The following is a 55,189-nucleotide window of genomic DNA, read 5'->3' on the forward strand; positions in this document are numbered from 1 at the left end:
CGACGGCGTGATCTACCTCGACGGCAATTCGCTGGGACCGTTGCCCAAGGCCGCCCCCGACCGCGTGCACGAGATGATGACCGCCGAATGGGGAGAGATGCTGATCACCGCGTGGAACCGCGCGGGCTGGATGGCCGCCCCCGCGCGCATCGGCGACCGGATCGCCCGCCTGATCGGCGCCGCGCCGTGCACGGTGGTGATGGGCGACACGTTGTCGGTCAAGGTCTACCAGGCGCTCGCCGCTGCCCTGGAAATGCAACCCGACCGCCGGGTCATCCTGTCGGACACCGGCAACTTTCCCTCGGATCTCTACGTCGCCGAGGGGCTGATCGAGGCGCTCGGCCGCGGGCACCGCCTGAAACGGGTCGCCCCCGAGGAGGTGGCCGACCACATCGACGACACCGTCGCCGCAACGCTTCTGACCGAAGTGGATTACCGCACCGGGCGGCGGCACGACATGGCCGCCCTGACGCGCCGGGCGCACGAGGCCGGCGCGCTTGCGATCTGGGATCTCGCCCATTCCGCCGGCGCCTTGCCCGTCGACCTCGCCGGCACCGACGCCGATTTCGCCGTCGGCTGCACCTACAAGTTTCTCAATTCCGGGCCCGGCGGACCGGCCTTCATCTATATCCGGCCCGATCTGGCCGACCGCGCCCGCCCGGCGCTGGCCGGCTGGCTGGGGCACGAGGCGCCGTTCGCCTTCGATCCCGATTATCGCCCCGGCGCGGGCATCGCCCGGATGCGCGTGGGAACGCCACCGATCCTCCAACTCGCGGCGCTGGATGCGGCACTCGACATCTGGGAGGGCGTGGACATGGGCGACCTGCGGCGGCGCTCGATCGCCCTGGCCGAGCTGTTCCGGGACGAGGTCGCGCGCAGCTGCCCCGGGCTCGAGCTGGCGTCGCCTGCTGACCCGGCCGCACGCGGCAGCCAGATCTCGTTTCGCCACCCCGAGGGGTATGCGGTGATGCAGGCGCTGATCGCCCGCGGCGTGATCGGCGACTTCCGTGCGCCGGACATCCTGCGCTTCGGACTGACCCCGCTTTACACCAGCGAGGACGACATCCGGGCGGCGGTGGCGACGCTGGCCCGGATCCTCGACGAGCGGCTCTGGGACGACGCCGCCTACCGCGTGCGCAACGCCGTCACCTGATGCTTATGCCGGAAGCCACGTCGCGTAGTCGCTGACGAGCAGGCGGCTCGGCGCGACGTCCTCGTCGACGGCGGGGAAGCGGCCGATTTCGTCGCGGAACACGTTGTCGGTCACGTCGTCATTGACGGTCGAAACCTCGCCCACCAGCACGTCGCCGCCCTCGCCCCAGAAGGCGTGCCAGTCGCCCGGCATCAGCGTGACGCTTTCGCCGGGGGCCAGACGCAGCACCTCACCCGGGCCGATCTCGCGCGGGATGCCGTCACACCGGACCTGCACGCCGCGATCCTCGGCGAAACCGCCCTTGGAATCCGAGCCGAAAAGTTCGAGGGCGAGCGTTCCGCCACCGCGGTTGATGATGTCCTCGGCCTTCATGACGTGGGTGTGCATCGGGCTCAGCTGATCCTCGCGCGTAATCAGCAGCTTCTCGGCATAGCACATGCCCCGGCCGCGCTGGAGGTCCGCCAGGGCTCCGTTCCGCAGGGTGAAGAGCACGAGGCCCGTCTCGTCGAACGTCCCGAGACCGTAGTCGGTGACGTCCCATCCCATGCCGGAGTCGATGATCCGGCGGGCGCGTTCGCCCTGCGCGACGAAATCGTCGGGGGACCAGTTCGCGAAGGGCGGCAGCACGAAGCCGTGCCGCGCGATCATCTCGGCGGCGTCTGCGATGAGGTCGTTGATGGTCGATCTTTGCACCTAGGCGTCTCCTCCGGCGAATTGACGGCTCGATCTCTGCACGCCCTCGGCCCATCCGGCAAGCAGCTGATCAAGTCCCTGCCCCGCATGGGGCCGCTCGGAAATCACCTCGGGCACCGAAAGGTTCCCGTGCTCGGGCACCGGCGATGACCAGGCCACGTCGAGGCCGTGCAGCGCGGCCGCCGCGACCGGCAGTTGGCCGATGGCCTCGGCGACCTTCCCCAGCAGGCGACCGACCTCGCGCTCGTCGGGCGGGACTGCCTGTCCGACCGCGAGCACGAAGAACGGCACACTGCCCCATCGGCCCAGAGCGGAGGAGAGGTCGCGCCTGCGCAACAAGTCCGGCACAACGACGATGATCGCGGCGCGGATGCCCTCGGGGCCAAGAAGATGCAGGGCAGTCACGGGCAGCCGGGCCACCGGACAGAACCGGGCCGTCAGCAGCGAGAAAGCATAGGAAGCGATCCGGGTCGTCAGCGACCCAGGAGAACCATCGATGAGGAGGTAGCGCATGACAAGTCTTCGGCGGCAGCGTTGCCGGGTGAAATCGGAGACGGCTTATCTGCCTCTCGACGCATCACTGCAAGCGCTAACTTTCCCCGCCTGCCCAAAAATTACGCGCTTTGAAGAACCCGCCGTCTCTTCCCACTGGCCCAGTCGGACACGGCCGCGCCGAAGGCCTCGAAAAGCGGTCGCGAGACGGGATCCTCGGACGCCCGCCACTCCGGATGCCACTGAACCGCAAGCGCGAATCCGGGCGCCCCGTCGACATACAGTGCCTCGGGCGTGCCGTCCGAGGCATGCCCGTCGATCACCACGCGCGGTCCGGCGGACTTGATTCCCTGGCCGTGCAGCGTGTTGGTCATCACCTCGGTGGCGCCCATCAGGCGGTGAAACGGCCCGTTGGGCGTGAACGTCACCTGGTGGCGCAGCTCGAACTTCTCTTCCAGCGTGCCCTCGGGCGGCATGCGATGGTTCATGCGGCCCGGCAGGTCCCGAATCTCGGGATAGAGTGTGCCGTTCATCGCCACGTTGACCTCCTGGAAGCCGCGACAGATGCCCAGAACAGGCTGTCCCCGGTCGATGCAGGCGCGGATCAGCGGCAGGGCGATGCGATCGCGGGAGCGGTCGAAGGCGCCGTGCGCCTCGGTCGCGACTTCGCCGTACTCCTCGGGATGCACGTTCGGCCGGCCGCCCGTGAACAGGAAGCCGTCGCAGCACTCCATCAGGTCCTCGACCGAGAGCACTTCGGGATCGCACGGAACGACGAGCGGCACCGCGTCGGACACCTTCGAGATCGCCTCGGAGTTCATCGCGCCACCACCGTGGACGCGGTATTCCCCGTTGATCAGATGCTCGTTTCCGATGATGCCGACGACCGGTCGCGCCATGCCAGTTCCCTGCTGCCGTTGTATGAAACGTTAATATAAGGGCATCACGGGGCGGCCAACAACCGCCGCACCGCACACATCCTGTGCGACGGGCGATTGCGCGAAAATACGGCGCCCTGCCGGATTCGTCAGCGCGGGCGCGAGGTCGGCCTCCGGTTCCGGCGGCACCGGTCGGAACAATAGCGCACCTCGTCCCAGACTTGCGCCCACTTGCGTCGCCAGGCGAAGGGGCGGCCGCAGACGGCACAGACCTTGGTGGGCAGGTCTCCCTTGCGACGCGGTGCCACGGGGCAGCCCCCGGCGTTACTCGCCCGCTTCGCTGGTGACGGGGGCGGACGCGTCGACGTTCTCTCCGGTGTCCTCGTTGCCACCGATCCCGCGGATCGTCACCCAGCCGATCAGAAGCACCAGCAAAACGAGCGCCAAGAGCACCGAGGCGCCCATCCCCAGAAGCGGGGTCTTGTGCTTCTTTTCCTGCTCTTCAAGGTTGGTCTTGGGGGCGGACATGGGATACCTCCTAACGGCTGACAGGTCTGCCGCTTGCTGAGCGGCGTTACCCGTCTAACGTAAGAAGGACCGCTGAGGTTCAATTCCGGAGCAGGAGACGAGAATGAAGGACGCCGCGCCCCGTGCCGTGCTGTTGAGCGACTACGCACCCTACCCGTTCGAGATCGACGAGGTGCGCCTGACCTTCCGGCTCGACCCGCACGCCACACGGGTCCTGGCGCGGATCGCGTTCCGTCCCAACCCCGCCGCCGAGCCGTCGCGGACCATGCGGCTGGACGGGGAGGCGCTCAAGCTGCTGTCGGCCCTCATCGACGGCGAAGAGGTCGAGCCGCGGCTGGACGACACCGGGCTGACGGTCGACGTCCCCGATGGCGCATTCGTCTGGGAGGCCGAGGTCGAAATCTCGCCGGCGGACAACACCGCCCTCGAAGGGCTCTACATGTCGAACGGCATGTACTGCACCCAGTGCGAGGCCGAGGGCTTTCGCAAGATCACCTACTATCCCAACCGCCCCGACGTGATGGCGCCGTTCCATGTCCGCATAGACGGCGAGGCGCCGGTCCTTCTGTCGAACGGCAACCCGGTGCATTTCGGTGAGGCCTTCGCCGAATGGCACGATCCCTGGCCGAAACCGGCATACCTGTTCGCGCTGGTCGCCGGCGATCTCGTGGCGCATCCGGACACGTTCACCACCAAGAGCGGCCTGCCCGTCGCGCTGAACATCTACGTCCGGCCCGGCGACGAGGGAAAGGCCGACTACGCGATGGACGCGCTGAAACGCTCGATGCGCTGGGACGAAGAGACCTACGGCCGCGAATACGACCTCGACGTGTTCAACATCGTTGCCGTCGACGACTTCAACATGGGCGCGATGGAGAACAAGGGGCTGAACATCTTCAACTCGAAGTATGTCCTCGCCTCGCCCGAGACGGCCACCGACCGCGACTACGAGCTGATCGAGGGCATCATTGCCCACGAGTATTTCCACAACTGGACCGGCAACCGCATCACCTGCCGCGACTGGTTCCAGCTGTGCCTGAAGGAAGGTCTGACCGTGTTCCGCGACCGCGAGTTCACCGGCGACCAGCGCAGCCACGCGGTGAAGCGCATCGACGACGTCGTCATGCTGCGCGCCCGCCAGTTCCGCGAGGACAACGGGCCGCTGTCGCACCCCGTCCGGCCGTCCTCCTATATCGAGATCAACAACTTCTACACCGCGACCGTCTACGAGAAGGGCGCCGAAGTGATCGGCATGCTCAAGCGGCTGGTGGGCGACGAGGCCTATCACCGGGCGCTCGATCTCTATTTCGAGCGGCATGACGGGCAAGCCTGCACCGTCGAGGACTGGCTGGCGGTGTTCCAGGATGCCACCGGGCGCGACCTGCACGCCTTTTCGCACTGGTACACGCAATCCGGCACACCGCGCCTTCGCGTGCTGGAAGAGTTCGAGGACGGCACCTACACCCTGCACTTCCAGCAGGAGACGCCCCCGACGCCGGGGCAGGACGAAAAGGGCCCGCAGGTGCTACCCATCGCCGTGGGCCTGCTGTCGCCCGAGGGCGACGAGATCGTCCCCACCACCCTGCTCGAGATGACAGAGTCCGAGCAGAGCTTCACGTTCGAGGGCCTGAGCGAGAAGCCCGTGCCCTCGCTCCTGCGCGGGTTCTCGGCGCCGGTGATCCTCGACCGCGCGACCTCGACCGAGGAACGCGCCTTCCTGCTGGCGAACGATACCGACCCCTTCACCAAGTGGGAGGCGGGGCGCGCGCTGGCCCGCGACGTACTGATCCGCATGGTCACCGACGATGCGCAGCCGGGACCCGCCTATCTCGACGCGCTGGAACGGGTGGCGCGGGACGACACGCTCGACCCGGCCTTCCGCTCGCTGGCGCTGGCGCTGCCGTCGGACGACGACATGGCGCAGGCGCTGGCCGACGGCGGAGTCACGCCCGACCCGCTGCGGATCAACGCCGCCAACCGCGCGCTGAACCAGAAGATCGCAGAGCATCTTTCGGACGTGCTGCCGCAGATCTACGAGGCGATGGAGGTCGTCGGCCCCTACACTCCCGATCCCAAGGCGGCGGGCCGCCGGTCGCTGCGGCAGACGGCGCTTGCGCTGATGTCGCGGACAGATGGCGGCAAGCGGGCCGCGCGCCAGTTCGAGACCGCCGACAACATGACCGAGCAGATGGGCGCCATCACCTGCCTGGTACGGATCGGCGAAGGCGCCGATCAGCTCGACGCCTTCTTCCGCCAGTGGGACCACGACCGCCTCGTGCTGGACAAGTGGTTCGCGCTGCAGGCGGGCCTCGCCAAGCCGGGCGACACCGCCGACACTATGCGGCGCCTGACCGAGCATCCGAACTTCGACTGGAAGAATCCCAACCGCTTCCGCTCGGTGATAGGCGGGATCGCGGGCAACCATGCCGGCTTTCACGAGCCGTCGGGCGCGGTCTACGAGCAGGTGATCGACTGGCTGGTCCGGCTGGACCCGCTGAACCCGCAGACGACCGCGCGGATGACCACGATGTTCGAGACCTGGCACCGCTACGACACCGACCGGCAGGAGATGATCCGCGCCGCGCTCGGTCGCCTGCGCGCGACCGAAGGGCTGTCCCGCGACACGGGCGAGATGGTCGCGCGCATCCTCGGGGACTGACCCTTCACGCTGTCGTGTGAGCCACGGAACCTGACCGCCTCCTGTCCGTTTCAGCGCCAAGCAGACAGACAGGAGGCAATTATGCCGAGCATCACCGACGCGAAGGTCCTGATCCTCGCGACCAACGGTTTCGAGCAATCCGAGTTGACCGTGCCGCGCGACAAGCTGCGCGAGGCCGGCGCGACCGTCCATGTTGCCAGTCTCGACGGCAAGGACATCACCGGTTGGGACAAGACCGACTGGGGCGATACCGTCCCCGCCGATCTGGGTCTCGGCGACACGAGCGTGCGCGACTACGACGCGCTTGTCCTGCCGGGCGGCCAGATCAATCCCGACATCCTGCGCACCGAGCCCGAGGCGGTCATGCGCGTTCGCGAATTTGTCGAAGCGGGCATACCCACCGCTGCGATCTGCCACGCCCCTTGGCTTCTGGTCGAGGCCGACCTGCTGCGCGGCAAGCGGGCGACGAGCTATCCGTCGATCCGCACCGACCTGCGCAACGCGGGCGCGGACGTCGTGGATGAAGAGGTCGTCACCGACGGCGTCATCACCACGAGCCGCAATCCGGGCGACCTGGAGGCGTTCGTGAAGCGCATCATCGAGCAGATCGAGGGCCGCCACGACCAGTCGGTCGCGGCCTGACACGTGCAAGTCCCCGCCGCTGAACGGAAACACGGGTGGCGGGGACCGGTCCGGCGACCTATACTATACTCTCAGAGGGGTATTTTGCCGCCGGGCCGGATTGTCTAGTCATGGCCCTGTCAACTTGAAGTGTTGTGTGGGGCCATGAGAGAGCGACTCGATCCGCTGATATCCGAACGCGCACCCTGGCTGTTCGCCAACAGGCCGGGAACGCGTCTTGTTCATCGCGCGCTCACGAAAATGCTGAGCTATGACAAGACCGTGCGGCTGGCCGAACATTTCGAGCACGCCGACTCGCCGTCGATCATGAACCAGATGGGCGACTACCTTGCGCAGGACGTCGAGGCGACGGGCCTCGACAACATCCCGCGCCAGGGGCCCGCACTGATCGTGGCCAACCATCCCACCGGCATCGCCGACGGAATCATCCTGCACCACCTGATCGCGCCGCTCCGGCCCGACCTGTTCTTCTACGCCAATTCCGACATCCTGCGCGTCCTGCCGCAGATGTCGTCGATGATCTGCCCGGTGGAGTGGCGACAGGACAAGCGCAGCCGCGGCAAGACGCGCGAGACGATGAACTACACGAGAGAGGCGATCGACGACGGCCGCGTCGGCGTGATCTTCCCCGCCGGCCGTCTTGCCAAGCGGCGCGGGCTGCGCCTCTATGAACGGCAATGGATGACTTCGGCCGCCATGATCGCGCGGAAGTTCGATCTGCCGGTGATTCCGGTGAACGTTCGAGCGCGCAATTCGGCGATCTTCTACATCTTCGACAAGATTCACCCGACCCTGCGCGACATCACCCTGTTCCACGAGACGCTGAACAAGTTCCGGCAACCGTATCGCGTCACCGTGGGCGAGCCGATTTCGCCGGCGGCGCTTCCGGCGACGTCGGAGGATGGGATCGAGTTGTTGCGCAAGGCGACCCTGGCGCTCGGCGGCCGCTACGCGCCGACGGTTTCTCTGGTGGACAATACCGGCCTGCCCTCGCTGTCGCGGCGCCGGACGCAGATCCCGAACTAGCCGTCGGACGGGCCCGGCTCAGGGACCGATCAGGAAATCGACCGAGGACGTCGCCGCGCGGGTCACCTCGACCGGCGTCACGCGGTCTGGCCGCGCTTCGGGGCGCAGGTCCGGCAGGACGGGACCGGCGACCAGCGTTTCCGGCACCGGCTTGCGCGTCGGCCGCGGGCTGGCGAACATCTGGCAATAGTCCTGCCGCCGCAGCCAGGACGCCATCTCGGCACGCTTGGTGCCCGAGCGCATCGGGCCCCAATCCGCCGACACGCCGCTCCATTTCGGGCTGCGGGCGTGGATCACGCCGTCGCGCTTGACCGTGCGGGCCATGATCCGGACCGCGCAGGACAAGTTCGCCGCGCCGTCCGTCAAAGCCTGCCCACTGCGCGCGCGGCAGCCATAGCCACGTGCCGTCGCCGGCAGGATTTGCAGAAGGCCGTACCACTGACCGCCGCCGCCCACCGCGCCGGGGCGCCAAGTGCTTTCGTGCTTGGCCAGCGCCGAGAGGAACCCGACCCAGAACGACCGGCGCGCGCCCGTGGGCGCGTCGGCGTAACCGGGGCACCAGGTCTCGATGTCACCGGGCACCATGCTGACCAGCGGCTCGCCGGGGCCGCGGAGCGCGTCGAGCACTGCGCGCGACCACGCGTCGCCCTCGGAACGGAAATCCCAGCGCGCGGTCGGGATCACCTCCACCCATTCGGGCCGCGCCCTTGGCATCGGGCTGACCGCTGGGGCCTCGACGGCGTCGGCCGCCTCGGGGCTCGCCAGCGACGCGGTCGGGACCGCGAGGCCCATGGCCACGGTTGCCGCCAGAACGCAGCGGCGCGACACGGCGGCGAACAGGCCCGAACGGGTCATGCGCTCAGCCCTCTGTCTGGCAATAGGGCTGCTGGACGACCCAGGCGCGCATCTCGTCCCGCTTGGAGGACGAATGGAACGGCCCCCAGTCGAGCATCCCGCGCGCGACGGTGCCGCGGGACATCACCTGGTGGGTGGCGATGCGGATGGCGCAGCTAAGGTTGGCAACGCCGTCCTTCAGCGCCTCGCCGCTCTTGGCCCGGCAGTCATAGCCACGTGCCGTGTTCGGGTCGATCTGCACGAGGCCGAACCACTGCCCGCCCCCGCCGACGGCATCGGGCCGCCAGGTGCTTTCGTGCTTGGCAAGCGCCGAGAGGAGCCCGACCCAGAACGCCGACCGCTCTTCCGGCGTGCCCTCGGCATAGCCGGGGCACCAATCGTCGATGTCAGACGGCGTGAAATCGCGCAGGCCAGCCCCTTGCGAGGCCATCGCGGACATCGAGGCCTCGGTCCAGAGCGTCGCCTCGGGACGGTGATCCCACCGGGTCACGGGCAGCTGCGGCTCGGGCGTGGCGGTTTCGGCTTTCTGGAGAGAGCAGGCAGAGGCGAGAAGACAGACGGCGAGCAGTGCAATGCGACGCATCCGACTGGGCTCCAACTTGTTTCGGACTGGCGCGGTAGGTGCCCCGACTCGCCACCTTCGATCAACCCCACCCCCGAAAAGCGGCAGCGATCCGCCGATGGACGCACAGAGACCCGCCGACTGTCCGATATCGGTGCGGATGCGACCGATCTGCCCTCGCCCGCTTGCCGCCGCCGCAGGGCTGGCCTAGAACCGCCCGCGAAACGCAGCCCGGAGGCTCTCGCCCATGCTCGATCTCACCTACGAGGCGCCGACACCCAAGGTCATCCAGGGCGCCAAACACGACTGGGAACTGGTCATCGGCCTGGAGGTACACGCCCAGGTCGCCTCGAAGGCCAAGCTATTCTCGGGCGCCTCGACGCAGTTCGGCGCCGAGCCGAACTCGAACGTCGCCTTCGTCGACGCCGGGATGCCGGGTATGCTGCCGGTCATCAACGAGGGCTGCGTCGCACTGGCGGTCAAGACCGGGCTCGGGCTGAAAGCGCAGATCAACCTCGTCTCGGCCTTCGACCGCAAGAACTACTTCTACCCCGACCTGCCCCAGGGCTATCAGATCAGCCAACTCTACCACCCGCTCGTCGGCGAGGGCGAGGTGCTGGTCGACATGGGGCCGGGCGTGGCCCGCAAGGTCCGGATCGAGCGCATCCACATGGAACAGGACGCGGGCAAGTCGATCCACGACATGGACCCGCACATGTCCTTCGTCGATCTCAATCGCACCGGCGTCGCGCTGATGGAGATCGTCAGCCGCCCCGACATCCGCGGCCCCGAAGAGGCCGCCGCCTATGTCGGCAAGCTGCGCCAGATCCTGCGGTATCTCGGCACCTGCAACGGCGACATGCAGAACGGTAATCTGCGCGCCGACGTGAACGTCTCGGTCTGCCGTCCGGGCGACTACGAGAAGTTCATCGAAACCGGCGACCCGAGCGTGCTCGGCACCCGGTGCGAGATCAAGAACATGAACTCGATGCGGTTCATCCAGGCGGCGATCGACCACGAGGCGCGCCGCCAGATCGCCATCATCGAGGACGGCGGCAGCGTCGTGCAGGAGACCCGGCTCTACGACCCCGACAAGGGTGAGACCCGCTCGATGCGCAACAAGGAAGAGGCGCACGATTACCGCTACTTCCCCGATCCCGACCTGCTGCCGCTCGAGATCGAGCAGGCCTGGGTCGACGAGATCGCCGGCTCGCTCCCCGAGCTGCCCGACGAGAAGCGCGCGCGGTTCGTGACCGAATACGGCATGACCGAATACGACGCGAACGTGCTGACCGCCGAGGTCGAGAACGCCGCCTTCTTCGAAGAGGTCGCCGCGGGCCGCGACGGCAAGACCGCCGCGAACTGGGTCATCAACGAGCTGTTCGGGCGGCTGAAGAAGGACGACCTGGCGATCTCGGAAAGCCCTGTCTCCGCCGCGCAGCTCGGCGCGATCCTGGACCTGCTGGCCAAGGACGAGATCAGCGGCAAGATCGCCAAGGACCTGTTCGAGATCGTCTGGACCGAAGGCGGCGATCCCGCGCAGATCGTCGAGGACCGCGGCATGAAGCAGGTCACGGACACCGGCGCCATCGAGGCCGCGGTCGACGACATCATCGCCGCCAACCCCGCCCAGGTCGAAAAGGCGCAGGGCAACCCCAAGCTCGCCGGCTGGTTCGTCGGCCAAGTGATGAAGGCCACCGGCGGCAAGGCCAATCCCAAGGCGGTCAACCAGATCGTGACGGACAAGCTGGGCCTCTGATCCCCCGCGGGAAGCGCGCCCGAAAGTTGGCGGCGCTTCCCGGCACACGCCTGAGACGGCGTCTCCTCGCTTCGGACCTTCGCCCATTCCGGCCGATCAAGACCGTTCGCTGGCGGTCCGAACCCGGCCCGACCCTTGCCAAGCCCTGTCCGCCCGGCCCACAGCGCCTATCTGCTGGCGCATGCAGCGTTTCGCCCAGCTTTTCACCCGGCTCGACCAGACGACCAAGACCAACGCCAAGGTCGAGGCGCTTGCCGCGTATTTCACCGACGCGCCCGAAAGCGACCGGTTGTGGACCATCGCCCTTTTGTCGGGCCGCCGCCCGAAGCGGAGCGTCAATGCCACCCACCTGCGCGAATGGGCGTCCGAACATGCCAGCCTGCCGCTGTGGCTGTTCGAGGAATCCTATCCCATCGTAGGCGATCTGGCCGAGACGATCGCGCTGATCCTGCCGGACCCGACGGGCCGGTCCGATCGGACGCTGACCGACTGGATCACCGAGGTGAAATACCTGGGCAAGCTGGACGAGGCCGAGCGCAAGGCCCGCATCCTCGCCGCCTGGGACGGGCTGGAGGCCGCCGAGCGCTTCGTGTTCAACAAGCTTCTGACCGGTGGCTTCCGCATGGGCGTCAGCCAGAAGCTGATGACCCGCGCCCTGTCGCGCGCCACCGGCATCGACGAGCCGGACCTGGCGCACCGGCTGATGGGCGACTGGTCGCCCGAGACGACGAGCTTCCGCAGCCTGATCCTAGAATACGATCCGACGGCGGACCTGTCCAAGCCGTATCCCTTCTACCTCGCCTACCAGCTGGACGACCCGCCCGACACGCTGGGCCCGCCCGAGGACTGGGCGGCCGAGTGGAAATGGGACGGCATCCGCGGCCAGCTGATCCTGCGCGGCAGCGCGCATTTCCTCTGGTCGCGGGGCGAGGAGCTGATGACCGACCGCTTCCCGGAATTCGCCGTCCTGCCCGACTTCCTGCCGGACGGCACCGTGATCGACGGCGAAGTGCTGGCGTGGGAGGGTACGCGCCCGATGCCCTTTGCGGCGCTCCAGAAGCGTATCGGCCGCAAGACCGTGCCGAAGAAGCTGCTGACCGAGGCGCCGACGATCCTGCGCGCCTACGATCTGCTGGAACACCACGGAGAGGACATCCGCGCCCTGCCTTTCGTCGAACGGCGCAAGCGGCTCGAAGCCGTGCTTGCCGACGCGCCTGCCGACGCGCCGATCCTGCCGTCGCCGCTGGTCCAATTCGGCGACTGGGCCGCCCTCGCCGCCGAGCGCGAGACCTCGCGCGACTTCTACGCCGAGGGCCTGATGCTCAAGCGCTGGGACAGCCCCTATCGCGACGGCCGCAAGAAAGGCGATTGGTGGAAATGGAAGGTCGATCCACTGACCATCGACGCGGTGATGATCTATGCCCAGCAGGGGCACGGGCGCCGCGCGAACCTGTTCACCGACTTCACCTTCGCGGTCTGGTCGGGAAACGATCTGATCCCGTTCACCAAGGCCTATAGCGGCCTGACCGACAAGGAATTCCGCCAGATCACGGCCTGGGTCCGGAAGAACACGCTGGAACGCTACGGGCCGGTACGCGCTGTTAAGGCGGAGCACGTGTTCGAGATCGCCTTCGAGGGGATACAGGAAAGCCCGCGCCACAAGTCCGGCGTGGCCCTGCGCTTTCCCAGGATGTCACGCTGGCGCCACGACAAGCCGGTTGCGGAGGCGAACACGCTCGTTGACTTGAAGGAGATGCTGGCCGCCTATGGATAACGACGACGACCTGCCCGACGCCCGCCCCTCGGAAACCTACGACACGCTGGCGAACCTGCCCGAGGGTCTGTCGCCCGCCGACCGGCCCAAGGTGCCGACGACGCTGCCGCCGCCAGGCGCCTGTGACTCCCATGTGCACGTTCTGGGCGGCGCCGCGGATTTCGCGCTGAGCGAGAACCGGCCCGAGAATCCGGCGGGCGGACGCAGCTGGAAGGACTGGCTGCAGATGCTCGACATGCACCTCTCGACGCTCGAACTGGAGCGGGTGGTGGTCGTCCAGTCGATGCTGCACGGCACCGACAACGCGATCACGCTCGAGACTTTGCGCCATCTCGGCAGCCGCGCCCGCGGTGTGGCGATGATCTCGGAGGATGCCGACGACACGCTGCTGACGCGGCTGGCCGATGCCGGCATCAAGGCGGCGCGGATGAACCTCGTCCACGGTGGCGCGATCAACTGGAACGGCGCCAAGACGCTGGCGCCCCGGCTTGCGGCCCACGGGATGCACCTGCAGGTGCTGATCGAGGCCGACCACCACATGGAACAAATCGCCGAGGACATCCGCACCCTGCCCGTGCCGATCGTGTTCGACCATATCGGCTGGCCCGACGTGGCGTCGGGGCCCCGGCAGGCGCCGGTCGAGACGCTGCGCCGGCTGCTTGGTGAGGGTCGCGCCTATGCCAAGATCTCCGGCGTCTACCGCTTCTGCGACGCCCCCTGGGACGACGCGGACGAGATCGTCGCCTCGCTCGTTGCCGCCAACCCCGAGCGGTGCCTCTGGGGCTCGGACTGGCCGCATATCCTGCTGGACGGGGCCGAGATGCCCGATGCCGGCCTGCTGGTCGATGCGTTCCACCGCGCTGTGACGGACGCCGAGTCGCGCCAGAAGGTCTGGGTCGACACGCCCGCCGCGCTCTACGGCTTTTGATCCGCGCCTTGCGGAGCGTACCGCCGACACCCTATCTCTGAGCCGGAGAACAAAGAAAGGACCACGATGACGCTCGACCTGCCCCGCCCCGTCTTCGACGCCTCCGCCCCGGGCGGTAAGGATCTGGGACAGCTGCCGGAATGGGACCTCACCGATCTCTACGCAGCGCCGGATGCGCCCGAGCTGAAGCGCGACATGGACTGGCTCGAGTCCGCCTGCGCGGACTTCGCCGCCGATTACGAGGGCAAGCTCGACACGCTGGATGCCGCGGACTTTCTCGACTGCGTGAAGCGCTACGAGCGGATCGACGTCATCGCCGGCCGCATCATGTCATTCGCCGGCCTGCGGTATTACCAGCAGACGACCGATCCGCAGCGGGCGAAGTTCCTGTCGGACTGCCAGGACCGGATCACTACGTACACCACCCCGCTCGTGTTCTTCACGCTCGAGGTGAACCGCCTGCCCGACGATCATCTCGACGCGCTGTTCGCCGCGAACGACGAACTGGCGCGCTACCAGCCGATCTTCGACCGGATGCGCGCGATGCGTCCCTACCAGCTTTCGGACGAGCTGGAGAAGTTCCTGCACGACCAGTCCGTCGTCGGCGCGACCGCCTGGAACAAGCTCTTCGACGAGACGATGGCGGGGCTCGAGTTCCGCGTTCAGGACGAGACGCTCGGTCTCGAGGCGACGCTGAACCTGTTGACCGACCACGACCGCGACAAGCGCGAGGCGGCGGCACGGGAGCTGGCGGCGACGTTCCAGAACCGGATCGGCCTGTTCTCGCGCGTCCACAACACGCTGACCAAGGAGAAGGCGGTCGAGGACCGCTGGCGCGGCATGCCGACGCCGCAGACCGGGCGGCACCTGGCCAACCATGTCGAGCCCGAGGTGGTCGAGGCCCTGCGCAACGCCGTGGTCGACGCCTATCCCAAGCTCAGCCACCGCTACTATGAGCTCAAGCGCAAGTGGCTGGGTCTGGACAAGCTGCAGGTGTGGGACCGCAACGCGCCGCTGCCGATGGAGGATCACAAGACCGTCGACTGGGACACTGCCAGGTCGATGGTTCTCGACGCCTATTCCGATTTCTCGCCGCACATGGCCGAACTGGCCGACCCGTTCTTCACAAAGGGCTGGATCGACGCGGGCGTGAAGCCCGGCAAGGCCCCCGGCGCCTTCGCCCACCCCACCGTGGTCGACGTGCATCCCTATGTGATGCTGAACTACCAGGGCAAGCCGCGCGACGTGATGACCCTGGCGCACGAGCTTGGCCACGGGGTGCACCAGACCCTCGCCGCCGGACAGGGCGAGCTTCTGGCCGCGACGCCGCTGACCCTCGCCGAGACGGCCAGCGTGTTCGGCGAGATGCTGACCTTCCGAAAGATGCTCGCCAACGCCAAGGACGACGCAGAAAAGAAGGTCCTTCTGGCCGGCAAGGTCGAGGACATGATCAACACGGTCGTCCGGCAGATCGCGTTCTACGACTTCGAGTGCAAGCTGCACGAGGCGCGCCAGGGCGGAGAGCTGACGCCCGAGGACATCAACAAGCTCTGGATGAGCGTCCAGGGTGAAAGCCTCGGGCCCGCGTTCGAGTTCATGGAAGGCTACGAGACGTTCTGGGCCTACATCCCCCACTTCGTCCACTCGCCGTTCTATGTCTATGCCTATGCTTTCGGCGACGGGCTGGTGAACGCGCTCTACGCGGCCTACGAAGAGGGCGACCCGGACTTCCAGGAAAAGTACTTCGAGATGCTCAAGGCCGGCGGCTCGAAGCACCACAAGGAGCTTCTGGCCCCGTTCGGTCTGGACGCCAGCGATCCGGCGTTCTGGGACAAGGGCCTGTCGATGATCTCGGGCCTGATCGACGAGCTCGAGGCGATGGAAGACTGATCGCGTGGCCGCCGGGACGTCGTGCCCGGCGGCTCACCAGCCCAGAGGCGTTTAGCCCGCAGCGGCGTAGACCCGATCCATCATGGCCTGCGTTCCCCGGCTGAATTCCAGCGGGCACGGATACTGGATCTCGCCGCGGATGGCGCGGCCGAAATTCTCGACCTGAAGACGATAGTGGTTCACGCCGGGGAACCGCTCGGCGTGGGTTTCCATGCCGCGCTGCGTCATCACCTGCGCCTCGCCGAACACGTTGGCATTGAAAGGCACCGGCACCGTCAGCACGCCGTCGGTGCCGTGGAATGTCACGTGCTGACGCGGCGCCATCCGCATCCCGACATAGGCGTTGTAGGTAAACCCGGGAAAATCGGCCGTCACCAGCGCGAAGGAATCGATGCCGTTGTCCCAGTCGATGCGCGCCGTCAGGTCCGAAGGCTCGGCGCCCGTGGCATAGCGTACCGCGCCGAAGGCATAGACCCCGATATCCCGCAGGGCCCCGCCGCCGGTGCCGGGCTTGTTGCGGATGTTGTCGAGGTCGGGATTGTTGAAGCTGAACGCGACATCGACATGCAGCAACTCGCCGATCGCACCCTCGGTCAAGAGCGTGCGCGCGCGCTGCCATTGCGGGTGATGCACGATCATGAAGCCCTCGGCCGCGAGAAGGCCGCTCGCATCCCGAGCGGCGATCAGGTCGTCGATTTCGTCGGCCTGCATCGCCACAGGCTTTTCACACAGCACGTGCTTGCCCGCCTTCAGCGCCTTCTTCGTCCATTCGACATGCAGGTGGTTCGGCAGCGGCACATAGACCGCGTCGATCTCGGGATCGGCCAGCAGCGCGTCGTAATCCCCGTGCACCCGCAAACCGGGGGCGAGCGCCGAGAACGCCTCCGCCTTCTCGGGCGAGCGCGAGCCGACCGCGGCCAGCACGGCGTTCTCTGCGGAGTGGATCGCGGGCCCCATGTGTTCGCGCGCGAATTTCGCGGCGCCGAGGATGCCCCAGCGGATCGGTTCGGTCATCAGCGTGCTCCCTGCCTTGGATGCCGAGACATTGGCCCCCGGCCCCGCCCCCGTCAATCAACTGGGAAGGCGCATTTTTTCCGATGCCCGCGCCGGCGTCCGCGCTATGGTCCCGCACGGACATGACGGCAGGAGGCAGCGCATGAGAAAGCTGCAGGCACAGGGCGTGCACCACATCACGCTGACGGGCGCGGACCGGCAGACCTCGATCGACTTCTGGGAGGGCGTCTTGGGGATGCCCTTCGTGTTCGATCAGCCGAACCTCGACGATCCCGACGAGGGGCATCTCTACTTCGATCCCGGCGACGGCCGGCTGATCACGATCTTCACAAACGAGAACCGCAAGCCCGTGCACAGCCGCACGCCGATGGATCCGGGATGCGTTCATCACATCGCCTTCAACGTCTCCAAGGCGACGTGGATGCAGGCGGTCGAGCGGCTGGATGCGCGCGGCATCCGTCATTCGGGTCCGAAAGATCGCGGGTTCATGGACTCGATCTATTTCAAGGATCCGCTCGGACTTCTGATCGAGCTTGCCTGCTACAAGTTCGAGCCCCCGCTGGGATGCAGCCATGCCGACGTGATGATCGAGGCGCACCGCCAGCGCGTCGCCGCGGGCGACGATCACATCATGGAAGTGCACCTCGCCGACGCGATCGAACTGCTGGTGCGGCGGCGCCAGCAGACCCTATCGGGCGACCGCGACCCGAAGGACCCGTACTGACCCCTTGGCGCCGGGCGCACGCAACAGGGCCCGGACAGACATCAACGCAAAAGGGCCGCGCGGGGTGATCGCGCGGCCCTCTGGCAATTTCCCAGCGATGACGATCAGGCGGGGGTCAGCATGCCCTTTTCACGGGCCAGTTCGGTCATGCGCTTCTGCAGCTTCTCGAAGGCGCGCACCTCGATCTGGCGAATCCGCTCGCGGCTGACGTCGTACTGGCCCGAGAGTTCCTCAAGCGTCACGGCCTCTTCCTGCAGGCGGCGCTGGACGAGAATGTCCTTCTCGCGGTCGTTGAGAACATCCATCGCCTCGGTCAGAAGGGCGCGGCGGCTTTGCAGTTCGTCCTGCTGCTCGTAGTCGTTCGCCTGGTTTGCACCCTCATCCTCGAGCCAGTCCTGCCACTGGGCCGAATTGTCATCGTCATTCGAGATCGTGGCGTTGAGCGACGCGTCGCCCGCCGACAGACGGCGGTTCATCGAGATGACCTCGTCCTCGGTCACGCCCAGCTCGTTCGCGATCTGGGCCACGTTCTCGGGGCGCAGGTCGCCGTCCTCGAGCGCGCCGATACGGCTCTTGGCCTTGCGCAGGTTGAAGAACAGCTTCTTCTGCGCGCTGGTCGTGCCCAGCTTCACCAGGCTCCACGAACGCAGGATGTATTCCTGGATCGACGCGCGGATCCACCACATCGCATAAGTCGCCAGGCGGAAGCCCTTCTCGGGGTCGAACCGCTTGACCGCCTGCATCAGGCCGACGTTCGCCTCGGAGATCACCTCGGCCTGCGGCAGGCCGTAGCCCCGGTAACCCATGGCGATCTTGGCGGCCAGCCGCAGGTGCGACGTCACCAGTTGATGCGCGGCGTTCGTATCCTCGTGGTCGACCCACCGCTTGGCCAGCATGTATTCCTGTTCCGGCTCGAGCATCGGGAATTTCCGGATTTCCTGCAGGTAGCGGTTTAGCCCCTGCTCCGGGCTCGGCGCGGGAAGGTTCGCGTATGTCGCCATTTCTTGTCCCTCCTGCCGCAGGTGTGGTGCAGCAATTAGCAATCTAGTGAACCGATCGGTTCAGTTCAAGGCGTATAGTCGAGTGTTCATATAAAGAATGACTGCCGCGTGACTCCGGGTCCACGCGATTGCATTGCATTCACAGCGATGTGCGACCTCGCTAGGACGCGTGAGCCCCGCGGAAGGTTTCAAGAAGGGTCGCCATGTCGTCGGGCAAGGGCGCTTCGAACCGCATCGGCCGGCCGTCGGCCGGGTGCGCGAATCCCAGCGTGGCCGCATGAAGCGCCTGGCGCGGAAAGAGCCGCGCGACCTCGGCCACGTCAGCGCCAAGGGCACGCGCCGAAACCTTGCGGCGGCCACCATAGGTCTGATCGCCGATCAGGGCATGCCCGGCATGGGACATGTGCACCCGGATCTGGTGCGTGCGCCCCGTCTCGAGCCGGCAGCGCACCAGCGCGGCGGCCTCGGCGAAGCCCTCGATCACGTCCACCCGTGTCACTGCATGCCGCCCGCCGCCGAACACAACCGCCTGCCGCTGCCGGTCCGTCCGGTGCCGCGCCAGCTGCGAGGTGATGCGGATGACGCCGCCGGGATCGCGGCTGACGCCGCGCGTGTTGATCAGCCGTGCATCGGCCGGGTTCGGCAGGCCGTGGCACAGCGCGAGATAGCTGCGCTCGGCGCTGTGGGCGGCGAACTGGTCCGCCAGCGCGTGATGCGCCCGGTCGGTCTTGGCCACCACCAACAGGCCGGTCGTGTCCTTGTCGATCCGGTGCACGATACCGGGCCGGCGTTCGCCCCCCACCCCCGACAGCGCGCCGCCGAAATGATGCAGCAGGGCGTTGACCAGCGTCCCGCCCGGAGCCCCCGGCGCGGGATGCACGACCATGCCAGCGGCCTTGTTCACTACCACGAGGTCATCGTCCTCGTGCACGATGTCGAGCGGGATCGCCTCTGCCGCGGTCTCGGTCTCTTCCGCCTCGGGGACGGACACAGTCAGCACGTCCCCTGCCGCGACCTTCACCTTGGGATCGTCCAGCACAGCGCCGTCCCGCGACACGGCGCCCGCGGCGATCAGGCGCGCAAGCCGCGAGCGCGACAGGTGGGCCGAGGCTGGCACATCCCGCGCCAGCGCCTTATCAAGGCGGCCGGGCGGCTCGGGCCCGATCACGACTGTCAGGATTTCCACCATGGACGACACTCCGCACAACACCGCCGAAGCAAGGGGCCTGACCTTCCTGCGACGGCTCGTGACGGTGCTGACCGCCACGATGATCGCGGGACTGGTAATCCTGATCGCGCTCTTTGTCACCCGCTTCCCCGACGCCTCCGGCGCGGTGCCCTTGCCCGACAGCATCGCCCTGCCCGACGGCGCGCGCGCCACCGCCTTCACCCGCGGGCCGGACTGGTTCGCCGTCGTGACCGAGGACGAGCGGATCCTGATCCTCGACGCCGAAACCGGCGCGCTGCGCCAGACCGTGACGGTCGAGTAGCGCCCACCTTGAACGCGCGCGCCCCGGTGGCTAGGCAGACCGGCGACACCGCGGCGCCCGGCGGGGGCGCGGCCGCTCGGAAAGGATTCCCATGACACTCCGCCTGTGCGTCGTCTCCACCAACAAGTTCACCAATGCCATCCTGGACGAGATCGAGTCCGCGTCGGGCGGAGAGGTCGAGGTGGCGCTGCACAACGGCCGCAAGGACGACGATTTCCGCGCCAGTGCCCTGTCGAGCATGCGGGCGCGCAAGGGCCGCAAGGGGCACCTCTTCCAGGGCCAGCGCTGGACGGGGGCGGCGGTCTCGCTTTTCCAGCAGCCGGATTTCATCGAACAGATGGAAGAGTTCATCGACCACCTGCACCGGCGCTCGGACATCGGCATGCACGGTCACAAGGCGCATCCCCTGCGCACGATGCAGGACTATGCCGACTTCTACCACATCCTCGCCGACGTGATCGCGCAGGCGATGATCGACCGCGGCGTAACCCACTGCGTGTTCTTCAACATCCCGCACCTGGCCTACGACACGATCTTCTTCCAGGTGGCCAAGGCACTGGGTATCCCGGTCACGATGGTCACGCAGTCGCTGTTTCCCGACCGCTACTTCTCGCTGACCGATGCGAAATCGCTCGGCGCCTTTCCGGCCGACCCCAGCGTCGCACCGATCCGGGTGGAGCCCGCCTTTCCGCCCGACCCATTCTACATGAAGGGCGTCAAGCAGGGCTACGAGGAAGGCGGGACGCTGAACGGCAAGGCGATCCGGCACCTGATCGCCTTTCTCCTGCTCAAGCGACCGCTTCAAGCGTTCAACCCGCGTTACGTCGCCCGGCTGGTGCGGCACATGCGCCAAGTCTACGGCGGCCTGCCGAAATGGCGCGACCCCTTCGCGCGGTTCTTCCACGAGGACGAGTTCGCCTATTTCGACCAGCTGGTCGCCTTCGAAAACCAGGAGGTCGACCTGAGCGGCGACTACGTCTACGTCCCGCTCCAGCTTCAGCCCGAGATGACGACCTCGGCCCTGGGCGGCCGGTTCCGCGATCAGGCGCTGGCGATCGAGCGGCTTGCCGACCTCGTCACCGAGGGTACGCGCATCCTGGTGAAGGAGAACCCCAAGCAACGGCTCTACATGCGCGGGCCGATGTTCTTTCATCGCCTCAACCGGATTCCGAACGTCGAGTTTCTGCCCAGCTGGGTGGACACCAAGGCGCTGATCTCGGGCGCGAAATGTGTCGCGACCATCACCGGCACCGCCGGGTGGGAGGCGATCCGCGTGGGCGTGCCGGCCCTCGTCTTCGGTGCGGCGTGGTATCGGGGCCTCCATGGCGTGACCGAGTACCGTGACGACCTCACTTGGGACGAGGTGGTGGGCCCGACCATCGACCACGCGCAGCTCGAGGCAAGCTTCGGACAGCTCATGGCGCGGAGTCACGAGGGCGTCGTGAACGACCACTACATCCAGATCGTGCCCGACTACGACGACGACGCGAATCGCCGGCGCGTGGCCGAAGAGATGATCGGCCTGATCAAGCGCGAGATCCCGTTCAGCTTTGATCCAGCCGCTTCGTGACTCCACATATTCGGGGGTGGTACCGCCTCCCCGGCTTGAACGGGGGACCTCTGGATCCACAATCCAGCGCTCTAACCAACTGAGCTAAGGCGGCACTGCGGGGCGATTTACAAAGAGCGCCGACGGATTGCAAGCGTTCAGAGCGCGATCTCCCACTCCTGTTCGACAAGATCCCGGCCAAAGCTCCGGACCGGCCGCGCCGCCGTCATGCTGAATCCGCTGGCAGCATAGAGCGCGCAGGCGGCGCGGTGGCTCTCGTGGGTCGAGAGGATCAGGCGGGTATGGGACGTTTCCCGCGCGAACCTCCGGCAGGTCTCAAGCATCCGCCAGCCCAGCCCCTGCCCGCGCGCCTCGGGCTCGAGCAGGAAGAGACGCAGGCGGGCCGTGTCGCGGCGGTCGGTCGCCGTGCAGAACAGCGATCCGAGGCGGACCCCGCCCTGCCACGCGATCCATGCGGCTTCGCGAGCGGGACACCGCGCCTCGATGAAGCGCGCGACGACGCCCCGCACCGCGGCCTCGAACCTGTGGTCGAATCCGCACTCGGCGCGGTACAGTTCCGCATGCCGCGCGATCACCCACGCGGCATCCGGGTCGCTGAAATCGTCGAGGCGCACGCTCATGCGCAGCCATCTTCCAGGCTGCGCCTCGGGCTGCAAGCCGTCTTGCACACTCCCCGGGCAGCGGCTAAATCCAAGCGTCTCATCACCGAGAGGACGCGCCATGAGCATCGACAAGGAAAGCGACATCGAGGCGAATCTGCAGATCGGCCCGACGACGTTGGGGATGGTGCGGATCTATGTCGAGGGATCCGGCCTCGAAGTTCCGCTCGATTTCGATCCCGACGAGGCCGACGAGATCGCCGAAGAGATCCGCGCCGCGGCCGAGCGTGCCCGGCAGATGGGCCGCAAGGGCAAGAAAAAGAAATAGTCAGCCGCCCGAGACGGCCAGCCCCGGATCGCGCGCCGACTGCCAGCGCAGGGCGGCGTGCCGGGCGAACTTCTGCACCATCACCTTGCGCCGCGCCGCCGGAAGCTTGTCCTCCGGCCCCATGCGCACGATCTCGGCGTCATAGCCGTCCGCGACAATCAGGCCGGATTCGTCCGGCAGAAGCTCGGTCGGGAAATGTTCGTCCACGGCCCAGAAGAAGCGGTCGCACCATTCCAGGTAATTGTGCCACTTGCGGTCCGAGGTGAAGTCGACGCGACTCGACTTGCACTCGACGATCCAGATCTCGCCCTTCGGCCCCAGCGCCATCACGTCCACGCGCAGTCCCGGCGAGGGGATCAATTCCTCGACCGTGACGAAGTCGTGGCCCAGCAGGTGACGGCAGACGCCGCGGGCCAGAAGCTGGCCGGGCTTCAACTCGGGCGGCAGATGGTCCTCGGGCATGGGGCAAGTGTGAACAAAAGGGAAACGTAGCGCAAGTGAAGATCGTCGGCGCAAGCCCCTTGTCGCCTCCCCCATATCACCTTACTTCTGCGGTGTGACGGGTTCTGCCCTTCCTGTGTAGGGCCAAATTCCAGTGACCTTACTCTTTACCGAGGGAGCTGGCTCTGTGCGGACCGTGGTTCGTTCACCTGGCGCCCACCTGTCTTTACAGGTCCTCGGGAATTTAGTTAACCCCACGTTAGCGGTGGTCCCGTCACACACTACCCTCTCACCCATCCGTGACCCGGCCCCGACGCCCCACGCCTGACAGGGGGTGCCGCGTGCCCTATCTTTGACCGACGGCAACGCGAGGGACATATCCGACATGACCGACGAGACGCGGCTGAGCCGGGCGGAAGCCCAGGGCGTGCGCCATGCCCGCGAGCTCGAGGGGCACCTGGGATGGCTCGACGGCTTTACCGGAGCGGCGCTCGGGGTGCTGGCCACGGCGTCGGGGATCTATACCTATCTCGGGGTCTCGTCGCTGCTGGACGACGACGGCGCGCTCAGCGTCTTTGCAGCCCTCGCCTATTCGATCGCGGTGTCAGTCGGGATCTTCGTCTTCTGGTCCTACCTGATGCGCCTGCTTCCGGCGATGCGCACCAACACCGCGCGGCTCGGGCTGATGGGCGCGATGGGGCTGGGGTCGCTCGCCATCGTGGCGATGTCGTCCTGGCTGAACGCCGCCGCCCTTGCTGGCGCCGCCGCGGTCGAACAGCACCTCGCGGAGACGGTGCAGGACTACCAGGGCGCGCTGGAGCGGACGCACGGCATCGCGATCTCGGCCCAGGGCCTGCAGCGCGACGTATCCCGCGCGCGGCAGAGCTTCGAGGACCTGTCCGAACAGGAGGCGACGGGCGAGCTGTCCGGCTTCGCCGGCCGCGGCGCGGTGTTCCGCGTGCTGCAGCAGAAGGCCGAAGAGCTGACGGCGCTGGAGGACCAGATCGCCTCGCAGGAGCCCGCGATCGAACGTGCCTTCGCCGAGGGCAACCAGATCCTCAGCCGCATGCGCTCGCTCACGGTGGAACCGGGCCCGGTCGAGGCGCGCTCGGTCGAGTTCTCGGAAGAGGCCGTGCGCCTTGCCGGGATCATCAGCCAGCTGCGCCAGCTGTCGGTCGCGCCGCTGGTGGCCCGCGCCGCGCAGGATCTGTCGGCGTCGGTGGTGCTGCCGGAACTCGACGGCTCGACCGAGACGACCCGCGCGGGACAGCAGGCGACGATCAACTCGGTACTCGAGGTGCTGGGCCAGCGGGCCGAGACGTTGCGCCAGGCGGCCGAGGCGGTGATCTCGATGCCGCCGCCGGACGAGACCGTCTATACCCCGATCTCGACCGCCGACGCGGTGATCCGCTACGCTGGCAACTTCGTGCCCTCGTGGGCCGGGGCGATTTCGATCGACCTGCTGCCGGCTGTGCTGGTGTTCATCCTAATGGTGGTCCAGGCCGCGATCCGGTCGTCGCGCGACCCCGCTCGGATCGAGGACACGATGACGATGGCCGAACTGCGAGCCGCGCTCAGCGCCGCCCGCGATGTCGACGCCTCGCTCGACCGCGAGCGGACGCCGCCGCCGCAGGACACGCAAGAGCCCGACGACACCCGCAACGAACCGGATGATGAAGAGCCCCATCCCCGCCCCGCGCCGACGCCACTCAGGGGCTCCGGACCGTGAGCGCGCGGATCGGGCCCGGCGGCGTCATCAAGACGATCCTCGGGGTGCAGCTGGGCATGGCGGCGATCCTGTTCGCCGCGGATATCGGCGCGGACATGCCGTCGCTGCCCTTCGGGCCCAAGCCGCCGGACATGGACCAGCCGGTGCGCCCCGGCGACCAGACCCGGCGCTACCGGCCCGACCGGCTGCCCGAGGCCCCCGCGAGCCGGCCCTTTCCCGAAACCGGCGAGATGCCGGACCGCCTGCACTTCACCCCGTCCGAGATCGATGGCGAGTCGGTGCTGCGCCTGACCGGACAGATCGCGCCGGGGGATGCGGACCGGTTCGTGGACTATCTTCAGCAGCAGGACGACGGCGTGAACACGCTCTACCTTCATTCGCCCGGCGGCTCGGTGCAGGACGCGCTGGAGATCGGCCGCACGATCCGCGACAGCGGCGCGACGACCGCCATTGCCGCCGGCGACGTGTGCCTGTCGGCCTGCCCCTATGTCCTGTTCGGCGGCACCGACCGCAACGTCGACCCCGAGGGGCATGTTGGCGTGCACCAGCACTATTTCGGCGAGAACACCGTCCTGCCCGCGTTCATGGCGGTCGAGGACGTGCAGCGCGGCCAGGGCCGCGTGATGGCCTATCTCGAGGAGATGGGCATCGGGCTGGGCGTGATGGAGCCGGCGCTGCTGACACCGCCCGACGAGATATACATGCTGCTTCCCGAGGACCTGCGGACCTACGGCATCGTCGCGGCGGACGAGAGGGAAACGGGCTGACCGCTCAGAACGCCTCGGGCTTCGCCTCGCGCGCCATGTGGTCGAGGATCGCGTTGACGAACGCGCCCTCCTTACCCTCGGGAAAGAACGCCTGCGCGATGGACACGAACTCGACGATGACGACCTTGGGGGGCGCGTCCCCCTCGATCAGCTCGGCACCCGCGGCGCGGAACAGGGCGCGCAGCGTCGGGTCGATCCGCGCGATGGGCCATTTCGCGACCAGCGCCCGGTGGGTCATCTGGTCGATCGTCGCCTGCCAGTTCACCGCGTCCTCGGTGATCTTGCGGAACAGGTCGACATCGCCCTCGGCCATCTCGACCCCGTCCTCGTAGACGGCGCCAAATCGGTGATCCTCGAACTCGCGCCGTATGGCCTCGACCGTCTGGCCGGACTTCTCCATCTGGAACAGCGCCTGCACGGCATAGAGCCGCGCGGCCGACCGCATCTGCCGCTTGTCCTTCGCCATTACGCTTTCGTCGTCCCGTCGCCTGCGACCTTGAAGCCGATTCCCTTGGGCGCGCGGCCCATGCTGCGCGACAGCGCGATCAGGTGCAGCGCCGCCTCGGCCGCGCCGCCGCCCTTATCCTGCCCGTCGGGCTGGGCCCGCACCGCGGCCTGGTCATGGTTCTCGACCGTGAGGATGCCGTTACCGATGCAGGCGCTGTCCAGACCCAGCAGCGTGAGCGCCCGGCTGCTGTCGTTGCACACGGTCTCGTAATGGGTGGTCTCGCCCCGGATCACGCAGCCAAGCGCGACGTAGCCGTCGTAATCCGCCTGCCGATGGGCGATGCGGATCGCGGTGGGCACCTCCAGCGCGCCGGGCACCTCGATCGTCTCGTGGGCCGCGCCGACGCTCTCCAGCTTGGCGCGTGCCCCGGTCAGCAGCATGTCCGCGATGTCGCGGTAATAGGGCGCGACCACGATCAGCACCTTCAGCGGCGCGTCGAACTCGGGCATCGGCGGGGTGTAGTGCGAGCTGCCGGCCATCTCTCAGCCCTCCAGCGGAATGGTGCGGGTGCCGACGATCGACAGGCCGTAGGCGTCGAGCCCCACGACCTTGGGCGTCGGCGAATTGGACAGCAGGACCAGGTCGCTCAGTCCCAGCGAGGACAGGATCTGCGCCCCGAGGCCGTATTGCCGCAGCTTCTGTGGCGAGACGTGGTCGTCGCTGTCCATCTTCATGTGGACGTCGCGCAGCAGGACGAGCGCGCCGCGTCCCTCTTCGGCGATGACTTTCATCGCCTGCCCGAACTCGGTCGTGCGCCCCTTCTCGCCAAGGCCAACGATGTCGAGCATCGGGTCGAGCGTGTGCATCCGTACCAGCACCGGGTCGTCGCCGGACAGGTCGCCCTTGATCAGCACGATATGCTCGGCGCCCTGGGTCACGTCGGAATAGATGCGCATCGTCCAGTCGCCGCCGAACTCGCTCGTGATCGTGCTCTCGCTCTTCACGGCGACGAGATTGTCGTGGCGGCGGCGATAGCCGATCAGGTCGCTGATCGTGCCGATCTTGATGCCGTGGTGCTGCGCGAACTTCACCAGGTCGGGCAGCCGGGCCATGCTGCCGTCGTCGTTCATCACCTCGCAGATCACGCCCGACGGGTTCAGCCCTGCCAGCCGCGCGAAATCCACGGCGGCCTCGGTGTGGCCCGCGCGGACCAGCACGCCCCCCTCGCGAGCGCGCAGCGGAAAGATGTGGCCCGGCGTCGCGATGTCGGCGCCGGTTTTCTGGTGGTCGATGGCCACGGCGACGGTATGCGCCCGGTCGTGGGCCGAGATGCCCGTCGTCACGCCCTCGCGCGCCTCGATCGAGACGGTGAAGGCGGTCTCGTGCCGCGACGAGTTGTAGGAGGCCATCAGCGGCAGGCCGAGCGCGTCGATCCGCTCGCCCGTCAGGCTCAGGCAGATCAGCCCGCGCCCGTAGGTCGCCATGAAGTTGATGACCTCCGGCGTCGCCATCTGGGCCGGGATCACAAGGTCGCCCTCGTTCTCGCGGTCCTCGTGGTCCACGAGAATGAACATGCGACCGTTGCGGGCGTCTTCGATGATCTCTTCGACCGACGAGATCACATCGGCATAGTCTTCGGTCGCGTTGTCTTGCATCAGGCCCGGCCCTTTCGTTTCGGGGCGGGATGTAGCGCACGCGCGCGGCGATGGAAAGCGGGTGCGCTCACTCCGGCGCGTCGTTGAAATACCTCTCGGCGGGAACATACCCGGCCAGACCCGCCACCGCGCACCAGCCCCGCTCGACGCCGGTATCGCCGACAAGCACGACGGCGTCGGACGGGATCGCACCGCTGGCCAGCGCCGCGCGCAGACGCGTCCGCGTCTCGGACCAGCTGTCCCACGGTCCCGGCCCGGCAAAGACCGGATCGCCCAAGGGCGATACGACGCTGTCGGGCCGGCGCGGCGGATTCGCCAGAAGCCGCCGTTCGGCCCCCTCGATCGCCCGCAGCTTTTCGGTCCGTCCGGGCGCCGGACGGTCGCGCAAGGCCAATCCCAGGGCATTGGTCGAGAACAGGAAAGCGACGATGTCGCGACCGGTCGTCGCCTGGACGGTGGCATAGGTGTCGTAGTCGAGCCCGAGCTCCCGCGCCCGCCGGACGCGGCGGCGCACGATCTCGATCGGCAGACGCGGCAGCAGCTGCCGGCGGGCGTGGCGCCAGGCGTATCTCTGCCAGCCCCGGCCTGTGCCGAAGGCCGGCCCGCCGTTGTGGCCGAGGACGCTCATCCGTGGTCCTGCAGGCGGGCGACGTAGCGGGCCAGCGTGTCGATCTCGAGGTTCACCCAGTCGCCGACGGCAACCCCGCCCCAGGTCGTCACCTCTTTCGTGTGCGGGATGAAATTGATCCCGAAGGTGGCGCCGTCGACTTCGTTCACCGTCAGCGAGGTGCCGTTCAGCGCGACCGATCCCTTGGGCGCGATGAACCGCGCCAGGCCGTCCGGCGCCCGCAGCATGACCCGCGTGCTGTCGCCCTCGTCCTCGACCGACACGACCTCGGCCACGCCGTCGACATGGCCCGAGACGATGTGCCCGCCCAGCTCGTCGCCGACCTTCAGGCTGCGTTCGAGGTTGATGCGATGCCCCTCGGGCCAGCCATTGCCGCCGACACTGGTCTTCGACACGGTCTCGGCCGAGATCTCCACGTCGAACCACGGCTCGGGCGTCTTGCCGAGCGCGATGACCGTCAGGCAGATGCCGTCGCAGGCGATCGAGGCCCCGATCTCGATCGTGTCCACGTCATGGCCGGTCGCGATCCGCGCCCTCAGGTCGCCGCGCCGCTCGACCTCGAGCACGCGGCCGATATCGGTGATGATCCCCGTGAACATCCTCGGGCCTCCGTCACTTGCGTCCCCAAGCCACCTAGCCCCCCGCCGCGCCCGCCACAAGACACACCGTGCCGCTGTAGCGGCCCGCCCGTGCCATGCTGCGGTCAAGATCTTTGGCAACCTTTCCGTCCTAGGATAGCGACGCGCGGCACGGAACGCGGTCGACGGAACGACGTGATGAGTACCAAGAGTGACGATGACGGGGCCCGGCGGTTCCTGTTCCTGCAGGGACCGCACGGGCCCTTCTTCGACCGGCTGGCCGCGATGCTCCGGGCGGCGGGCGCGCAGACCTGGCGCGTCGGCTTCAATCGCGGAGACGCAGCGTTCTGGTCCGACCGCACGGGTTACATCCCGTTCCTCGGCACCGCGGCGGACTGGCCGGAGGTCGTCGAGGGGCTGCTGAGTCGGCACCGGATCACCGACATCGCGCTTTATGGCGACGCGCGGCAGATCCACCTCGACGCGATACGCATCGGCCGGCGTCTGGGCTGCCGGATCCACGTTTTCGAAGAGGGCTACCTGCGGCCCTACTGGATCACCTACGAACGCGGTGGCGCCAACGGCCACTCTCGCCTGATGCAGATGACGGTGCCCCAGATGCAGGAGGCGCTGGCGGATGCCGAACTTGACCTGCCGGATGCGCCGGCCCGCTGGGGCGACATGCGCCAGCACATCTTCTACGGCGCGCTGTACCATGCCTGGGTGATGCTGGCGAACCGCCGCTACGCCAACTTCCGCCCTCACCGCGACCTGCATGTCCGGCAGGAGTTCCGACTCTACCTCCGCCGGCTGGTGCTGATGCTGTGGCACTGGGCCGACCGCGTGCTTGCCACGCACCGGATCAAGACGGGCGGCTTTCCCTATCACCTCGCGCTGCTGCAACTGGCGCACGACTCGAGCTTTCGGCGCCACTCGCGGTTCGCGTCGATGACCGAGTTCCTCGATCTCGTGATCGACGGTTTCGCCCGCGGCGCCCCGCGGCACCATCACCTCGTCTTCAAGGCGCATCCGCTCGAGGACGGGCGGGTGAACCTGCCCCGCGCGATCGCCGCCGCCGCCCGCCGGCACGGCGTCGGCGACCGGGTTCATCACGTGCGGGGCGGCAAGCTGGCGCATCTGCTGGACCATGCCCGCAGCGCCGTGACGGTGAACTCCACCGCCGCCCAGCAGGTGCTCTGGCGCGGCCTGCCGCTCAAGGTGTTCGGTGACGCCGTCTATGCCAAGCCCGAGTTCGTGTCGGGCCAGCCGCTGCCCGACTTCTTCGCCGAGCCGATGCGGCCCGACAGCCGCGCCTACCGCGACTTCCGTCACTTCCTGCTCAAGACCAGCCAGGTGTCCGGCGGCTTCTATTCCTCTCGCGGGCGGCGGCAATTGCTGCGGCAGGTGGTCGACATGATGCTGGCCGAGGACGATCCCTACGACGCGCTCGAACGCGGGACCGCAGCGCCACGGCAACACCTGCACGTCGTCCGATAGCGCCGCGCGCCCACTGGTCTGGCTAAAGCGTCGGGATTTCCGTACTTTAAACGGAAAAACGCGCAAGGCAGAACAAGGTCGAGGAGACCGGGCAGTGAATTTCAACGCATCGCGTCTCGCGCGCAGCGCCGTGTTCGCGGCGCTCGTCGCCGCCGTCGCAGGCTGTGGCCTGCCCCGATCGGGCCCCAACAAGCGCGAGATCTTCGCCGGCTCGGTTCAACGTCAGGGCGATGCGTTCGTCGTCTCCGTGAACGAACGCGTGACCCGTGCGACCTCGGTGGTGCCCGCGCTCGGCTTCAGTTCCAGTTTTCTGAACGCGGGCGTCGTCGGGTCCGACACGATCCGGCCCGGCGACACGCTGGGCCTGACGATCTACGAGAATGTCGACGACGGGCTGCTGGCGGCAGAGGGCGTCAACGCCACCGTGCTGGAAGAGGTCCAGGTCGACGGCGACGGCTTCATCTTCGTGCCCTATGCCGGCCGCATCCGCGCCGCGGGCAACGCCCCCGAGACGGTGCGGCGGCTGATCACCGAGAAACTCGACGCCCAGACGCCCGACCCGCAGGTGCAGGTTCGCCGCCTGGCGGGCGACGGCGCGACGGTATCGGTGGTGGGCGGCGTGGGCGCGCAGGGCGTCTACGCGATCGAGCGGCCGACCCGCACCCTGTCGGCCATGCTGGCGCGTGCCGGCGGTCTCGCGATCCCGTCCGAAGTGGCGCGGGTCACGGTCGTGCGCGGCGACCATGAGGACGAGGTCTGGTTCGAGGACATCTACCGCGGCCCGCGCGCGGACATCGCGATGCGGGGCGGCGACCGGATCCTCGTCGAGCAGGACACCCGCTCGTTCACCGCGCTCGGAGCCACGGGCACGCAGAACCGGGTCGATTTCGACACCCGATCGATCTCGGCGATCGAGGCGATCGCCCGCGTCGGCGGCCTGAACACCGCCCTGGCCGACCCCACGGGCGTCTTCGTCTTCCGCAACGAGCCCGAGGAGATCGCCGAGCAGGTGCTGGGCCGCACCGACCTGCAGGGCACGCAGCGGATGGTCTATGTGCTGGACCTGACCGAACCGACCGGCATGTTCGAGGCGCGCGATTTCGTCATCCGCGACGGCGACACGGTCTATGTCACGGAGGCGCCCTATACCCACTTCAACAAGGTGCTCGGCGCGCTCACCGGAACGCTCGGCTCCGCCAATTCGCTCGACTCGCTGGCCAACGACTAGGCCATGACAGCCGACGGGTCCGAGATTGCCGCGGCGACCCGTCTGCACGTCTTTTCCGGCGGGTTCCTGACGCAGCGGCGCGTGCGGCGCATCCTGCAACTCGCCGGCTGGACCCCGACCCTCGGCCGGCCCGGCCCCGACGACACCGTCGGCGTCTGGGGCCACAGCCCGGCCGCCCGGCGGGGGCGCGCGGTCGCCGAGCGCACCGGGGCCCGGATCCTGACGATCGAGGATACCTTCCTGCGCTCGGTCCATCCAGGTCGCGTGGCGAATGAACCGCCCCTTGGCCTGACGCTCGACACCCGCGGCGCTTTCTTCGACGCGCGCCAGCCCTCCGACCTCGAGCATCTGCTGGCCACGCACCCGCTGGACGACACAGCGCTTCTGGACCGGGCGCGGGGCGGCATCGCGCGGATGCGGCAGCGTCACCTGTCGAAATACACCGGCTTCGACCCGGCGCTGCCCGTCCCCGCCCCCGGCTATGCGCTGGTTATCGACCAGACGCGGGGCGACGCCTCGGTCACGCTGGGCGGCGGCGGCCAAGCCATGTTCGACGAGATGCTGGCCGTGGCGCAGATCGAGAATCCCGGCGCGCGCATCCTGATCCGCACTCACCCCGAGACCCGCGCCGGCCGGCGGCCCGGCCACTACGGCCCCATGCACGAGGACGCCCGCACCACGCTGCACGGCGACGCGGTCAGCCCCTGGGCCCTGCTCGAAGGCGCGGTCGCGGTCTATACCGTCAGTTCCCAGCTGGGATTCGAGGCGATCCTCGCCGGTCACCGCCCGCGCGTGTTCGGGCAGCCCTTCTACGGGGGATGGGGCCTGACACAGGACGAGGCGCCGCTTCCCCGGCGCACCCGGAGGCTGACGCGCGCCCAGCTCTTCGCGGCGACGATGCTGCTCTACCCGGTCTGGTACGATCCCTGTCTCAACCGGCTCTGCGCGTTCGAGACCGCGTTGAACCAGCTCGACGCCGCCACGCGCCCCTGGCGGGAGGACCGGTACGGCTATGTCGCCAGCGGCATGCGCCTGTGGAAACGGCCCGCGCTGCGCGGCATGTTCGGCGGACACGGGCCCATGCGCTTCGCCGATCCGCCGGCAACCGCCAGCCGGCGAGCCGCGCGGGCGGGCCGGCCGCTGATGGTCTGGGCAAGCCGGGATGGAGACGACCATGCAGCGCGATCGGTCGTGCGTGTCGAGGACGGCTTCCTGCGCTCTCGGGGCCTCGGGGCGGACTTGGTGCCGCCCCTGTCGCTGGTCGCGGACCGGCAGGGCATCTACTACGACCCGACGCGCCGGTCCGACCTCGAGGACCTGATCGCCGAGAGCGTCACCCTGCCCGAAACAGAGCTGCGCCGCGCCGAGCGCCTGATCGCCCGACTCGTGACCGCCGATCTGTCGAAATACAATCTCGCCGGAACCGACCTGCCCTGTCTGCCGGCGGGCCGGCGCATCCTCGTGCCGGGCCAGGTGGAAGATGACGCGTCGATCCGGCTGGGCTGCGGCGAGATCCGCACCAATGCCGCCCTGCTCGCCCGCTGCCGCCGGGACGCGCCCGATGCCGTGCTGCTCTACAAGCCGCACCCGGATGTCGAGGCGGGCCTGCGGTCCGGCGCCCTGCCGGCGGCAAAGGCGGACGCGGTGCTGCGGACGGTGTCGCCCACCGCCGCCATCGGCGCGGCGGACGAGGTCTGGACGATGACCTCTCTGCTCGGGTTCGAGGCGATGCTGCGCGGAAAGCCAGTCACCTGCCTCGGCACGCCGTTCTATGCCGGCTGGGGCCTGACACGGGACCTCGGCGCCGTTCCGGCCCGCCGCACGGCGCGTCCGAGCCTCGCGCAGCTCGTCCATGCGACGCTGATCGGCTACCCGCGCTACCGAGACCCGCTGACGCGGCTGCCCTGCCCGGTCGAGGTCGTCGTGGACCGGCTGGCCGAGGGCACGGCGTTGCCCGGCGCACCGGCGCTGCGGGTTCTGTCAAAGCTTCAGGGCCTGTTCGCCAGCCAGTCGCGGCTCTGGCGCTAGGCCCTGTCCCAGACATGCATGACGTCGCCGCCCACGGGCCGCGCCTCGCTCAGACGGAAGCGCGGGGCCTCGGCCAGTGTGTCGAGCCCGAGCGCCCCGAGCGCCGGCTGCCCCTCGGCCCCGAGTGCGAGCCCGGCGGTGAAACCGACCAGCCGGTCGACCAGCCCCGCCTGCAACAGCGAAGCGGCCAGCGCCCCGCCCCCTTCGCAGAACACCCGCGTCAGGCCCGCCTCGGCCAGCGCGCCCAGCAGTTCGGCCGGGGCCAGCTGCCCGCCCGGTCCCACGGGCACCGGAAACAGGCGGGCGCCGAGCGCCTCCCATGTCGCGGCACTGCCGCCGCGCAGGTCGCCGGCGCGGTTGCCGTGAACCAGCCACAGCGGTTGAGTCCCCGCCGTCCGGGCCAACCGTCCGTCCGTGTTGAGCGCCAGTTGCCGGGCCGCGACGACACGCACCGGCTGACGTACCGCGCCGAAGTCGCGCACGTCCAGCATCGGATCGTCGGCCCGCGCAGTGCCGCCGCCGATCAGGACGGCGTCATGGCACAGACGCAGCGCATGAACCTGCCGCCGGGCGGCCGGACCGGTGATCCAGCGGCTTTCGCCTGTGGCGGTCGCGATGCGGCCGTCGAAGGAGGTGGCGAGCTTCAGCGTCACAAAGGGGCGGCCCCGCGTCACGCGCAAAAGGAACCCGGCCTGATCCCGCTCGGCGGTGGCGGCGCACAGCCCCGTCTCGACCTGCACGCCGGCCGCGCGCAGCCGGGAATGGCCGCCGCCCGAGACGCGCGGGTCGGGGTCCTCCAGCGCGGTGACCACGCGCACAACGCCCGCCTCGACCATAGCATCGGCGCAGGGTGGCGTCTGGCCGTGATGGGCACAGGGTTCGAGCGTCACATAGGCCGTGGCTCCACGCGCCGCCGGGCCCGCCTGCGCCAGCGCGACCCGCTCGGCGTGGGGGCGTCCGCCGGTCTGTGTCGTGCCGCGCCCGACGATCCGGCCCTCGCGGACCAGCACGCACCCGACGGCCGGGTTGGGCCAGACATGCCCCAGCCCCCGACGCCCGAGCGACAGCGCGAGCGCCATGTAGCGGGCGTCGTCCCCGGCCGTCACTCCGGCGGCTTGACCGCCAGAGGCCGCAGCTCGCTCACGAACTTGTCGAAATCGTCGGCCGAGTGGAAATTCTTGTAGACGCTGGCAAAGCGGACATAGGCCACGGTGTCGATCCGCGCGAGGCTTTCCATCACGATCTCGCCAATCACCTTCGAGGGAATATCGGTCTCGCCCATGCTTTCCAGACGCCGCACGATGCCGCTGATCATCTGATCCACGCGCTCGGGCTCGACCGGGCGTTTCTGCAAGGCGATCCGGATCGACCGTTCGAGCTTGTCGCGGTCGAAATCCTCGCGCCGGCCATTGGTCTTGATGACGACCAGATCGCGCAGTTGCACCCGCTCGTAGGTGGTGAACCTGCCACCACAGGCCGGACAGAACCGGCGCCGCCGGATCGAGACGTGATCCTCGGCGGGACGCGAGTCCTTCACCTGCGTTTCAATGTTTCCGCAAAACGGGCAGCGCATCGCCGTCCCCCATTTGGTCGTCTTCACCGCGTGGCCACAGACACTATAGGCATTTGCCAACCCCTTGGGTAGCCAAGATTTGCGACCGCTACATCGTGCGGCCAAACCGTTGGACCTTTGCCGCACTCCGGGCGTTTCCCGCCCGATACCAGCAAAGGAGACGATCGATGGCGAAGACCCTGTTCATCACCGGTGCCTCGACCGGCATCGGCGCCGCCACGGCGCGCACCGCTGCCGCCGCGGGGTGGAACGTGGCCCTGATGGCGCGCAGCGCCGACAAGCTCGACGCGTTGGCGGCCGGGATCGGCGACCAGGCCCTCGCCGTCCCCGGCGACGTGACCGACCTCTCCTCGGTCGAGGACGCGGTGACCGAAACGGTCAAGCGCTTTGGCGGCATCGACGCGGCCTTCGCCAACGCGGGCAAGGGGCTGGACCGGCCCGGCACGGTCGAGGGCGACCCGCAGGAGTGGCGCACGCTGGTCGACATCAACATCATGGGCGTGCTCTACGCCGCGCGGGCCACGCTACCGGAACTGAAGAAGACCAAGGGCACCCTCGTGCTGACCGGGTCGGCCGCGGGCAAGCGGCATATCAGCGGCTCGATCTACGGCGCGACGAAATGGTTCGTCCACGGCTATGCCGGCAACATGGCCGAAGAGATGCGCGAATGGGGCGGCCGCTGCAGCGTCATCGCGCCCGGCATGGTCGACACGCCGTTCTTCGACGATGGCGCGCCGGACAAGCTGCAGCCGCAGGACGTCGCCGATGCGGTGATGCACGCCATCGCAGCACCGGAACGGGCGGCAATCCGCGAAATCCACCTGATGCCGCAGAGCTGAGCAGCGTCAGCCCAGATGCGCCGCCACGCGCCGGGTATGCGGCGCCTGGCGGTGCTCGAACAAGTAGATGCCCTGCCAGGTGCCGAGCGCGGGCCGGCCATCCGTCACCGGGATCGACAGCGACACCGGCATCATCGCTGCCTTGATATGCGCCGGCATGTCGTCCGGGCCCTCGACAGTGTGCGACAGGTAGCTCATCGAAGGGTCGTCCGCCGGTGGCACGAGGCGATGGAAGTACGCCTGCAGGTCCCGCTGCACGTCGGGATCGGCGTTTTCCTGGATCAGGAGCGAACAGCTGGTGTGGCGCACGAACAGCGTCAGGAGGCCGGTGGTCCCGCTCGGCGCCCAGCGGCCTACCTCCGACGTGAAGTCATAGAGTCCGGTCCCGCGGGTCTGTATCGAAAATTCCGTCTGCATCAAACGCATGGTGGAGCAACCGCCGGCAAATGCAAACCCGGCCGGAACATGCCAGCCGACATGCGCATTGGCGGGACATGTCGCTTCAGGATGTCGCCCGGAAAACCTTCGTTCCCGCCACCTTGCGCAACGGAGCGGCGCTGCTCGCACTGATCGTCCTGGCGCTGTTCGCCTGGTACGCGCGCAACGCGCTGCTTCTGGGCTTCGGCGGGCTGATCGTCGCAACGATTTTGGTGACCGCCGCCCAGCCGATCAAGCGCTGGACGCCGCTCGGCCACCGCGGGGCGGTATGGCTCGCGGGCCTTCTCATCGCGCTGGCGCTGGCCGGCCTGATCGGGCTGATCATGCCCACCCTCACCCAGCAGGCGGCCGAGTTGTCCGATGCCCTGCCCGCCGCGCTGGACCGCGTGCGCGGTGTGATGGGCGAGACAGCGCTACAGGACATGATGTCGAGCTCTGCGCTGTTGCAGAACCTCGCAGGTCACCTGACCCGCTGGTCTGCGGCGGTGATGGGCACGACGACCAGCCTGTTCTTCGTGCTCGTCGCGGGCGGGTTCTTCGCGATGAGCCCGCAACTGCATCGCGACGGGCTGGTGTCGCTCGTCGCGCCGTCCTCGCAGGAGCGGACACGCGCCGTTCTGGACCGCGCGGGCAAGGGGCTTCGGGCGTGGCTCTTCGGCCAGATGATCGCGATGGTCACCGTCGGGGCCGCCGTCACGCTGGGCACCTGGCTTCTGGGGCTGCCGGCGCCGCTGGCGCTCGGCGTCATCGCGGGACTGCTGGAGTTCGTGCCGGTCCTCGGCCCCGTCGTCGCCGCGCTGCCGGGCGTGCTGCTGGCGATGACGATCTCGCCCACGATGATGATCTGGACCGCCGGTCTCTACGTCCTGGTCGAGCAGCTGGAGTCGAACATGCTCCTGCCCATGGTCGAGCAGAGCGTCGCCGATGTGCCGCCGGCGGTGTTCTTGCTGGCGATCGTGTCGATCGGCTCGATCTTCGGCATCGCCGGCGTCATCCTCAGCGCGCCGATGACGGTCGTCGCTTATGTCCTGATCTCGGCGCTCTATATCGACCCGCTGAACGGGCGCGACACGCTGCCGGAATAGCCCCCAGCGAAAGGAAAGGGCCGGCGAAACGCCGGCCCCAAGAACTTACTGATCGAGGAACGAGCGCAGCTTGCGCGAGCGGCTCGGGTGCTTGAGCTTGCGCAGGGCCTTCGCCTCGATCTGGCGGATCCGTTCACGGGTAACCGAGAACTGCTGGCCCACTTCCTCGAGCGTGTGGTCGGTGTTCATGCCGATGCCGAACCGCATCCGCAGCACACGCTCCTCGCGCGGGGTAAGCGACGAGAGCACGCGCGTCGTCGTCTCCTTGAGGTTCTCCTGGATCGCGCTGTCGAGCGGCAGGACCGCGTTCTTGTCCTCGATGAAGTCGCCGAGCTGGCTGTCTTCCTCGTCGCCGATGGGCGTCTCGAGAGAGATCGGCTCCTTGGCGATTTTCATCACCTTGCGGACCTTCTCGAGCGGCATCTGCAGCTTCTCGGCCAGCTCTTCCGGCGTCGGCTCGCGGCCGATCTCGTGCAGCATCTGGCGCCCGGTCCGGACCAGCTTGTTGATCGTCTCGATCATGTGGACCGGGATGCGGATCGTGCGCGCCTGGTCGGCAATCGAGCGGGTGATCGCTTGCCGGATCCACCACGTCGCGTAGGTCGAGAACTTGTAGCCTCGGCGATACTCGAACTTGTCCACGGCCTTCATCAGGCCGATGTTGCCTTCCTGAATGAGATCAAGGAATTGCAGGCCGCGGTTCGTGTATTTCTTGGCGATCGAGATAACGAGACGCAGGTTGGCCTCGACCATCTCCTTCTTGGCCGCGCGAGCCTCTTTCTCGCCCTTCTGGACCTGGGCGACGATGCGGCGGAACTCGCTGATGTCGACGCCGACATACTGGCCGACCTGGGCCATGTCGCCGCGCAGTTCCTCAATCTTGGGCGTCGATTTCTCGATCAGCGTCTGCCAGCCCCGGCCCTGCTTCTGGCCCATCCGGTCCAGCCAGGCAGGGTCCAGCTCGGCGCCGCGATACTCGTCGATGAACTCGCGGCGGTTGATGCGGGCCTGGTCGGCCAACTTCACCATCGCGCTGTCGATCGACATGATCCGGCGGTTGATGCCGTAGAGCTGGTCGATCAGCGCCTCGATGCGGTTGTTGTGCAGGTGCAGTTCGTTGACCAGCTCGACGATCTCCGAGCGCAGCTTCTGATACTCGGCCTCGGCTTCCTTGGTGAACGAGCCGTCCTCGTTCAGCGTGGCCGACATGCGCAGGTCCTGCATCTCGCTCAGCTGCGCATAGTTGCCGGCGATCACATCCAGCATCTCGAGGACGCGGGGCTTGAGCGCCGCCTCCATCGCGGCGAGCGACATGTTCGCCTGGTCTTCCTCGTCCTCGCCCTCGTCCTTGGCGATCGGGTTGCCGTCGGCGTCGTACTCCGGCTCTTCGGTCTTCTTTTCCTGCTGCTGGTTCTCGGCCGGCGCGGCGGCGGCTTCCGGCTGCAGACCGGCGACGACCGACTCGTCGGCTCCCTCCTCGCCCATCTGGCGGCCGAACGTCGTCTCGAGATCGATCACGTCGCGCAGCAGGATCTCTTCGTTGAGAAGCTCGTCGCGCCAGATCGTGATCGCCTGGAAGGTCAGCGGGCTCTCGCAGAGGCCCTGGATCATGGTGTTCCGGCCGGCCTCGATCCGCTTGGCGATGGCGATCTCGCCCTCTCGGCTGAGGAGTTCGACCGAGCCCATCTCGCGCAGGTACATGCGCACCGGATCGTCGGTGCGGTCGAGCTTCTCGCTCTCGGAGCTCGAGACCGACACCTCGCGCGAATTCGAGGTCTCGACCAGGTCGGTCGATCCCTTCTGATCGTCGTCCTCGGCGTCCTCGCCCTCGATGACGTTGATGCCCATCTCCGAGAGCATCGACATCACGTCCTCGATCTGCTCCGAGCTCACCTGGTCCGGCGGGAGCACCTGGTTCAGCTGATCGTACGTGATGTAGCCGCGCTCCTTGGCCTCGGCGATCATCTTCTTGACCGCTGCCTGGCTCATGTCGAGCATGACTTCGCCGTCCTGGTCGTCGGGCTTGCGGTCGTCGTTGTCCTTGGCGGCCATCCGGCACTCCTTCTGCGGAGGGAGATTCGTCATCGTTCCGAATCGTCTAGCGCGAATCACTGATTCGCACACCTGTTTACCTTAAATTCCGTTTACCAACCCTTCCCCCAAGGTCACTGGGGGGCGTTGCGCCCCTTGGTAAACGTGATGCTGTTCAGCAGATCGTCGAGGGCTCCGCGTTCCTCCCGGCTCATACGTGCGCCATTCGGCCCGACATCGTACTGCGTTGTGTCCTCGTGCATGCTTCGTACAGCGTTGTTGCGCGCTTCGGCCGCCTGCGACAGGCGCCAGATCGTCGCCTCGTCACTGCCCCGGTCGAAGTCCTCGAGCGCCTCGTCCAGTTCCTGCGCGGCACCGCGCCACGCCAGCAGCTTCGCGACCTCTTCCTTCAGGCAGGCCGCCGCCATTTCGGCATCGCCACCGGCCCTAAGGGCCGGCACCAGCGCAATGTGGCGCTGCGAGAAGAGCTTTTCAAGGAGCTCGCCCCCCAGTTCCCTTTCGATTTCGCCCCTCAGATCAGAGGTATCCTCGCCGTAGCGGAAGAGGATCGCGTCGCGCAGGCGGGTGTGATCCTCGTTGCTCATCTCCAGCCGTTCGAGCGCGTCTTCGACCCGCTCCAGCAGGTGCGGATAGCTCAGAAGAACGGCCAGCACCACCGCCTCGCGCATCTCGTGCTCGACCGCGCCCTGCGCCAGCGCAGAATGCTGTGCCGCCAGCGGCGCGGTCGGCTGGTCGCGCTTCCAGCTGCCCTTGGCACGCCGTTGCGGCGGCGCGGGGCGGAAGAGCTGCCAGCGCATCTCCTTTATGGCATCGCCGTAATGGCGCCGGATCGTGGGATCCTGGATCTTTGCGATCGCCGCGCGCAGCGACCGGTCCAGCGCCGCGCGCCGTTCGGGGCTGTCAAAGACCTTGCCCTCGGTCTCGCGCTGCCACAACAGGTCGACCATGGGCCGCGCCGCCTGCAGGATCTGCTGCATCGCCTCGGGGCCCTTGGCGCGAATCAGGTCGTCGGGGTCCTGCCCTGGCGGCATCAGCGCGAATCGCAGCGACCGGCCGGCCTCGAGCAGCGGCAGCGCGGTGTCCATCACCCGCATCGCCGCGGCCAGCCCCGCCTTGTCGCCGTCGAGCGCCACGATCGGCTCGTCGCCCATCCGCCACAGCAGCTGCAGCTGGTCGCCCGTCACCGCGGTGCCAAGGGGCGCGACGGCGCCGTCGAACCCGGCCTGCGCCAGCGCGATCACGTCCATGTAGCCCTCGGCCACCACCAGCGCGTTGCCCTTGCCCGCCGCCTCGCGTGCCGGGGCGTGGTTGTAGAGGCTGCGGCCCTTGTCGAAGAGCTCGGTCTCGGGCGAGTTGAGATACTTTGCCCGCGCGTTCGGATCCATCGCCCGGCCGCCGAAGGCGATGGCGCGGCCGCGGGCGTCGCGGATCGGAAAGATGATGCGTCCGCGGAACCGGTCGTACGGCGCGCCGCCCCGGTCGGATTCGGCGGCCAGCCCGGCGGCGATCACGTGCTCGGCCGGAACGCCCTTGCCGGTCAGGTGCTTGAAGGCCCCGCCCTGTGCCGGGGCAAAGCCGATCTCCCAGCGTTTCAGCGCCGCTTCGTCCAGCCCCCGCCGCGCGAGGTAGTCGCGCGCCTCCGACGCCGCGCCGGTCTTGAGCTGCAGCGCGAACCACTGGACCGCCTGCTCCATCACCTCGGCCAGCTGGGTGCGCCGGTCGGCCTTGGCCTTGGCCTGCGGATCCTTCGCGGGCATCTCCATCGCCGCCTCGCGGGCCAGGATCTCGACCGCTTCCATGAAGCCAACGTTCTCGCTCTCGCGGACGAAGGTGATCGCGTCGCCCGAGATGTGGCAGCCGAAGCAGTGGAAGAAGCCCTTGCGGTCGTCGACGTGAAAACTGGCCGTCTTTTCCTGGTGGAACGGGCACGGCGCCCACATGTCGCCCTTGGCCTGGTTCGACTTGCGGTCCCACGTCACCTTGCGCCCCACCACCTGCGACAGGCTGATGCGGCTGCGGAGTTCGTCCAGAAAACCCGGCGGAAGGCTCATGACAGCGATTCTCGGTGCATGGAACGCCGGAGTCTAGCGCTCCGCCCCGGCATTGGCCATGCGCCGTCGGCCGGTGTCCGAAAATCCGTATCTTCGCCTCATTGCCGGCACAAACGGGGCGCAGGTGTTTCGCTCATGGGAGGATCAGGGGAACGGAAATGAGATCCGGATACGTCACGCGTGATGTTTCGCGCGCGAAACATCTCCTCTCGCGGTTCGCGGGAGACGAGCGCGGGTCGATGCTCATCTTCGCGCTGTTCATCTTCGTGTGTCTCTGCCTGCTCGGCGGGCTGTCGATCAACGTCGCCCGCAACGAGTTCTCGCGCATCCGCCTTCAGGCCACGACCGACGCCGCCATCCTCGCCGCCGCCGACCTCGACCAGACGCTCGACCCCAAGAGCGTCGTGCAGGACTATTTCGCCAAGGCGGGGCTGGCCGACAAGCTGGATCCCGACGACATCGTCGTGACGGAGCTGATCAACTCGCGCCAGGTCACGGCGACGGCCAAGTACGATCAGCCCAACATGCTGTTCAACATCAGGCTCAACGGCATCTCCGACCGCCTGCCCCAGACCTTTCCCGTCGCCGCCGCCGGATCGGCCAAGGAAGAGATCAGCGACATCGAGGTCTCGCTCGTCTTGGACGTGTCGGGGTCGATGCAATACTACGACCGGATGGAAAACATGCGGAAGGCGGCGAAGGACTTCGCCGAAGAGGTTCTCTCCGCCGACGATGGGGCCCAATCCGGACTGAGCGAAGTCTCTCTGTCCATAGTCCCCTACTCCACCCAAGCCGCGGCCCCACAGCCGATCCTCGATGCGATGAACCTGGGCCACCGTCACGACTACTCCGGCTGCGTCGATTTCGAGGCGGACGACTTCACAACGACAAAGCTGCCGATTCCGACCGAAGGGCACGAGGACGATCCGCTGGACGCCACCCGGCGGGCCCAGACGGCCCATGTCGATCCTTACTACAGCGAAACCGAAAAGAACCCCAGATTTCGGGTCTGCCGCACAGATGAGGCTTTCCGCAGCACGGCCCTCGGCGGCTCGGTCTCGCAGGTTCAAGGCGACATCCAGGCCCTCACGCAGGGCGGCAGCACCTCGATCGATGTGGGGATCAAGTGGGGCGTGTCCCTGCTCGACCCGTCGATCCGCGATGTCGTCTCGGACATGATCGACGCGGGCCAAATCTCCGGCGATTTCGAGGGCCGACCCTACGATTACGACCGGCCGAACGCGATGAAGGTGCTTGTGGTCATGACGGACGGCAAGAACGAGGAACAGTGGCAGATTACCGATGCCTATGCGAGCGGCCCCTCGGACGTCTTCACATATTGGGATGGCTACAAGACCCGGTACGCCGTCGACGCGCCCGAAGAAACACATTCGTTCTACGATTGGCGCGATGGCTGGACACAACGGCACGGCGATGACGACTATATCGGCAATGAGCGCTTCTACCTCCCGCACGACGACACGTGGGAGAACTTGGAGGACAAGGACCTCACCCGGCTCGACTGGAAGGATGTGTGGACCGCGATGCGCGTGAAGTATCACGCCAACGAGTTCCGCGAGGACCAGTATGGATCCCAGAGCGCCTACGACTACTGGACCGGCAGCGATGTCGTGACGGAGATCGACCGCACCGAGAAAGACACGCGGATGGAGAACATCTGCCAGGCCGCCAAGGACGAAGGCATCGTCATCTTCGCCGTCGGCGTGAAGATCGACAGCACCTACGCGAAGAAGCTTCGCGACTGCGTCGGCAACGACAACAACTACTTCGACGTCGACAACGACGAGATCGACTACGCCTTCGCCGCCATCGCCAGCGCGATCAACCAGCTCAGGCTGGTGAAGTGATGCGGGGCGCGCTCGTCGGGTTCTGGCGGGACAGGCGCGGCACCTCGACGGTCGAGTTCGCGCTCATGTTCCCCCTCGTCCTGGCCTGGTTCATCCTGGGCGCGGAGGTGGGCATCCACCAGCTGCGTCAGACGATGTTCGAGCGGGGCGTCGACGTGGTCACCCGGGATCTCCGGCTGGGCGAGCCGACGCTTCAAGATCCCGAAGAGTTGCGCAAGGCGGTCTGTGCCCGGACGCTGGTGATCGCCAATTGCATGGGCGACCTGACGATCGACATGACCCCGGTCGAGGTCGACACCTTCGCCCCCGCCGCCGAACCGATCGACTGTCGCGACCGGACCGAAGAGATCAAGCCGGTGGTCAACTACGACCAGGGCAGCTCGAACGAGGTCATGCTGCTGCGGTTCTGCGTGCTCTACGACCCGGTCTTTCCGAACATGGGCCTGGGCGAGATCATGCCGCGTGCCGCGGGCGGCGGGGTGCCGATCTACGCGACCACCTTCTACGTGAACGAGCCATGATCCGCCAGCTGAGAAACATCGCGCGCCGCTTCGCCGCCGACACGCGCGGCACAGTGATCGTCGAGACGGTGCTGGTCCTGCCGCTGCTGATCTGGATGGTGCTGGCCATCGTCGTCTTCGTCGACGCCTTCCGCATGCAGACCCAGAACATCCGCGCCACCTACACCATCGGCGACGCCCTCTCGCGGCAGCTCAACGCCGTTGCGCCCAGCTACCTCGAAGGGATGCAGAGGCTCTACACCTATCAGATCGGGCGCTCCTACCCAACGGGCCTGCGGATCACCGTCGCCTATTACGACGCGGAAGAGGACGAGCATGTCCGCGTCTGGTCGTGCTCCACCGGGATCGCGGACGATCCGATGACACAGACCGACATCGACGCGATCAAGGACGAGATACCGCAGCTCGCCGACGGCGACACGATCGCCCTGATCGACAGCTGGATGGACTATACCCCGCCCTTCGACATGGCGATCGGCGCGATCGAGGCGCGGCTGGAAGAGATGCGGTTCGAGAACCGCATCTTCGTCTCGCCGCGCTTCACCGGTCAGCTCAAGCTGACCGACGCCGGGTCGGGCAACTGCTGAGCCGTCACAGCCCCTTGGCGCGATAGCTGGCCGATACCCGCTCGATCGCGACCAGATAGGCGGCAGTGCGCAGGTCGGCCACGTCCTCGCGCGAGTGCCAGACCTTGCGCATGGCCTGGTAGGCGGTCCGCATCGTGTCATCGAGCCCCGATCGCACCAGCTCCAGCTCGTCGGCGCCGCGGAGATACTTCTCCTTGAAGCCGGGCGACAGGGTCCAGCCGAGCTCTTTGTCGCGCGACAGCCGCTCGAGCTCGTTGATCAGAAGCTCGTGCCGCGCCTCTTCCTGCCGCCGCTGCATCCGGCCGAAGCGGATGTGGCTGAGATTCTTGACCCACTCGAAGTAGCTGACGGTCACACCGCCCGCGTTGGCATAGAGATCGGGGATGACCACGGTGCCCGCCTTGCGCAGCACCTCGTCCGCCGCGGCCGTGATCGGGCCGTTGGCGGCCTCGACGATCATCCGGGCGCGGATGCGCGAGACGTTGTCGCGGTTGATAACGCCTTCCAGCGCGGCCGGAATCAGCACGTCGCAGTCTTCCTCCAGCACCTTGGCACCGTCCTCGACGAAAGTGCCGTCGGCAAAACCCTTCACCCCGCCGTGCCGTCCGATCCAGCCGTGCACGGCCTCGACGTCCAGCCCGCTTTCCGAGGTGATCGCGCCGTCCCGCTCGACGATGCCGACGATCTTCGCGCCGTCCTCTTCCGCCAGGAACTTCGCCGCGTGATAGCCCACGTTGCCGAGGCCCTGCACGATGATCCGCTTGCCGTGGAGCGACCCCGACAGCCGCGCCGCCTTCACGTCCTCGGGGTGGCGGAAGAACTCGCGCAGGGCGTATTGCACGCCACGGCCGGTCGCCTCCACCCGGCCCTGGATGCCGCCGGCATGGGCCGGCTTGCCGGTGACGCAGGCGCGGGCGTTGATGTCGGTGGTGTTCATGCGCTGGTACTGGTCGGCGATCCACGCCATCTCGCGCTCGCCGGTGCCCATGTCCGGGGCCGGCACGTTCTGGCTGGGGTTGATGAGGTCGCGCTTGGCCAGCTCGTAGGTGAAGCGGCGGGTGATGCGCTCGAGCTCTTCCTCGGAATACTCGCGCGGATCGAGGCAGAGCCCGCCCTTGGAACCGCCGAACGGCGTTTCGACCAAAGCGCACTTGTAGGTCATCAGCGCCGCCAGCGCCTCGACCTCGTCCTGGTGGACGCCGGTCGCGTAGCGGATGCCGCCCTTCACGGGCTCCATGTGTTCAGAATGGACCGAGCGATAGCCGGTGAAGGTGTGGATGCCGCCGCGAAGCCGCACCCCGAACCGCACGGTGTAGGTCGCGTTGCAGACGCGGATCTTTTCTTCGAGGCCCGGCTCGAGGTCCATCAGGGCCACGGCCCTGTTGAACATCAGGTCGACTGAGTCGCGGAAGGAGGGTTCGGCGGGCACGGACATGGGACGCTTCCTTTCAGCTTGTCTTTGGCCAGATGCCCCACCGGACGTCGCTCCGGCGCTCCTCCCGATGCAGAGCATATGCTCAATCCGTAACCAAATCGTGCCCGCTTGCCTACAACCCTCCGACATGCACCGGTTTTCAGGTTTCGGCGGCGCGCTCCAGCTTGAGCTCGGCCACGCGCTCGGACATGGCCTTCGTCTGGGCGGCAGGAACGACGCCGCCGACGCCGAGCCGCTGGCCCACGCGCCACCAGAGCCCCGGCGCCCAGGCCGCCGGCATCGGCCGCGCCAGCCGCAGCACGAACCCGTTGGACGGCTTGAACGCAAAGGCGCCCCGGTCGACCGAGGCGATGTTGTCGATCGGCGCCAGCACGCGGCCCGTCTCGTCCCGCAGTCCCTCGGCCGTCAGCACGAGACGGCTGGCCGTGGCGCGCCAGAACCAGCCCGACAGCACCAGCAGCGCGCCGCCGATCGGCAGCAGCAGGACGTTCCCCGATGTGGAGCCGGAATAGAGAAGCAGCGCCCCCGTCGCGGCCAGCAGGCCGGTCCCCACGACGCGCCGGACGGCGCCGGGGCGCAGCTCGGCCAGCACCTCTTGTGTCTCGCTCATCGGCATCTCCCTTGTCGGGGCCGTCGTACCCTGCCGCGCGGCGGAAGGCGAGCCGGCTTGCCGCCGCGGGCCCCGGCGGACTAGGGTCCGCGCCGACAGCGAAGGACGACAGATGCGCGCCACCCTCCTTGCCTGCTGCCTGGCCGCGGCCGGCTGCACCCAGTTCCCCGAACTCGACGGGGTGGAATCGCCCGCCGCGGTGCAGGCCGACTATCCCGCGCTCTCGCCGCTGGGCGGCATCCTGCAGCGGGCCGAGACGGGGCGGCTGACCGATCCCGCGGCGACCGACGATCTCGCCGCGCGCGGGGCCGCCCTGCGCCGCCGGACCGTGCCCGAGCGGCGGGCCGATCCGGACCTGACGGACCGCGCGACGCGCCTGCGGGACCGCGCAGACGCCCTGCGCGCGCCCTGAGCCCGCGAGGTGACGTTGCCGCCCCCGGAAAACCGCGCTAGAGGTCGCGCGCCGCAGGCCACGGCCGCGCGGCAGGAACATTGAGCAGCGACAAGCGACGGAGTGCATGACATGACCACCCCCCTACGTCTCGGCATCGCGGGCCTCGGCACCGTGGGGGCCGGGGTGGTGCGAATCGTCCAGCGCCACGCCGACCTGCTGGAGGCCCGCAGCGGCCGCCCGGTCGAGATCGTCGCCGTCACCGCGCGGACCAAGGGCCGCGATCGGGGGGTCCGGCTTTCGCAATACGAGTGGGAGGACGATCCCGTCGCCCTCGCCCGCCGCGACGACATCGACGTCTTCGTCGAGCTGATGGGTGGTGCCACCGGCACCCCGAAAGAGGCCGTCGAGGCCGCCATCGCCGCGGGCAAGGACGTGGTCACCGCGAACAAGGCCTTGCTGGCGCTGCACGGACAGGACCTGGCCGAGGCCGCCGAGGCGAACGACGCCGTGATCCGGTTCGAGGCGGCCGTCGCCGGCGGCATCCCGGTGGTCAAGGCGCTGACCGAGGGGCTGGCCGGCAACGAGGTCACCCGCGTGATGGGCGTGATGAACGGCACCTGCAACTACATCCTGACGCGGATGCAGGCTGCGGGGCTGACCTATCAGGAGGTGTTCGCCGAGGCCGAGGCGCTGGGGTATCTCGAGGCCGACCCCGAACTCGACGTCGGCGGCATCGACGCCGGGCACAAGCTGGCGCTGCTGGCCTCGATCGCCTTCGGCACGCGGGTCGATTTCGACGCGATGTCGCTGGAGGGGATCGGCAAGGTATCGATCGCCGACATCGAACAGGCCGCCGACATGGGCTTCCGCATCAAGCTGCTCGGCGTCGCGCAGATGTCGGGGCGCGGGCTCGAAACGCGGATGTCGCCCTGCCTCGTGCCCGCCGCCAGCCCGCTGGGCCAGCTCGAGAACGCGATGAACATGGTCGTGCTCGAAGGCGACGCCGTGGGCCAGATCGTCCTTCAGGGCGCCGGCGCGGGCGAGGGTCCGACCGCGAGCGCCGTGATGGCCGACATCATCGACCTTGCCCGCGGCACGCGCCTGTCCACTTTCGGCCAGCCGGCGGCCGCGCTGAAGCCCGCCACGCCCGCCGCGGTGTCCACGCCCGCGCCGTTCTACCTGCGGATGGCACTGCAGGACCGCCCCGGCGCGCTGGCCAAGATCGCCGCGGTGCTGGGCGACGAAGGCATCTCGATCGACCGGATGCGCCAATACGGCCATGTCGACCCCGCCGCCCCCGTCCTGATCGTGACCCATCGGACCACCCGCGACGCGCTCGACAGCGCGATCGCGGCGATGGAACGGACCGGGGTGCTGGCCGGCGAGCCCGTCGCGATCAGGATCGAGGACGTCTGAGCGCCCTGCTCCAGACGCGCGCCCTGCTGCCGGCCGACAATCGCTGTCTGTCGGTAACAGGGTTGTGCGGGCGCGGCGCGGCGGGCTAATCGACACCGGCGACGACATTTTCCAGCGAAGGACACTTCATGGCCGCGCCCACCGATTTCAACGACCGCATGCTGTCCCTTGGCCTCGCCCGCGTGAGCGAGGCCGCGGCGCTTGCCTCGGCCCGACTCATCGGCCGTGGTGACGAGAAGGCCGCCGACCAGGCCGCCGTCAACGCGATGCGCAACCAGCTCAACCAGCTCGACATCACGGGCACGGTGGTGATCGGCGAAGGAGAGCGCGACGAGGCCCCGATGCTGTTCATCGGCGAGCAGGTCGGCACCGCCAAGGGCCCCGAGGTCGACATCGCGCTCGACCCGCTGGAAGGCACGACGCTGACCGCCAAGGACATGCCGAACGCTCTGACGGTGATCGCGATGGGCCCGCGGGGCTCGATGCTGCACGCGCCCGACGTCTACATGGACAAGCTCGCCATCGGTCCAGGCTTCCGCCCCGGCGTCGTCACGCTGGACATGAGCCCGGCGGAACGCGTCAGCGCGCTGGCCTCGGCCAAGGGCGTGTCGACCGAGGACATCACCGTCTGCGTGCTCGAGCGGCCCCGCCACGAGGACATGATCGCCGAACTGCGCACCACCGGCGCCGCGATTCGCCTCATCACCGACGGCGACGTCGCCGGCATCATCCACACCGCCGATTCCGAGCGCACGGGCATCGACATGTACATGGGCTCGGGCGGCGCGCCCGAGGGTGTGCTGGCGGCTGCCGCGCTGAAATGCATGGGCGGCCAGATCTACGGCAAGCTGCTGTTCCGCAATGACGACGAGAAGAAGCGCGCCGAGAATGCCGGGATCAAGAACCTCAACCGCGTCTACACGCGCGATGACATGGTGACCAAGGACGTGATCTTTGCCGCGACCGGCGTGACCGACGGCTCGATCCTGCCCGGCATCAAGCGCGAGCCCGGCCACCTCACCGCCGAGACGATCCTGATGCGCTCCAAGACCGGCAGCGTGCGCCGGATGACCTACCGCAACCCGATCGAATGGTCGCCCGGCCCCAAGCACTGAGGCTGGCGAGAGAGGCAGGAGGCTGATATGGTGGCAGGCGAACGCAGCCCCACCATATCTGGAATCCCATGCCCCGTGACAGCGTGATCCGCCCCTTTCTCGGCATCGACAACTCGCTGACCGGCCGCCGCTGGGTCGGCCTCGGAGACGAGGCCGACCGGCTGTCCGAAGGGCTTGCCCAGGCGACCGGCCTGCCGATGGCCGTGGCACGTGTCCTCACCCGGCGCGGCATCGACGCCGAGGCGGCGGCCGGGTTTCTCGCTCCTGCCCTGCGCGATTTGCTGCCCGATCCCCTGAGCCTGCGCGACATGGACGCCGCCGCGGCGCGTTTCCTCGCCGCCGTGTCCAGGGGAGAGCGGATCGCGGTCTTCGGCGACTACGACGTGGATGGCGGCGCCTCGTCGGCCCTGCTGGTCATCTGGCTGCGCGCGATGGGACGCGAGGCGACGCTCTACATTCCCGACCGGATCGACGAGGGCTATGGCCCGAACGACCCCGCGATGGCCAAGCTGGCCGCGACGCACGACCTGATCGTCTGCGTCGATTGCGGCACCCTGTCCCACGGCCCCATCGCCGCGGCCGCGGGCGCCGACGTGATCGTGCTGGATCACCACCTCGGCGGCGAGACGCTGCCCGACGCGGTCGCCGTGGTGAACCCCAACCGGCAGGACGAGACCGGCGAACTGGGGCATCTCTGCGCCGCCGCCGTGGTGTTCCTGCTGTTGGTCGAGGCGAACCGCAGGCTCCGCGCCGAGGGCGTCGCGGGCCCCGACCTGATGGGCATGCTCGATCTCGTGGCGCTGGCGACCGTGGCCGACGTGGCCCCGCTGATCGGCGTGAACCGCGCGCTCGTGCGGCAGGGCCTGACGGTGATGGGGCGGCGCCAGCGGCCCGGTCTCGTGGCGCTGGCCGACGTGTCTCGGATGGACACCGCGCCGAACGCCTACCACCTCGGCTTCCTCCTCGGGCCGCGGGTGAATGCCGGCGGCCGCATCGGACAGGCCGACCTCGGCGCCCGCCTTTTGTCGACCACCGACCCGCACGAGGCCGCCGCCATGGCCGAGCGGCTGGATCAGCTCAACACCGAGCGGCGCGAGATCGAGGCGACGGTCCGCGAGGCCGCGCTGCAGCAGGCGACCGAGCGCGGGCTGGACGCCCCGCTGGTCTGGGCCGCCGGAGAGGGTTGGCATCCGGGCGTGGTGGGCATCGTCGCCTCGCGCCTGAAGGAGGCGACAAACCGCCCCGCCATCGTCATCGGCCTGGAGAACGGCGTCGGCAAGGGCTCGGGCCGCTCGGTGACGGGCGTCGACCTCGGCGCCAGTGTCCAGCGGCTCGCGGCCGAAGGCCTGCTGGCCAAGGGCGGCGGTCACCGGATGGCCGCCGGCCTGACCGTCGACGCCGACAAGCTGGAGCCGGCGATGGAGCGGCTGGCCGACCTTCTTGGCAAGCAAGGCGCGGGAGAGATGGGGCCCGCGGACCTCGACCTCGACGGACTGCTCGCGACATCGGCCGCCACGCCCGAACTGATCGCCGAAATCGACAAGGCCGGCCCCTTCGGGATGGGCGCACCCGCACCGCGTTTCGCCTTCGCCGACCAACAGATCGCCTTCGCCAAGCGGGTCGGAGAGCGGCACCTGAAGCTCTCGATCACCGACGGCATGGGCCCCCGGCTCGACGCCATCGCCTTCGGTGCGTTCGACGGGCCTCTGGGCGAGGCGCTGGTCAACGCGGGCGGCCGCCGGTTCCACCTGGCCGGGCGGCTCGAGATCAACCAGTGGGGCGGCCGGCAGAAACCGCAGCTGAGGCTGGAGGATGCGGCGCCCGCCGACACGGACTGATCCGGGGACGGCGAGAGGCGCGATGCGCGGGCGTGGGCGGCGCCTGTCGCAAGGGAAGGCAAATTTCCTGCGAAATCGTCGAAAAATACGCTTGCAGCCCCCCGCGTCTTTTTCTACACACCGCCCCACGCCAAGCGCGGCCCGTTCGTCTATCGGTTAGGACGCCAGGTTTTCAACCTGGAAAGAGGGGTTCGATTCCCCTACGGGCTGCCATTTTTCCCGCCTCGCAGCATCCGCCCTTCGGACAGGTCCTGCCTGCCGACGACCGCATCTGGTGGTCGCGCGCCGGTATGCGACAGCAGGTCAGCCGGGATGGGCCGGGGTCGTCGGGCGGAGGGCCAGTGCCGCGGCGCCGCAATCGATCCGGGGGCGGCCTTCGCGCAGGCGTGCGATGCGGCTGCGCTCGACACGGAAGTAGCGGGCGATCTCGTCGTCGCTGAGACCAAGGTCGGCCAACGCCTCCACCGCGCTGCGCGGATACGCGCCTAGCCTGTCGTGGTCGAGCCTCGTGGAATCACCGGGGAGTCGGGACATGGGTCTTTCCTCCTGCAACTGGGCTTCTCGGCACGACACCTCACGGGACGGTCTGGCCCCTCATTGATCGGGATCAATGCCTCCGGACCGTCGGAAACCTTAGGGTCGCTTAAATCTGCCGCCGGGAGAGCGCCGTCAAATCACTGCTGGTCTATACGCCTTTCAGTGTGCGGGGGTGGTAGGCCTTTTGGCAAGACCGAACTCCCGATCACCGGTTTCCGGAGGATTGTCGCGTACCCGCCCCCCGGCGGCCGCGGGCAAAAGCGAGAGGGCGCGAAATGCCACGGCGCCATGAGACCCAGCCCGGCCCCGCAATCCATCTCGCTGACAGGGCGGACGAGACCGGCGTGTCGGACGCGGTGCCGCCCGAGGACGGGCCGCGCTTTGCCGGGGCCGCGCAGCCGGCACGTCGCGCGCTGGGGATCGCGGCGGTCGAGGTGGCGGGGGCACAGGTGCCCGTGGTCACGACCGACCTGTTCGCCGATCCCTTCAGCACCCTCGTCGAGCTGCGCTGCGACGACGGCGTGCCCCGCCCGACGATGCTGGTGGTGCCGCCGCTGTCGGGGCAGTTCTCGATCCTGATGCGCGATGTGCTGGTGGGGCTGCTGCCGGATTTCCGCGTCGGCCTGATCGACTGGACGAACGTGCGGCACGTGCCGGCCGACCGGGGCGGGTTCGGCTTCGGGTCCAACATCCGCGCCATCGAAGAGGCCGCCGACCTGCTGGGAGAGGGGCTTTCGGTGCTGGCGCTCTGCCAGGGCGGCGTGCCGGCCCTGGCCGCCGTGGCGCGGCTCGAAGCGCGCGGCGCGGGGCCGGCGACGCTGACCCTCATGGCCGCCCCGGTGGACCCTTTGGCCAACCCGACGCGCCTGGTGCGGCTGCTGCGCCGCCTGCCGGCGATGTGGTACCGCGCCGTGCCCCTGACCCGCGTGCCAAAGCGGTACGCGGGCCACGGGCGGCTGGTCTATCCGGCCGAGATGCAGCTGATGGCGCTGCGGACCTATCTCGGACGCCACCGGACCCAGGACGGAGAAATCACCCGCAAGCTGACCCATGACGACGGCGCGGCGCCCGGCGAGTTTCCGTTCCTCGATCTCTACGCGTCGGTCATGGATCTCGATGCCCTGAACTATTCCGAGAACATCAGCCGGGTGTTCCTGGAGCGCGGCATCGTGACCGGCCGGCTGACCTGCGACGACGAACCAATCGTGCCGGCCGAGATCCGCGACTGCGCGCTGTTCACGATCGAGGGCGCGGACGACGACGTCGCCGCCCCGGGGCAGACCGCCGCCGCCCACGCCGTGTGCACCGCCCTGCCCGAAAGCAAGCGCGCGCACCTGACCGTGCCCGGCTGCGGACATTTCTCACTGTTCCACGGCGACATCTGGCGGCGGTCGATCCTGCCCGAGGTGCGCGCCCATTGCGCGCGGCACCACTGAGCGACCCTCAATACGACGGAAGCCGCGGCGGTTCGGCCGGCATCCGGTTCGCCCGGGCCTCGGCGTTCCGCGCCTTCAGCCGCGCAAGTGCGAGGCGTTCGACGGCACGGTTCCGCGCCTCGTACAGGGCGCGGATGTGCGAGCCGGGACTGCCGATCTGCCAGGACAGCCGCGTCCGCGCCTGGGGCACATACAGTGCCGCATGGTCGAGCGCGCGCTGCCAGGCGATGTCCGCGTCGAGAAACTCTCGGTACGACCGGATGTAGAGGCGTCGTGACACTCTGGTATGCATCTTGTCTTCCTCCGTCCTGGGCGTTGCGCCCGGCGCGGGCGGCGGACGGGTTCGCCTTGTACGCCCCCGACGCCGGCGCGATCTGCCGCGCCGCGACGCCATCCCAGCGTAGCACATTTCTTGCATTCACGCTCAATTCGCCAAAGGGCTAGTGCGCCGGCCGCGGCGGCCGGTCGGTCATGTCCGAACGGTCACTCGCGGCGCTTCCGACGATCTGTCGGCGCGGGCGGGGAAGGTCGAACGTGCCGCATCGGGAACCGTTGCGGATCTCCTCTCGCACACGGACTGGCGAACGAAAATTCCGCGCATGTTGACCTAGCGCAAGTCGGCCGGCCCGGTCCGGTGGAACAGTTGACCTGTTACGTGCGGACACGCGACGACAAGGGAGGAGACGATGCAAGGCACCACGGTCGACGAACTGGCGGAACGGCTTCGGGCGCGGCGGCAGGAACTGGTCGGGCGCATGAAGCGGATCGAGACCGATCTGGAGCGCCCGCGTCCGCGGGACGACGAGGACCGCGCGACCGAGGCCGAGAACGACGAGGTGCTCGAGGATCTGGGCCATGCCGGTCAGCGCGAGTTGGCGGCGATCGACGCGGCGCTGAACCGGGTCGCGGCGGGCACCTACGGGATCTGCCTGTCCTGCGGCGAGCAGATCGCCCCCGAGCGTCTGGACGCCGTCCCGACGGCCCCGCGTTGCCGCGCCTGCGCCGGCTGAGCGAGAAAACGCAGAACCGCCCTTGAAGCTCTAGTTGCTAGAGCCCTTACCTTCTGCATCGACCGAAGATGCGGGGGACCGAAGATGGCGGGCGACACGGCCACATTGCACGAATGGCGGGTCACGGGAATGGATTGCGGGTCCTGCGCCGCGAAGGTGCGGGGCGCGGTCGAGATCCTGCCCGGCGTCGAGGACGTGGATGTCGCCCTGATGGCCGAGCGCCTGCGGGTGACGCTCGACGACAGCCGCACCTCGACGGAACGGGTCGAGTCGGCCGTCCGCGCGGTGGGCTTCGGCATCGCCCCCCGCGGCGCCGCGCCGGAAAAGCCCGAGGGCGCTTTCGTCCTGCCCGAGGGCGCGTTCCCGGATGCGCCGTCGCCCGACGCCGATCCCGTCGCCGACGAAGCTTCGGCGACCGATCCGGCGTGGCATGCGACGGCGAAAGGCCGGTTGGTGATCGGAACCGGCCTGCTGCTGGCTATCGCCTGGACGATCCAGCTGACCGTCGGCGGCACCGCCGCGCACCTGGCCTTCACGCTGGCCACGCTGATCGGCGTGGCCCCCGTCGCGCTCAGGGCGGCGCGGATGGCGCGGGTCCGGATGCCCTTTACCATCGAGATGCTGATGAGCGTCGCCGCCTGCGGCGCGTTGGTGATCGGGGCGGTGCAGGAGGCGGCGCTGGTCGTGTTCCTCTTCGCCGTCGGCGAGACGCTCGAGGGGCTGGCGGCGGGAAAGGCGCGCGACGGCATCCGCGCCCTCGCCCGTCTGGTGCCAACGACCGCCCGTCTCGTCGAGGGCGCGCACATCACCGAGGTAGCGG

Annotated in this window: 55 protein-coding genes and 2 tRNA genes (2 of these 57 running past the window's edge); 30 read left to right on the forward strand and 27 right to left on the reverse strand. The window is 68.2% G+C overall.

Annotation, left to right across the window (positions count from 1 at the left end; translation table 11 throughout):
- Positions 1-1,153, forward strand: the 3' portion of a protein-coding gene (gene kynU / locus BMZ25_RS02655) for a kynureninase (RefSeq protein ID WP_092687924.1). Its footprint begins 41 nt before the window's first position; 1,153 of the gene's 1,194 nt are visible here — the last part of the coding sequence; its start codon lies beyond the left edge, outside the window; its stop codon occupies positions 1,151-1,153.
- 3 nt (positions 1,154-1,156) lie between these two features.
- On the opposite strand, the gene BMZ25_RS02660 is transcribed toward kynU, so the two are convergent.
- From BMZ25_RS02660 to BMZ25_RS02680, 5 genes are all read right to left on the reverse strand, one after another.
- Complete coding sequence (locus BMZ25_RS02660; RefSeq protein ID WP_092687927.1) at positions 1,157-1,846, reverse strand: D-lyxose/D-mannose family sugar isomerase; 690 nt, start codon at positions 1,844-1,846, stop codon at positions 1,157-1,159.
- Positions 1,847-2,359, reverse strand: a complete 513-nt coding sequence (locus tag BMZ25_RS02665) for a hypothetical protein (protein ID WP_092687929.1) — start codon at positions 2,357-2,359, stop codon at positions 1,847-1,849.
- Positions 2,360-2,460: 101 nt separating this feature from the next.
- Positions 2,461-3,237: a gamma-glutamyl-gamma-aminobutyrate hydrolase family protein gene (locus BMZ25_RS02670; protein ID WP_092687932.1), complete on the reverse strand. Its 777-nt coding sequence runs from the start codon at positions 3,235-3,237 to the stop codon at positions 2,461-2,463.
- A 128-nt stretch (positions 3,238-3,365) separates the two neighbouring features.
- The gene (locus BMZ25_RS02675) at positions 3,366-3,608 is read right to left on the reverse strand and encodes a DUF2256 domain-containing protein (protein ID WP_456243230.1); all 243 of its coding nucleotides are present in this window, start codon (positions 3,606-3,608) and stop codon (positions 3,366-3,368) included.
- Positions 3,541-3,744, reverse strand: coding sequence for a hypothetical protein (locus BMZ25_RS02680; protein ID WP_092687938.1), 204 nt, complete (start codon positions 3,742-3,744; stop codon positions 3,541-3,543). The genes BMZ25_RS02675 and BMZ25_RS02680 overlap by 68 nt, the downstream gene beginning before the upstream one ends.
- Positions 3,745-3,847: 103 nt before the next feature.
- Here BMZ25_RS02680 and pepN point away from each other — a divergent pair, with 103 nt between their 5' ends.
- The 3 genes from pepN to BMZ25_RS02695 all read left to right on the forward strand — a co-directional run bounded on the left by pepN (position 3,848) and on the right by BMZ25_RS02695 (position 8,071).
- On the forward strand, positions 3,848-6,403 hold the full coding sequence (pepN, locus tag BMZ25_RS02685; RefSeq protein ID WP_092687941.1) for an aminopeptidase N: 2,556 nt from the start codon (positions 3,848-3,850) through the stop codon (positions 6,401-6,403).
- Between the two features lie 81 nt (positions 6,404-6,484).
- Entirely contained in the window at positions 6,485-7,045 is a 561-nt protein-coding gene (locus BMZ25_RS02690; RefSeq protein ID WP_092687944.1) for a type 1 glutamine amidotransferase domain-containing protein, read from the forward strand.
- 144 nt (positions 7,046-7,189) lie between these two features.
- Positions 7,190-8,071, forward strand: a complete 882-nt coding sequence (locus BMZ25_RS02695) for a lysophospholipid acyltransferase family protein (protein WP_092687947.1) — start codon at positions 7,190-7,192, stop codon at positions 8,069-8,071.
- Positions 8,072-8,089: 18 nt separating this feature from the next.
- On the opposite strand, the gene BMZ25_RS02700 is transcribed toward BMZ25_RS02695, so the two are convergent.
- Entirely contained in the window at positions 8,090-8,926 is an 837-nt protein-coding gene (locus BMZ25_RS02700) for a transglycosylase SLT domain-containing protein (protein ID WP_235859755.1), read from the reverse strand.
- Between the two features lie 4 nt (positions 8,927-8,930).
- The gene (locus BMZ25_RS02705) at positions 8,931-9,509 is read right to left on the reverse strand and encodes a transglycosylase SLT domain-containing protein (protein ID WP_092687950.1); all 579 of its coding nucleotides are present in this window, start codon (positions 9,507-9,509) and stop codon (positions 8,931-8,933) included.
- A gap of 226 nt (positions 9,510-9,735) precedes the next feature.
- Between BMZ25_RS02705 and gatB the strand changes: the two genes are divergently transcribed.
- The 4 genes from gatB (at position 9,736) to BMZ25_RS02725 (ending at position 15,839) form a co-directional block, all read left to right on the forward strand.
- Positions 9,736-11,247 carry an Asp-tRNA(Asn)/Glu-tRNA(Gln) amidotransferase subunit GatB gene (gene gatB, locus BMZ25_RS02710; protein ID WP_092687953.1) on the forward strand — a complete coding sequence of 504 codons (1,512 nt, stop codon included), beginning with the start codon at positions 9,736-9,738 and terminating at the stop codon, positions 11,245-11,247.
- A gap of 181 nt (positions 11,248-11,428) precedes the next feature.
- On the forward strand, positions 11,429-13,021 hold the full coding sequence (locus tag BMZ25_RS02715) for an ATP-dependent DNA ligase (RefSeq protein WP_092687956.1): 1,593 nt from the start codon (positions 11,429-11,431) through the stop codon (positions 13,019-13,021).
- Complete coding sequence (locus tag BMZ25_RS02720) at positions 13,014-13,949, forward strand: amidohydrolase family protein (RefSeq protein WP_092687959.1); 936 nt, start codon at positions 13,014-13,016, stop codon at positions 13,947-13,949. Before BMZ25_RS02715 ends, BMZ25_RS02720 begins: the two co-directional genes overlap by 8 nt.
- 66 nt (positions 13,950-14,015) lie before the next feature.
- Positions 14,016-15,839, forward strand: a complete 1,824-nt coding sequence (locus BMZ25_RS02725) for a M3 family oligoendopeptidase (protein WP_092687961.1) — start codon at positions 14,016-14,018, stop codon at positions 15,837-15,839.
- 51 nt (positions 15,840-15,890) lie between these two features.
- Here the strand turns inward: BMZ25_RS02725 and BMZ25_RS02730 are convergent, their stop codons facing one another.
- Positions 15,891-16,853: a Gfo/Idh/MocA family protein gene (locus tag BMZ25_RS02730; RefSeq protein ID WP_092687964.1), complete on the reverse strand. Its 963-nt coding sequence runs from the start codon at positions 16,851-16,853 to the stop codon at positions 15,891-15,893.
- 142 nt (positions 16,854-16,995) lie between these two features.
- Between BMZ25_RS02730 and BMZ25_RS02735 the strand changes: the two genes are divergently transcribed.
- The gene (locus BMZ25_RS02735) at positions 16,996-17,577 is read left to right on the forward strand and encodes a VOC family protein (RefSeq protein WP_092687967.1); all 582 of its coding nucleotides are present in this window, start codon (positions 16,996-16,998) and stop codon (positions 17,575-17,577) included.
- Positions 17,578-17,681: 104 nt separating this feature from the next.
- Here the strand turns inward: BMZ25_RS02735 and rpoH are convergent, their stop codons facing one another.
- Entirely contained in the window at positions 17,682-18,578 is an 897-nt protein-coding gene (gene rpoH, locus BMZ25_RS02740) for an RNA polymerase sigma factor RpoH (RefSeq protein WP_092687970.1), read from the reverse strand.
- Between the two features lie 160 nt (positions 18,579-18,738).
- Positions 18,739-19,767 (reverse strand): RluA family pseudouridine synthase, encoded by a 1,029-nt coding sequence (locus tag BMZ25_RS02745; RefSeq protein ID WP_092687973.1) that lies wholly within the window; start codon positions 19,765-19,767, stop codon positions 18,739-18,741.
- Here BMZ25_RS02745 and BMZ25_RS02750 point away from each other — a divergent pair.
- Complete coding sequence (locus tag BMZ25_RS02750; RefSeq protein WP_092687976.1) at positions 19,766-20,068, forward strand: DUF6476 family protein; 303 nt, start codon at positions 19,766-19,768, stop codon at positions 20,066-20,068. The genes BMZ25_RS02745 and BMZ25_RS02750 overlap by 2 nt on opposite strands.
- Positions 20,069-20,159: 91 nt before the next feature.
- A complete protein-coding gene (locus tag BMZ25_RS02755) occupies positions 20,160-21,638 on the forward strand; it encodes a capsular polysaccharide export protein, LipB/KpsS family (RefSeq protein WP_092687979.1) in 1,479 nt (492 codons plus the stop codon).
- A 17-nt stretch (positions 21,639-21,655) separates the two neighbouring features.
- Here the strand turns inward: BMZ25_RS02755 and BMZ25_RS02760 are convergent.
- Positions 21,656-21,732 (reverse strand) — tRNA-His (locus BMZ25_RS02760).
- Between the two features lie 43 nt (positions 21,733-21,775).
- Entirely contained in the window at positions 21,776-22,258 is a 483-nt protein-coding gene (locus BMZ25_RS02765) for a GNAT family N-acetyltransferase (protein ID WP_092687982.1), read from the reverse strand.
- Positions 22,259-22,358: 100 nt separating this feature from the next.
- On the opposite strand from BMZ25_RS02765, the gene BMZ25_RS02770 reads away from it, so the two are divergent.
- Positions 22,359-22,565 (forward strand): DUF6324 family protein, encoded by a 207-nt coding sequence (locus tag BMZ25_RS02770; RefSeq protein ID WP_092687985.1) that lies wholly within the window; start codon positions 22,359-22,361, stop codon positions 22,563-22,565.
- Here the strand turns inward: BMZ25_RS02770 and BMZ25_RS02775 are convergent, their stop codons facing one another.
- Entirely contained in the window at positions 22,566-23,027 is a 462-nt protein-coding gene (locus BMZ25_RS02775; protein WP_092687988.1) for an MmcB family DNA repair protein, read from the reverse strand.
- 364 nt (positions 23,028-23,391) lie between these two features.
- On the opposite strand from BMZ25_RS02775, the gene BMZ25_RS21100 reads away from it, so the two are divergent.
- Both BMZ25_RS21100 and BMZ25_RS02785 read left to right on the forward strand, forming a co-directional pair.
- The gene (locus BMZ25_RS21100; protein WP_235859756.1) at positions 23,392-24,735 is read left to right on the forward strand and encodes an AAA family ATPase; all 1,344 of its coding nucleotides are present in this window, start codon (positions 23,392-23,394) and stop codon (positions 24,733-24,735) included.
- A complete protein-coding gene (locus tag BMZ25_RS02785) occupies positions 24,732-25,502 on the forward strand; it encodes a COG3904 family protein (RefSeq protein WP_092687991.1) in 771 nt (256 codons plus the stop codon). Before BMZ25_RS21100 ends, BMZ25_RS02785 begins: the two co-directional genes overlap by 4 nt.
- Positions 25,503-25,506: 4 nt before the next feature.
- Here the strand turns inward: BMZ25_RS02785 and nusB are convergent, their stop codons facing one another.
- The 5 genes from nusB to BMZ25_RS02810 form a co-directional block, all read right to left on the reverse strand.
- Positions 25,507-25,968, reverse strand: coding sequence for a transcription antitermination factor NusB (gene nusB / locus BMZ25_RS02790; RefSeq protein WP_092687994.1), 462 nt, complete (start codon positions 25,966-25,968; stop codon positions 25,507-25,509).
- Positions 25,968-26,489 carry a 6,7-dimethyl-8-ribityllumazine synthase gene (locus BMZ25_RS02795; RefSeq protein WP_092687997.1) on the reverse strand — a complete coding sequence of 174 codons (522 nt, stop codon included), beginning with the start codon at positions 26,487-26,489 and terminating at the stop codon, positions 25,968-25,970. Before BMZ25_RS02795 ends, nusB begins: the two co-directional genes overlap by 1 nt.
- A 3-nt stretch (positions 26,490-26,492) precedes the next feature.
- Positions 26,493-27,605, reverse strand: a complete 1,113-nt coding sequence (gene ribB / locus BMZ25_RS02800; RefSeq protein WP_092688000.1) for a 3,4-dihydroxy-2-butanone-4-phosphate synthase — start codon at positions 27,603-27,605, stop codon at positions 26,493-26,495.
- 67 nt (positions 27,606-27,672) lie between these two features.
- On the reverse strand, positions 27,673-28,233 hold the full coding sequence (locus BMZ25_RS02805; protein ID WP_092688003.1) for a hypothetical protein: 561 nt from the start codon (positions 28,231-28,233) through the stop codon (positions 27,673-27,675).
- Positions 28,230-28,832 carry a riboflavin synthase gene (locus BMZ25_RS02810; RefSeq protein WP_092688006.1) on the reverse strand — a complete coding sequence of 201 codons (603 nt, stop codon included), beginning with the start codon at positions 28,830-28,832 and terminating at the stop codon, positions 28,230-28,232. The genes BMZ25_RS02805 and BMZ25_RS02810 overlap by 4 nt, the downstream gene beginning before the upstream one ends.
- 177 nt (positions 28,833-29,009) lie before the next feature.
- Between BMZ25_RS02810 and BMZ25_RS02815 the strand changes: the two genes are divergently transcribed.
- The 3 genes from BMZ25_RS02815 to BMZ25_RS02825 all read left to right on the forward strand — a co-directional run bounded on the left by BMZ25_RS02815 (position 29,010) and on the right by BMZ25_RS02825 (position 33,564).
- On the forward strand, positions 29,010-30,308 hold the full coding sequence (locus BMZ25_RS02815) for a capsule biosynthesis protein (RefSeq protein ID WP_092688009.1): 1,299 nt from the start codon (positions 29,010-29,012) through the stop codon (positions 30,306-30,308).
- Positions 30,309-30,402: 94 nt separating this feature from the next.
- Positions 30,403-31,536, forward strand: a complete 1,134-nt coding sequence (locus BMZ25_RS02820; RefSeq protein ID WP_092688012.1) for a polysaccharide biosynthesis/export family protein — start codon at positions 30,403-30,405, stop codon at positions 31,534-31,536.
- Positions 31,537-31,539: 3 nt separating this feature from the next.
- A complete protein-coding gene (locus tag BMZ25_RS02825; RefSeq protein WP_092688015.1) occupies positions 31,540-33,564 on the forward strand; it encodes a capsular polysaccharide biosynthesis protein in 2,025 nt (674 codons plus the stop codon).
- On the opposite strand, the gene ribD is transcribed toward BMZ25_RS02825, so the two are convergent.
- Both ribD and nrdR read right to left on the reverse strand, forming a co-directional pair.
- Positions 33,561-34,643, reverse strand: coding sequence for a bifunctional diaminohydroxyphosphoribosylaminopyrimidine deaminase/5-amino-6-(5-phosphoribosylamino)uracil reductase RibD (gene ribD, locus BMZ25_RS02830; protein WP_092688218.1), 1,083 nt, complete (start codon positions 34,641-34,643; stop codon positions 33,561-33,563). The two genes, BMZ25_RS02825 and ribD, sit on opposite strands and share 4 nt — an antisense overlap.
- Positions 34,644-34,666: 23 nt before the next feature.
- Positions 34,667-35,137: a transcriptional regulator NrdR gene (gene nrdR / locus BMZ25_RS02835; RefSeq protein WP_092688018.1), complete on the reverse strand. Its 471-nt coding sequence runs from the start codon at positions 35,135-35,137 to the stop codon at positions 34,667-34,669.
- 167 nt (positions 35,138-35,304) lie between these two features.
- On the opposite strand from nrdR, the gene BMZ25_RS02840 reads away from it, so the two are divergent.
- Complete coding sequence (locus BMZ25_RS02840) at positions 35,305-35,976, forward strand: SDR family oxidoreductase (RefSeq protein WP_092688021.1); 672 nt, start codon at positions 35,305-35,307, stop codon at positions 35,974-35,976.
- Positions 35,977-35,982: 6 nt separating this feature from the next.
- Here BMZ25_RS02840 and BMZ25_RS02845 read toward each other — a convergent pair whose 3' ends face one another.
- Complete coding sequence (locus BMZ25_RS02845; RefSeq protein WP_092688221.1) at positions 35,983-36,393, reverse strand: secondary thiamine-phosphate synthase enzyme YjbQ; 411 nt, start codon at positions 36,391-36,393, stop codon at positions 35,983-35,985.
- Between the two features lie 77 nt (positions 36,394-36,470).
- Here BMZ25_RS02845 and BMZ25_RS02850 point away from each other — a divergent pair, with 77 nt between their 5' ends.
- Positions 36,471-37,499, forward strand: coding sequence for an AI-2E family transporter (locus BMZ25_RS02850; RefSeq protein ID WP_177190364.1), 1,029 nt, complete (start codon positions 36,471-36,473; stop codon positions 37,497-37,499).
- A gap of 45 nt (positions 37,500-37,544) precedes the next feature.
- Here BMZ25_RS02850 and rpoD read toward each other — a convergent pair whose 3' ends face one another.
- Together rpoD and dnaG are read right to left on the reverse strand one after the other, a co-directional pair.
- On the reverse strand, positions 37,545-39,551 hold the full coding sequence (rpoD, locus tag BMZ25_RS02855) for an RNA polymerase sigma factor RpoD (RefSeq protein WP_092688026.1): 2,007 nt from the start codon (positions 39,549-39,551) through the stop codon (positions 37,545-37,547).
- Positions 39,552-39,664: 113 nt separating this feature from the next.
- Positions 39,665-41,602, reverse strand: coding sequence for a DNA primase (gene dnaG, locus BMZ25_RS02860; RefSeq protein ID WP_092688029.1), 1,938 nt, complete (start codon positions 41,600-41,602; stop codon positions 39,665-39,667).
- Between the two features lie 239 nt (positions 41,603-41,841).
- Here dnaG and BMZ25_RS02865 point away from each other — a divergent pair, with 239 nt between their 5' ends.
- The 3 genes from BMZ25_RS02865 to BMZ25_RS02875 are packed head-to-tail and all read left to right on the forward strand — an operon-like array spanning position 41,842 to position 44,578.
- Positions 41,842-43,470: a pilus assembly protein TadG-related protein gene (locus BMZ25_RS02865; RefSeq protein ID WP_177190365.1), complete on the forward strand. Its 1,629-nt coding sequence runs from the start codon at positions 41,842-41,844 to the stop codon at positions 43,468-43,470.
- Positions 43,470-43,991, forward strand: a complete 522-nt coding sequence (locus BMZ25_RS02870; RefSeq protein ID WP_092688035.1) for a TadE/TadG family type IV pilus assembly protein — start codon at positions 43,470-43,472, stop codon at positions 43,989-43,991. Before BMZ25_RS02865 ends, BMZ25_RS02870 begins: the two co-directional genes overlap by 1 nt.
- On the forward strand, positions 43,988-44,578 hold the full coding sequence (locus tag BMZ25_RS02875) for a TadE/TadG family type IV pilus assembly protein (protein WP_092688038.1): 591 nt from the start codon (positions 43,988-43,990) through the stop codon (positions 44,576-44,578). The genes BMZ25_RS02870 and BMZ25_RS02875 overlap by 4 nt, the downstream gene beginning before the upstream one ends.
- Positions 44,579-44,582: 4 nt before the next feature.
- On the opposite strand, the gene BMZ25_RS02880 is transcribed toward BMZ25_RS02875, so the two are convergent.
- Together BMZ25_RS02880 and BMZ25_RS02885 are read right to left on the reverse strand one after the other, a co-directional pair.
- A complete protein-coding gene (locus BMZ25_RS02880; protein ID WP_092688041.1) occupies positions 44,583-46,013 on the reverse strand; it encodes a Glu/Leu/Phe/Val family dehydrogenase in 1,431 nt (476 codons plus the stop codon).
- A 139-nt stretch (positions 46,014-46,152) separates the two neighbouring features.
- Entirely contained in the window at positions 46,153-46,623 is a 471-nt protein-coding gene (locus tag BMZ25_RS02885; protein ID WP_092688044.1) for a hypothetical protein, read from the reverse strand.
- A gap of 112 nt (positions 46,624-46,735) precedes the next feature.
- Here BMZ25_RS02885 and BMZ25_RS02890 point away from each other — a divergent pair, with 112 nt between their 5' ends.
- From BMZ25_RS02890 to BMZ25_RS02910, 5 genes are all read left to right on the forward strand, one after another.
- A complete protein-coding gene (locus BMZ25_RS02890; protein ID WP_092688047.1) occupies positions 46,736-47,035 on the forward strand; it encodes a hypothetical protein in 300 nt (99 codons plus the stop codon).
- 111 nt (positions 47,036-47,146) lie between these two features.
- A complete protein-coding gene (locus BMZ25_RS02895) occupies positions 47,147-48,433 on the forward strand; it encodes a homoserine dehydrogenase (RefSeq protein ID WP_092688050.1) in 1,287 nt (428 codons plus the stop codon).
- A 128-nt stretch (positions 48,434-48,561) separates the two neighbouring features.
- Entirely contained in the window at positions 48,562-49,548 is a 987-nt protein-coding gene (gene glpX / locus BMZ25_RS02900; protein WP_092688053.1) for a class II fructose-bisphosphatase, read from the forward strand.
- Between the two features lie 68 nt (positions 49,549-49,616).
- A complete protein-coding gene (gene recJ / locus BMZ25_RS02905; protein ID WP_092688056.1) occupies positions 49,617-51,386 on the forward strand; it encodes a single-stranded-DNA-specific exonuclease RecJ in 1,770 nt (589 codons plus the stop codon).
- A gap of 138 nt (positions 51,387-51,524) precedes the next feature.
- A tRNA-Glu gene (locus BMZ25_RS02910) sits at positions 51,525-51,599 on the forward strand.
- Positions 51,600-51,689: 90 nt separating this feature from the next.
- Here the strand turns inward: BMZ25_RS02910 and BMZ25_RS02915 are convergent.
- A complete protein-coding gene (locus BMZ25_RS02915; protein ID WP_092688059.1) occupies positions 51,690-51,920 on the reverse strand; it encodes a hypothetical protein in 231 nt (76 codons plus the stop codon).
- A gap of 278 nt (positions 51,921-52,198) precedes the next feature.
- On the opposite strand from BMZ25_RS02915, the gene BMZ25_RS02920 reads away from it, so the two are divergent.
- Positions 52,199-53,359, forward strand: coding sequence for a polyhydroxyalkanoate depolymerase (locus BMZ25_RS02920; RefSeq protein WP_092688062.1), 1,161 nt, complete (start codon positions 52,199-52,201; stop codon positions 53,357-53,359).
- A gap of 7 nt (positions 53,360-53,366) precedes the next feature.
- On the opposite strand, the gene BMZ25_RS02925 is transcribed toward BMZ25_RS02920, so the two are convergent.
- Complete coding sequence (locus BMZ25_RS02925; RefSeq protein ID WP_092688065.1) at positions 53,367-53,651, reverse strand: hypothetical protein; 285 nt, start codon at positions 53,649-53,651, stop codon at positions 53,367-53,369.
- A gap of 394 nt (positions 53,652-54,045) precedes the next feature.
- On the opposite strand from BMZ25_RS02925, the gene BMZ25_RS02930 reads away from it, so the two are divergent.
- Both BMZ25_RS02930 and BMZ25_RS02935 read left to right on the forward strand, forming a co-directional pair.
- Positions 54,046-54,369 (forward strand): TraR/DksA family transcriptional regulator, encoded by a 324-nt coding sequence (locus tag BMZ25_RS02930; protein WP_092688068.1) that lies wholly within the window; start codon positions 54,046-54,048, stop codon positions 54,367-54,369.
- An 84-nt stretch (positions 54,370-54,453) separates the two neighbouring features.
- Positions 54,454-55,189: the 5' portion of a heavy metal translocating P-type ATPase gene (locus BMZ25_RS02935; RefSeq protein WP_218142507.1), read on the forward strand. It continues 1,529 nt past the right edge of the window; only the first 736 of its 2,265 coding nucleotides appear in the window; it begins with the start codon at positions 54,454-54,456; its stop codon lies beyond the right edge, outside the window.

Source organism: Tranquillimonas rosea (genome assembly GCF_900111315.1).
GTDB lineage: Bacteria > Pseudomonadota > Alphaproteobacteria > Rhodobacterales > Rhodobacteraceae > Tranquillimonas > Tranquillimonas rosea.

Coding starts and splice junctions, on each gene's coding strand:
- BMZ25_RS02665 (WP_092687929.1), bottom strand. CDS start 2,359: ATGCGCTACCTCCTCATCGATGGTTCTCCTGGGTCGCTGACGACCCGG.
- BMZ25_RS02670 (WP_092687932.1), bottom strand. CDS start 3,237: ATGGCGCGACCGGTCGTCGGCATCATCGGAAACGAGCATCTGATCAAC.
- BMZ25_RS02680 (WP_092687938.1), bottom strand. CDS start 3,744: ATGTCCGCCCCCAAGACCAACCTTGAAGAGCAGGAAAAGAAGCACAAG.
- pepN (WP_092687941.1), top strand. CDS start 3,848: ATGAAGGACGCCGCGCCCCGTGCCGTGCTGTTGAGCGACTACGCACCC.
- BMZ25_RS02690 (WP_092687944.1), top strand. CDS start 6,485: ATGCCGAGCATCACCGACGCGAAGGTCCTGATCCTCGCGACCAACGGT.
- BMZ25_RS02695 (WP_092687947.1), top strand. CDS start 7,190: ATGAGAGAGCGACTCGATCCGCTGATATCCGAACGCGCACCCTGGCTG.
- BMZ25_RS02700 (WP_235859755.1), bottom strand. CDS start 8,926: ATGACCCGTTCGGGCCTGTTCGCCGCCGTGTCGCGCCGCTGCGTTCTG.
- BMZ25_RS02705 (WP_092687950.1), bottom strand. CDS start 9,509: ATGCGTCGCATTGCACTGCTCGCCGTCTGTCTTCTCGCCTCTGCCTGC.
- gatB (WP_092687953.1), top strand. CDS start 9,736: ATGCTCGATCTCACCTACGAGGCGCCGACACCCAAGGTCATCCAGGGC.
- BMZ25_RS02715 (WP_092687956.1), top strand. CDS start 11,429: ATGCAGCGTTTCGCCCAGCTTTTCACCCGGCTCGACCAGACGACCAAG.
- BMZ25_RS02720 (WP_092687959.1), top strand. CDS start 13,014: ATGGATAACGACGACGACCTGCCCGACGCCCGCCCCTCGGAAACCTAC.
- BMZ25_RS02725 (WP_092687961.1), top strand. CDS start 14,016: ATGACGCTCGACCTGCCCCGCCCCGTCTTCGACGCCTCCGCCCCGGGC.
- BMZ25_RS02730 (WP_092687964.1), bottom strand. CDS start 16,853: ATGACCGAACCGATCCGCTGGGGCATCCTCGGCGCCGCGAAATTCGCG.
- BMZ25_RS02735 (WP_092687967.1), top strand. CDS start 16,996: ATGAGAAAGCTGCAGGCACAGGGCGTGCACCACATCACGCTGACGGGC.
- rpoH (WP_092687970.1), bottom strand. CDS start 18,578: ATGGCGACATACGCGAACCTTCCCGCGCCGAGCCCGGAGCAGGGGCTA.
- BMZ25_RS02750 (WP_092687976.1), top strand. CDS start 19,766: ATGGACGACACTCCGCACAACACCGCCGAAGCAAGGGGCCTGACCTTC.
- BMZ25_RS02745 (WP_092687973.1), bottom strand. CDS start 19,767: ATGGTGGAAATCCTGACAGTCGTGATCGGGCCCGAGCCGCCCGGCCGC.
- BMZ25_RS02755 (WP_092687979.1), top strand. CDS start 20,160: ATGACACTCCGCCTGTGCGTCGTCTCCACCAACAAGTTCACCAATGCC.
- BMZ25_RS02765 (WP_092687982.1), bottom strand. CDS start 22,258: ATGAGCGTGCGCCTCGACGATTTCAGCGACCCGGATGCCGCGTGGGTG.
- BMZ25_RS02770 (WP_092687985.1), top strand. CDS start 22,359: ATGAGCATCGACAAGGAAAGCGACATCGAGGCGAATCTGCAGATCGGC.
- BMZ25_RS02775 (WP_092687988.1), bottom strand. CDS start 23,027: ATGCCCGAGGACCATCTGCCGCCCGAGTTGAAGCCCGGCCAGCTTCTG.
- BMZ25_RS21100 (WP_235859756.1), top strand. CDS start 23,392: ATGACCGACGAGACGCGGCTGAGCCGGGCGGAAGCCCAGGGCGTGCGC.
- nusB (WP_092687994.1), bottom strand. CDS start 25,968: ATGGCGAAGGACAAGCGGCAGATGCGGTCGGCCGCGCGGCTCTATGCC.
- BMZ25_RS02795 (WP_092687997.1), bottom strand. CDS start 26,489: ATGGCCGGCAGCTCGCACTACACCCCGCCGATGCCCGAGTTCGACGCG.
- ribB (WP_092688000.1), bottom strand. CDS start 27,605: ATGCAAGACAACGCGACCGAAGACTATGCCGATGTGATCTCGTCGGTC.
- BMZ25_RS02805 (WP_092688003.1), bottom strand. CDS start 28,233: ATGAGCGTCCTCGGCCACAACGGCGGGCCGGCCTTCGGCACAGGCCGG.
- BMZ25_RS02810 (WP_092688006.1), bottom strand. CDS start 28,832: ATGTTCACGGGGATCATCACCGATATCGGCCGCGTGCTCGAGGTCGAG.
- BMZ25_RS02815 (WP_092688009.1), top strand. CDS start 29,010: ATGAGTACCAAGAGTGACGATGACGGGGCCCGGCGGTTCCTGTTCCTG.
- BMZ25_RS02825 (WP_092688015.1), top strand. CDS start 31,540: ATGACAGCCGACGGGTCCGAGATTGCCGCGGCGACCCGTCTGCACGTC.
- ribD (WP_092688218.1), bottom strand. CDS start 34,643: ATGGCGCTCGCGCTGTCGCTCGGGCGTCGGGGGCTGGGGCATGTCTGG.
- nrdR (WP_092688018.1), bottom strand. CDS start 35,137: ATGCGCTGCCCGTTTTGCGGAAACATTGAAACGCAGGTGAAGGACTCG.
- BMZ25_RS02840 (WP_092688021.1), top strand. CDS start 35,305: ATGGCGAAGACCCTGTTCATCACCGGTGCCTCGACCGGCATCGGCGCC.
- BMZ25_RS02845 (WP_092688221.1), bottom strand. CDS start 36,393: ATGCAGACGGAATTTTCGATACAGACCCGCGGGACCGGACTCTATGAC.
- BMZ25_RS02850 (WP_177190364.1), top strand. CDS start 36,471: ATGTCGCTTCAGGATGTCGCCCGGAAAACCTTCGTTCCCGCCACCTTG.
- rpoD (WP_092688026.1), bottom strand. CDS start 39,551: ATGGCCGCCAAGGACAACGACGACCGCAAGCCCGACGACCAGGACGGC.
- dnaG (WP_092688029.1), bottom strand. CDS start 41,602: ATGAGCCTTCCGCCGGGTTTTCTGGACGAACTCCGCAGCCGCATCAGC.
- BMZ25_RS02865 (WP_177190365.1), top strand. CDS start 41,842: ATGCTCATCTTCGCGCTGTTCATCTTCGTGTGTCTCTGCCTGCTCGGC.
- BMZ25_RS02870 (WP_092688035.1), top strand. CDS start 43,470: ATGCGGGGCGCGCTCGTCGGGTTCTGGCGGGACAGGCGCGGCACCTCG.
- BMZ25_RS02875 (WP_092688038.1), top strand. CDS start 43,988: ATGATCCGCCAGCTGAGAAACATCGCGCGCCGCTTCGCCGCCGACACG.
- BMZ25_RS02880 (WP_092688041.1), bottom strand. CDS start 46,013: ATGTCCGTGCCCGCCGAACCCTCCTTCCGCGACTCAGTCGACCTGATG.
- BMZ25_RS02885 (WP_092688044.1), bottom strand. CDS start 46,623: ATGAGCGAGACACAAGAGGTGCTGGCCGAGCTGCGCCCCGGCGCCGTC.
- BMZ25_RS02890 (WP_092688047.1), top strand. CDS start 46,736: ATGCGCGCCACCCTCCTTGCCTGCTGCCTGGCCGCGGCCGGCTGCACC.
- BMZ25_RS02895 (WP_092688050.1), top strand. CDS start 47,147: ATGACCACCCCCCTACGTCTCGGCATCGCGGGCCTCGGCACCGTGGGG.
- glpX (WP_092688053.1), top strand. CDS start 48,562: ATGGCCGCGCCCACCGATTTCAACGACCGCATGCTGTCCCTTGGCCTC.
- recJ (WP_092688056.1), top strand. CDS start 49,617: ATGCCCCGTGACAGCGTGATCCGCCCCTTTCTCGGCATCGACAACTCG.
- BMZ25_RS02915 (WP_092688059.1), bottom strand. CDS start 51,920: ATGTCCCGACTCCCCGGTGATTCCACGAGGCTCGACCACGACAGGCTA.
- BMZ25_RS02920 (WP_092688062.1), top strand. CDS start 52,199: ATGCCACGGCGCCATGAGACCCAGCCCGGCCCCGCAATCCATCTCGCT.
- BMZ25_RS02925 (WP_092688065.1), bottom strand. CDS start 53,651: ATGCATACCAGAGTGTCACGACGCCTCTACATCCGGTCGTACCGAGAG.
- BMZ25_RS02930 (WP_092688068.1), top strand. CDS start 54,046: ATGCAAGGCACCACGGTCGACGAACTGGCGGAACGGCTTCGGGCGCGG.